Source organism: Verrucomicrobiia bacterium, assembly GCA_019634625.1.
Lineage (GTDB): Bacteria > Verrucomicrobiota > Verrucomicrobiia > Limisphaerales > CAIMTB01 > CAIMTB01.
Genome location: JAHCBA010000029.1, coordinates 1 through 57,671 on the forward strand (window position 1 = coordinate 1; position 57,671 = coordinate 57,671).

Here is a 57,671-nt window from a genome sequence, read left to right on the forward strand (position 1 = left end):
GTGGAGGATGTTGAGGAGCTTGTGCCTGGCGGAATCGTCGAGGAGAGGGAGGCGGCCGGCGACACGGGACATGCAGTGATACGTCGCCGGGAGGGATGGGTCGGCCTTGATGCGAGGGGTTCTCATGGATGGACGTCAGAGGGGGGGCGCGAGACCAGGTTGCGCTGATGTGTGATGGACTTGGTGAGGTGCGCAAATGCTGGGGCAGTTTCGGTCATTGAGTTGAGTCGTCAATTACAAAATGTCAGGCTTATTGCAATAAGAGTCTACTAAAACAAGGCTGGCTTAATTGAGAGGCGATGCTTGTGAGCCTATTCGGTCGTCGCGGGTCGATGGGATTCTGCTGGGATGGTTAGGAAAATGCCGCTGGCTCCGGTGGGGGGGGAGGGTGTTGGATGGGGGGACGATGGCAGATGTGCGCCGATCCCGAGGTTCAAGCCGGTCCGATCCCCGTTCCCGAGTGGTTTCCGGCCGGCGGGCCGAGGTTCGCGAGGGGCCGGGCCCGGCAGGGCGGCCGGGCTTTCGTCCGCCGCGTGACCGCCTGGGCCGGGGCCAGGGGAGACCGCCGGAACGGAGAAGCGGGCGTGGCATTGAGGGGGAAGGGACGGCGGCGGCGGCGGGGGGTGGGGAGGATGTGCTGCCGACGGTGTATTTGAAGCCGGGCGAGGCGGATCGGGTGGTGGGCGGGCATCCGTGGATTTACGAGGGATCGCTGCTGCGGGTGGTCCGGGACCCCGGGGACGGCGGGGTGGTCCAGGTCAAGGATCATCGGCGCCGGCTGATTGGGGTGGGCTTCTACAATTCCAAGTCGCGCATCCGGGTCCGGGTGCTGGCGTGGGAGCGGGCGGAGCTGGACGAGGCGTTTTTCGAGCGGCGGCTGCGTCAGGCACTGGAGCATCGGCAGCGGCATCTGCCGGAGGCGACGTCATACCGGTGGGTGAACGCGGAAGGGGATCTGTTGAGCGGACTGATCGTGGACCGCTACGAGGATGTGCTGGTGGTCCAGATGTCGTCGGTGGGGATGGAGACCCGCAAGTCGATGCTGGTGCGGCTGCTGGAGAAGCTGGGGCGTCCGAGGGCGATCGTGGAACGGAACGACATGGGGGCGCGGCGGTTCGAAGGGTTGGAGGAGGCGTCGGGGGTCCTGGCGGGAGACCTTTCGGAGGCGGAGCGGCGGGCGTTGCCGGTGCGGCTGAACGGTCTGCAATTCGAGGCCGACCTGGTGGGCGGGCACAAGACGGGATTGTACCTGGATCAGCAGGTGAACCAGGCCCTGGTGGCGGGCTGGGCGAAGGGGGCTGAGGTGCTGGATGCGTTCAGTTTCCAGGGGGGCTTCGCACTGGCGGCGGCGCGGGCCGGGGCGAAGTCGGTGCTGGGACTGGATCAAAGCGCCGAGGCGGTGGCAGTGGCGGAACGGATGGCGGTGGCGAACGGGCTGGAGGCGGTGTGTTCGTTCCGGGCGGGGAACGTCTTCGACTGGATGCGGGAGGCGGTGGCGACGGGGGCCGAGGGGGGGCGCCCGGAACCGCGGTTCGACCTGATCGTTCTGGATCCGCCGTCGTTCACACGGAATCGCGCGTCGGTGCCGGACGCCCTGCGCGGGTACAAGGAGATCCATCTGCGGGCCATGCGGCTGCTGCGTCCCGGCGGGCTGCTGGCGACGTTCTGCTGTTCGCATCATGTCGATGCCCGGACCTTCGAGGCGACGATCCTGGAGGCGGCATACGATGCGCGGCGGCAGTTGCGCCGGGTGACGGCGTTCGGCCAGGCGGCGGATCATCCGGTTTTGCCGGCGGTGCCGGAGACGGAGTATTTGAAGGGGTTTGGCTACGAGATGCTGTGCCCATGAGCCGGGCCGTCGGCCAGGCGGGGGAGGCGGGGCCGGCGGAAGGGGAATGGGGGCGGCGGCGTGAGGCGGGGATGGCATTCGGGCTGCACGCGATCGCGTGGGGGGCGTTCTATCTCACGGTGGTGGTGGCGTGGGGGCAGCACAATGCGTGGCCCTCGGAGTTGATCGTGTCGGTGCTGTCGGTGCCGCTGAGCGGGCTGGTGGCGGCCTCGGTGTTTGCGGGGGAGCGATTTGGACTGGCGATCGAGCCGGCCAAGGGGCAGCAGGAGCAGCTGATTGCGGCCCTGGTGCTGGCGTTGGGCCTGGCCAGCGGCCACCTGGTGCTGATGAGCCTGGGGTGGGTCTGTCTGGGGATGGCCTGGCTGCGACCGGCCCGGCCCGGGTTGAACTGGACCGAGTGGTTGAAGGTCCCGGCGATCTTCATGACGGCGCTGCCGTTCTGGCTGGATTTCGAGGGGCACGGCTGGCTGGCGGCGGCGGGCTTCGAGGATCCGCTTCGCAATCCGGGTCTGACGTTACCGCTGGCCCTGACCACGACGCAGGCCCGGGTGCTGGGGTACTGCGCGCTGCTGGGGATGGCATTGTTTGTGCGGGGAAGGGCGTTCTGGCTGGGGGTGGGGTTGCTGCCGGGGTTTCTGGTGGCGACGGTGGCGGTTCCCGGATGGATTCCCGGCTGGGCGGACTGGCCCGGGACGGTACGGGCGATGATTCCGTGGGGTCTGGCGATGGGAGGCATTGGGCTGCTTGCGAACCGGGCGGAGTGGATCGGGGCGAAGAGCCGCCGTTGGATTTCCGGGGCGACGGTCCGCGGGTGGTTCGAAGGGCGGCGGTATTCCCCGTGGCTGGCGGTGGCGGTGGTCTCGGCGATGCAGGGGGTGCCATTGGAGAGCACGCGGTTCGATTTGGGCGAGGTCCTGGGCCTGATGGGAATGGGGATCATGGCGATGCTGCTGTTGGGACTGAGGCGGCGGACTCCGAAGGGGCCGGTGCACTCGCGATCGGTGGCGATGGTGGCCGGGGGGGTGGCGATGATGCTGGGGGCGGAGTTCACGACGTACGAGCCGTTGCGGCGGGTGGCGCTGGCATGGGTGATCCTGGGGCTGGTGTCGTGGCGCTGTTTCTGGCCCTGGCGGGTGCTGGGGGTGGCGGTCGCGGCGAGTTTCGTGCTGCTGGCATTTCCCGCGGGATCGGGATGGGGTCGGATTGGGCCGGAACCTTTGCTGGCGGTTCGGTTGTCGGTGGCGGTGCTGTTGCTGGCGGGGCTGGCCCGGTTCGCACGGCAGCCGCCGCCGCTGTCGGGCCAGCGGGGATACAGCGATCTGGGGTGGGTCCCGTCGAAGCGGTTCGCGCTGATCCTGCTGGGCTTGATGATGCTGTTCCAGACCGCCTCGGCGTTCTGGCCGGAGCACGAGATGGCGGTGCTGGTGGTGGCGCCACGGGACGAGGACGCCGTGGGCGGGCTCAAGGGGCCTCTGACACCCCAGGATGCGGGAGTGCACCGGTTGTCGAGCTGGCAAGGCCCGGTCCAGGTCTCGCTGGCCTACCCGCGGAAGAGTTCCTACCTGCTGACCTCGCCCGAGGTGGCCCTGCGACGGGCGGGATGGCGGGTGACCGGGCGGGGGTGGGTGGAGCACCCGCACGGGGAGGCGATGGTGGTGAGGCTGGAGCGGTCGGGGGGGGAGCAGGCGACGGCGATGTGGTGGTTCGAGCAGGGTGAGCGGGCGTTCAGCCACGCTCGGCATGCGCGGCGGATCCTCTGGAGCGGCTGGCACCTTGCGGATCGGCGGCTGCGCCTGGTGCGTCTGGAATCCACCGCGGTGCGCGATCCGGAGGATCTGGTGGCCGTGGCCCGGCGTGAGGGATGGTTTCAGGGCGGGAGGTGGGAGGGCGGGAAGGCGGGAGACCGGGGTTGAGGGGCGGGGGAGGATCAACCTTTTTCGAGGAGTCGCGCCTGCCAGGGGAGGAGGGAGGTTTGCTGCCAGTCGCCGGTTTCGGCGAGTTCGAGGAGCTGGCTGCGGCTGGCGAGGAAGGAGGGGTCGAGGTCGAGGGCTTCGGCGTGGCGGTCGCGTCGTTCGCGGAGCGCGACGGCGCGGCGACCGACGGCGAGGGAATGGCGTTTATGTTCGTGGCGGGGCTTGTCGGGCAGCTGGTCGGGGGGAAGGGCGAGGGCCTCCTTGACGGCATTGGACAGGCCCTGACGGCGGCGCGGGGTCAGGTGGCGTGGGAGCTGGTGGGGGACGTTGCCCCAGCGGGAGGCGGCGGCGGCGAGATCGACGAGGGCATCGGGATTGAGGATATGAAAGGTCGGGCGATTGGCGCGGAGGGCCTCCTGTTCGCGCCAGAGCCAGAGGGCGCGGAGGACGGCGAGGCCGAGTCGGTCGAGGGTGTGGGAACCGCGGACACGCCAGACGAGGTTGGGATCGGGCGGGTTGAGCCGGAGGGCTTCGGAGACGATGCGGGCGCAGGTTTCCTGGTGCCATTCCAGGCGGCCGAGGCGGATGAGTTCGGCTTCGAGTTTTTCCTGGAGGGGCTTGAGGTAGCGGGCATCGGCCTCGGCGTAGGCGGTCATGCGGGGCGTGAGCGGGCGTTGTCCCCAGTTGGCCTTCTGGGGGCCCTTTTCGAGTTTGAGGCCGAGGAACTGGTGGACGAGGTCGGTGAGGCCGAAGCGGCGGACGCCGAGAAAGCGGGCGGCCGTCATGGTGTCGAAGATGGCGTGCGGTTCGAAGCGCCAGGTTCGGAACATCAGGCGCAGGTCGTAATCGGCGCCGTGGAGGATGAGGCGATGACGATGGAGGATGGCGAGCAGGGGCTGGAGGTCGAGTTCGGCGAGGGTATCGACGAGGACTTCACCGCCGGGATGACTGAGCTGGAGGAGGCAGAGCTTTTCGGGGTAGGCGTGGAGGCTGTCGGCCTCGGTGTCGATGGCGATCCACGAGGCATGGTCCAGTTCCTCCAGGGCCTCCGCCAGTCTCTCCGGGGTGTCGATCACGCGACGATTTAAGCGCGGGGCCGGGCCGGGCGACAACCTTGCGCGCGGGTGGAAGCGGGCGCGGGCCGGCGATACCGGCAACGGGGCATCCCGGAGTCGTGGGGAGAGGTGCGAACCTCGCGAAGCGTCGCTTCGGAGGGCCGAATTCCACGAGGCCGCAACGGTGTGGAGTGTTGGGTTGAGGACTCGCGGAGCTCGTCCCTCCGATTCGCTGCCTTCTCACCCACAACTCCGGGATGCACGGTACCCGCAACGAGCGGTCACGGGGTACTTGACGATTGGAGTGGGGAACCGCATGAAGCGCGGGTCACCGCCCATGAACCTGTCGCAACGCTTCCTCGAAACGGCCGCCCGCCAGGCGGACAAGACCGCCATTTATTACGGGACGGAATCGCGCACGTACGGGCAGTTGGGGGAGCAGACGGTGGCGCTGGCGTCCCTGTTGAGGGGCCGGTTTGGGGTGGCGTCGGGGGACCGGGTGGGGTTGTGGCTGCGGAACCGGCCGGAGTTCGTGCCCGCCTTGATGGGAGCCTTGCACGCCGGGGCGGTGGTGGTGCCGATCAACAACTTTCTGAAGCCGGAGGAAGTGGCGTACCACGTGGAGGACGCGGGGATCGGAGTCCTGATCACGGACGGGACGATGGACGAGGCGCTGGGGGCGTTGCGGGCCCGATGTCCTGAGTTGAAGGTCTGGTCGGTGGATGAGATTGGGGGTCTGGATGGGGTGGGGAACGGGGACGGGGGAATGGGGGAGGCGAAGCCGGAGGACCTGGCGGTGCTGGTGTACACGTCGGGGACGACGGGCCGGCCGAAGGGGGCGATGCTGACGCACGGGAACCTTCTGCACAACGTGGAGAGCTGCCGGCGGATTCTGGAGATCGTGGATCACGACCGGTTTGTGCTGATGCTGCCGATGTTTCACAGCTTCATGCTGACGGTGTGCATCCTGCTGCCGCTGGTGACCGGGGGATCGATCGTGCTGATCCAGTCCCTGCATCCGGCCAAGGCGATGATTGGCGAGATCCTGATGCACCGGGGATCGATTCTGCCGGCGATGGCGCAGGTGTTTCGAGCCCTGGCGGGGATGCCGGCGGGGGTGGAACTGCCCTTGCGGTTGTGCATCAGCGGGGCGGGACCGCTGCCCAACAGCATTCTCGAGGCGTTCCAGGCGCGGTTCCCGAGGATCCCGCTGATCGAGGGGTATGGATTGAGCGAGGCCAGTCCGGTGGTGTCGGTGAACCCGGTGCGGGGGCCGGCGATTCCCGGGACCATCGGTCTACCGATTCCCGATGTGGAAGTGACCATTCAGGACGACGAAGGGCAGATGCTGGGCGATTTGGAGGACGGGGAAATCTGCGTGCGCGGGGGCAACGTGATGCGGGGCTACTGGAATGCCCCCGACAAGACCGCTGAGACCCTGCGGAATGGGTGGCTGCTGACGGGGGACATCGGGCATCGACGTCCGGACGGGTATCTGGTCATCACCGACCGGAAGAAGGACATGCTGAAGCCGAACGGGATGAACGTGTATCCGCGGGAGATCGAGGAGGTGATCTATCGATTCCCGGGGATCAAGGAGGCGGCGGTGGTGGGGGAACCGGACGAGCGCCGTGGGGAGCGGGCGGTGGCGTTTGTGGCGGCGGAGGAGGGGGTGGTGCTGGACGAGGCGGCGTTGCTGGGATTCCTGAAGGAGCGGCTGGCCGATTACAAGCTGCCGAGGCGGGCCATTGTCCTGCCGGCCCTGCCGCGCAACGCGACCGGCAAGGTGCTCAAGACGCGGCTGCGGGAGATGCTGAGGGAGGAATGAGAAGGGGGAGGATGGCGCTGCTCAGGAGGCGAAGAGGTCGAGTTGGGGGGAGTCGGGGAGCTGGCGGAGCTTGTCGCGTTCGGCGCGTTGGCGGGGGGTGCGGCGGGCGGGTTGGGGAGGGGCGGTCGTTTCGTCGGGGTGGGCGGCGGCGACGCGCTGGAGGTCGAGTTCGGCTTCTTCGAGGACGCGGAGGATGGTTTTGGCGCGTTCGATGACGGGGCGGGGCACGCCGGCGAGGCGGGCGACCTGGATGCCGTAGCTTTTGTCGGAGCCACCGGGGAGGATCTTGTGGAGGAAGACGATGCGGTCCTGCCATTCACGGACGGCGACATTGAAGTTGCGGAGGCGGGGGAGCCGGGCGGCGAGTTCGGTGAGTTCGTGGTAGTGGGTGGCGAAGAGGGTGCGGGCGCCGACGGTGTGGTGGAGGTGTTCGACGATCGACCAGGCGAGGCTGAGTCCGTCGAAGGTGCTGGTGCCGCGCCCGACTTCATCGAGGATGACCAGGCTGCGGCGGGTGGCGTTGTTGAGGATGCTGGCGGTCTCGCTCATTTCGACCATGAAGGTGGACTGACCGCGGGCGAGGTTGTCGCTGGCGCCGATGCGGGTGAAGAGGCGGTCCACGAGGCCGATGCGGGCACGTCGGGCGGGAAGGAAGGCGCCGGTGTGGGCGAGGAGGGTGAGGAGGGCGACCTGACGGATGTAGGTGCTTTTGCCGGCCATGTTGGGGCCGGTGATCAGGGCGATCTGGGCGGCGTCCACATCGAGGTCGGTGTCGTTGGGGACGAAGGGTTCGGCGGCGCCGGGGCGGTCGAGGACCGGGTGGCGGCCTTCCTCGATGAGGAGGACGCCGTCGGGGGTGATTTCGGGGCGGACGTGACCGCCGAGGCGGGCATTTTCGGCGAAGGCGGCGAGGGCATCGAGCTGGGCGAGGACGCGGGCGGAGGCCTGGAGGGGGGCGACGCGGGTGAGGACCTGTTCCCGGAGTTGCTGGAAGAGGGTGTACTCGAGTTTGAGGGCGCGTTCCTCGGCACCGAGGATTCGGCCCTCCATTTCCTTGAGGGCGGGGGTGACATAGCGTTCGCCGCCGGCGACGGTTTGTTTGCGGACGTAGTCGGCGGGGACTTTGTCGAGGTGGGTGCGGGTGACTTCGAGGTAATAGCCGAAGACGGAATTGAAGCGGATTTTCAGGGAGGGGATGCCGGTGCGCTCGATTTCCTGCTGCTGGAGGCGGGCGATCCAGTCGTGGCCTTCGCGTCGCGCCTGGCGGAGGGCATCGAGTTCCGGGTGGTAACCGTCACGGATGAGGCCGCCCTCCTTGAGGGCGAGGGGCGGGTCGTCCACCAGGGCATGGCGGATGAGTTCGGCGAGGTCGGGTTCGGCGGTGAGTTCGGTGAGGAGCGTGGTGAGGAGGGAAGGGGGGTGGGTGGGGGAACTGTCGGCGGCCGGGGATGGGACGAGGGACGGGATGGGCTCCTGGGGAATCGGGGTCTTGGCGAGGTGCTGGACGAGGTGTTGGAGGGTGGGGACCTGTTCGAGGGCGAGGCGGAGGGCGACGAGGTCGCGGGCATTGCCGGAGCCGGCGCTGAGGCGGCCGAGGGTTCGTTCGAGATCGCGGACCTCGCGCAGGGCGGCGCGGAGGGCGGCGAGGGATTCGGGGTCGTCCAGGAGGCGGGCTATGGTGTCCTGGCGGCGTTGGATGGGTTCGAGGTTGGCGAGGGGCTGGCTGAGCCAGTCGCGGAGGAGCCGCGAGCCCATGGGGGTGGCGGTGGATTGGAGGGCGGCGAGGAGGGAGGAAGCGCCCGGGGTATCGCGGTGGAGGGGTTCGAGGACTTCGAGGTGACGGAGGGAGGCGGCATCGAGGTGGAGGAAGCCGGAGGTTTCGTAGGAGACCAGGGTGGTGAGCTGGGAGACATTCCGTCGGAGGTGCTGGGTGAGGTAGTGGAGGGCGGCGCCGGCGGCGGCGATGGCGGCGGGCCGGCCGCGGAGGCCGAAGCCATCGAGGGACGCGACACCGAAATGTTCGCGGAGGGCGAATTCGGCGGTTTCGGGGGCGAAGGTCCAGTCTTCTGAGCCCTGGGGGACGGTGGGGTGGAGTTGGAGCCGGGCTTCGAGATCGGCGAGGGAGGCGGGGAAGACGGTTTCGGCGGGGCGGACGCGTTCGAGTTCGCCGTCGAGGGCGGCGGCATCGGGGAGTTCGGTGACGCGGAAGGTGGCGGTGGTGAGATCGACGAGGGCGAGGCCGAAGCGGGAGCCGACGCGGGAGACGGCGGCGAGGTAGTGATGACGTTCCGAGGCGAGGAGGCGTTCGTCGGCGTGGGTGCCGGGGCTGAGGATCTGGGTGACGGCGCGTTGGACGAGTTTGCCCGGGCGGGGTTCCTCGATCTGGTCGCAGACGGCGACCTTGCGTCCGGCCTTGAGGAGGCGGGCGATGTAGGATTGGGCGGCATGATAGGGCAGGCCGCACATGGGGATGCCCTGGCGTTGGGTGAGGGCGAGGTTGAGGAGGGCGGCGCCGGATTTGGCATCTTCGAAGAAGAGTTCGTAGAAGTCGCCGAGGCGGAAGAGGAGGAGGGCGTCGCGGGGCACTTCGCTGCGGATGCGAAGGTACTGGGCCATCATGGGCGAGGATTGGGAGCTGGCCTCAGCGGGCATGGGACGGCGACGGTAACAGGGGAGCGGGGTGGGGTCACGCGGGAGTCAGGCGGGGACGGGCGGGCGCAAAAAAAGCGGTGCAAGCAAAGATTTATCGTGAGTTCCGGCGGGTGCTTCCGTTATACACGCGGTCGAAGCCTGTCATGTTCGCCCCGCGATTCATGGAGCGCGCCATTCTGGCAACGCCGGGAGGGAAAAGATGCCCGGGGTTGTGGGGAGGTGCCGACACGGGGAGCCAGGCCGAAGTGGGGCCGGATGGATGCCAGCGCCGGGGCCAATTGCAGGGGCCAATTGCAGGGGCCAAATGCCGGGACCAGTCACCGGGACCAGTCACCGGGGCCGGTTACCGGGGTCAGGCGTCGGGGAGAGACATCGGGGAGAGACGCCGGGTCAGGGTCGGGCGCTGGATCGAAGGCAAACCGCGGAGTGGACCGCAGTCCAGATGGGAGGTGAACGAGATGGCAGCGAAGAAGAAGGCAGCCAAGAAGGCCGCTAAGAAGACCGCCAAGAAGAAGTAACCTCCTGGATCAACCATCACGCGACGAGGCTAGCCGAGCCTATCGGCTGGCCTCGTCTTCTTATTTATCATGCTCGCGGCGTTTCTGACGACCCTGTTGTTTTCGATTTCCGGCGTGTCGGCGAGCCGGTCCACGCGAATTCTGCCGAGTCTCGAGGCGAACTTCTGGCGGTTGCTGCTGGCGACGTTGTTTCTGGCGACGTACGGGCACGGGTGGGGGGCGGGGTTGGGGGGAGTGGCCCTGGGTTGGTTTTTGATCAGCGGTTTTATTGGATTCGGGGTGGGGGACATCGCGTTGTATCTGGCCTATCCGCGGCTGGGTTCACGCCTGGTGATTTTGATTGTGCATTGCGTGGCGGCTCCGTTGGCGGCGGGGGTCGAGTGGATCTGCCTTGGCCTGCCGATGACCGGAACGGAGGTGGTGGCGAGTGGCCTGATCCTTTCGGGGGTGGTGACGGCGTTATTTCCCGAGCGGGGCCTTGAGCGGGAAGCGAAGGCGAGGAGCGGTTTCGGGGCGGGGGTGGGGTATGCGTTGGTGGCGGCGGCGGGGCAGGGGTTGGGTGCGGTATTGAGCCGGCATGCGTTTGAGGTGGCGCGGATGGCGGGTGAGCCTGTGGATGGGATCAGCGCGGCGTACCAGCGGATCCTGCCCGGGGTGGCATTGAGTGCGTTGACCTACATCTGGCTCCGGCGGTGGGGTCGGGGCGGGGTGCCGGGGGATGCGGGGGCATCGGGCAGGCTTCGGAAGGCGGCGCCGTGGGTGCTGGTCAATGCGCTGGCGGGTCCGACGCTGGGGGTGAGTTGTTTTCAGTGGGCCCTGGCGCAGCGGGGAACCGGGGTGGTGCTGCCGATCGTGGCCCTGACACCGCTGATCATCATCCCGTTTGCGATGCGATGGGAGGGGGAACGGCCTTCGCGGCGCTCGCTGTTTGGGGGGGTGCTGGCGGTGGCGGGGGCGGTGATCCACGCGGCCACGCACTCGTGAAATGGACGCAAACTTCGTGCATATGCACGAAGTTTGCGACGATTGCGGACCTGGAGTGGATCGCGGGGGCAGAATGGGCTTCGTCCGGGGTGGAGTCATCGGGTAGAAGCATCTTCAGACTGTGAAAGCATTCGTTTCCATTCTGGCGGGTCTGGGTTTGACCTGGGCGTTGTGGGGGCAGGAGGCCGCACCGTCGGTGCGGTTGAACACCCTGGGATATCTTCCGGAGGCGCGGAAGGAGGCGACGGTGGAGGGAGGGGCGGAGCGGTTTTCCGTGGTGCGGGAGCGGGATGGCGTGGTGATGCTGGAGGGGCCGCTGGGGGAGGCGAGGCCGCACGGGGGGAGTGGGACGCGGCTGAGGACGGCGGATTTTTCGGGATTGGCCGAGCCTGGGGAGTACCGCCTGCGCCTCGATGCGGGCGGCACGTCACCGGTTTTCCGGGTTGGGAACGATGTGTATCGCGAGGCGTACCGGACGGTGATGCGGGGGTTTCATCTCTGGCGGTGCGGAACGGCGGTGCGTGGGGAGCATGGGGGCGACGTGTTTGCGCACGGGGCGTGTCATCTGGATGATGCGCGACTCGATCTGGTGGGGCGGCCGGGGGAGCGGCGGGCGGCGACGGGCGGCTGGCATGACGCGGGGGATTACAACAAATACGTTGTGAATGCCGGGGTGACGGTGGGGGTGCTGTTGCGGGCGTGGGAGGATTTTGGGCCGGCGCTTGGGGGGATCCGGCTGGGCTGGCCGGATTCGGGCGGGGAGTGGCCCGAGTACCTGTCCGAGGTGCGATGGGAGATCGACTGGCTGCACAGGATGCAGGCGGACGACGGGCGGGTGTATCACAAGGTCAGCACGCGGGAGTTTGGGGCGATGATTCTGCCGGACCGGGAGACGGCCGAACGGTATTTCGCGCCTCCGAGCACGGCGGCGACGGCCTCGTTCGTGGCGATGATGGCGCAGGCGGCGCGGGTGTTCCGGCCCTACGACGCGGCGGAGGCGGAGCGGTGTCTGGCGGCGGCTCGGAGGAGCTATGCGTATTTGAAGGCGCATCCGGACAATGAGCATGCGGACCAGAGCGCGTTCCGGACCGGGACCTACCAGACTTCGGACGACGACGATCGGTTGTGGGCGGCGGCGGAGTTGTGGGAGACCACGGGGGACCCGGAGGTGCTGAAGGACCTGGAGGGCCGGCTGCGGGAGGCGGGGGTGCGGGTTCAGGACGAGTTCGACTGGGGTTCGGTGGGCAACCTGGGGATCTTCACGTACCTGAGATCGGGCCGCGGGGGTCGGGATGAGGAGCTGGTGCAGGAGTTCCGGGACGACGTGTTGAGGGCGGCGGACCGGATTGTGGCGACACGGGACGGGCAGGCGTACGGGCGGACGATGGGGGACCGGTATCACTGGGGCTGCAACGGCACGGTGGCGCGGCAGAGCCTGGTATTGCACGCGGCGTACCGGGTCTCGGCCCGGCGGGTGTACCGCGAGGCGGCATTGGACACGGTGCATCACGTGTTCGGTCGGAATGCGTACGGGCGGTCGTTCGTGACGGGGGTTGGGTATCGTCCGCCGATGCGGCCCCACGACCGGCGGTCGGCGGGGGACGACGTGGTGGCGCCGTGGCCGGGGTATCTGGTGGGCGGGGCGCATCCGACGGAGGGGGATTGGCGGGATGTGGAGGAGGATTACCGGACCAATGAGATCGCCATCAATTGGAATTCGGCCCTGGTGTATGCGCTGGCGGGATTTGTGGACGGGGCGGCCGGGTGGCGCATCGAGGGACCGCCGCCGGCGCGGCGTCCGGACGTGGTCTTTGTGCCCACGCCGAACAAGGTGGTGAAGCGGATGCTGGAGCTGGCGGAGATCCAGCCTGGCGACGTCGTGTACGACCTTGGCTGCGGGGACGGCCGGATTGTGGTGGAAGCGGCCAAGCGGTACGGGGTGCGGGCGGAGGGATTCGACATTGATCCCGACCGGGTGCGGGAGGCGCGGGAGAATGTCCGGACCAACGGGGTGGCGCATCTGGTGACCATCCACCAGGCGGACATCTTCACGCTGGATTTGCGTCCGGCCAACGTGGTGATGCTTTACCTGTTGCCGCAGCTCAACGTCCGGCTGATGCCGCAGCTTCGGGAACTGCGGCCCGGGTCACGCATTCTCTCGCACGATTTCGACATGCGTGGAGCCAGGCCGGTGGTGCGTGAGACGGTGGAGGTGGAGGACACCGGGGCGGGGGATCTGTTTTTCGGGCCGCGGGAGCACACGATCTACCTGTGGCGGGTTCCCTGGGAACCCGGGGAGTGATCGTTCATCGGAGGGCCGGGATTCACGAGGCTGCGATGGTGTGGTGCATTGGGATGGGGACTCGCGGAGCTCGTCCCTCCGGAGTGAAGCGGCGGGGTGAAATCGAAGGGCCGGGTTCTGCGGGGCTGGAAGGGTGGGGAGCGCTGGGTTGAGGACTCTCGGAGCTCGTCCCTCCGATTCGCGGCCTCCACAGCCATGGCTCCGGGGTGCACTGCGGATGCACAGGAATCCGGACGGCACGCTTGGCAGGAATTGCAGGAATCGGGTACGCTCCGTCCCCTGAAAGTGGATTGGGAGCGTCGCGGTCCCGTCATTGGGGTCCTTCGGTCGGAGCGGTACTCGACAGGCAATGCAAAAGTATCTTTGTCTTCACGGACATTTCTATCAGCCGCCGCGGGAGAACCCGTGGCTGGAGGGGGTTGAACTTCAGGATTCGGCGCATCCGTACCACGACTGGAACGAGCGGATCACGGCGGAATGCTATGCGCCGAATGCGATGGCGCGGTTGCTGGACGGGGACGGGCGGATCGTGGACATCGTCAACAACTATTCGCGGATCAGTTTCAATTTCGGGCCCACGCTGCTGGCGTGGATGGAGCAGAAGGCGCCGGACGTTCTGGCGGCGATCGTCGAGGCGGATCGGAGGAGCCGGGATCGGTTTTCGGGTCATGGATCGGCGCTGGCGCAGGGGTACAACCACATGATCCTGCCGCTGGCGAACGCACGGGACCGGCACACGCAGGTGGTATGGGGGAAGCGGGATTTCGAGCATCGGTTCGGACGGGCGCCGGAGGGGATGTGGCTGGCGGAGACGGCGGCGGACACGCCGTCGCTGGAGGCGCTGGCCCAGCAGGGGATCAAGTTCACGATTCTGTCGCCGTTCCAGGCCAGCCGGGTCCGGTCGTTGCGGGGCGGGCCGTGGAGCGACGTGAACGGGGCGCGGGTGGATCCGTCGCGGCCGTACCTGGTGCGGCTGCCGGCGGGGCGGAGCATCGTGGTGTTCTTCTATGATGCGCCGGTCTCGAAGGCGGTGGCCTTCGAGCGGTTGCTGGCGACCGGGGAGGGATTCGCGCACCGGCTGATGGATGCGTACGACGACATCCGGAACCGGGATCAACTGGTGCACATTGCGACGGATGGGGAATCGTACGGGCACCATCATCGATACGGGGAGATGGGTCTGGCGTATGCCTTGCGGTACATCGAGTCGAACGGGCTGGCGAAGCTGACGAACTACGGGGAGTACCTGGCGGGGCATCCGCCGACGATGGAGGCGCAGATTCACGAGAAGAGCGCGTGGAGTTGTTCGCACGGGGTTTCGCGGTGGTTTGCCGATTGCGGCTGCAACAGCGGGGGCCGGCCGGGATGGAACCAGCGCTGGCGCGCCCCGTTGCGCGAGGCCTTCGACTGGCTGCGGGACCAATTGGCGCCGCGGTACGAGGAGGCGTCGAGGAAGCTGCTGGTCAACCCGTGGGCGGCGCGGGACGATTACATTTCCGTCATACTGGACCGGTCGGACGGGTCGGTGGCGGCGTATTTCGAGAGGCACGGACTGCGGCCGCTGGACGAGGCGGAGCAGGTCACGGCGTTGCGGCTCCTGGAACTGCAGCGGCACGCGATGCTGATGTACACGAGCTGCGGGTGGTTTTTCGACGAACTGTCGGGGATCGAGACGGTGCAGGTGATCCAGTATGCGGGGCGGGCGCTGCAACTGCTGCAGAACGTGACCGGCGAGGATCTGGAGCCGGCGTTTGTGGAACGGCTGGCGCGGGCGCCGAGCAACATCCACGAGCACCGGAACGGGCGGCACATCTACGAGAAGTTCGTCAAGCCGGCGATCGTGGACCGGGAGCGGCTGGGGGCGCACTACGCGATCAGCTCGCTGTTCGAGGAGCAGGCGCCGGTGCAGCGGATCTACTCGTACGTGTTCGAGCAGGAGCATCGCCATGTGTACACGGCGGGCAAGGCGCGGCTGGTGGTGGGGAGTTCGAAGGTCACCTTCGAAGTGACGCGGGCCTGCGACCGGGTGAGTTTTGCGGCGCTGCACCTGGGCGACCACAACGTTCACGGCGGGGTGCGGATCTTCCGGGGCCAGGAGGCGTTCGAGGAACTGGTGATGGAGTTTCGCGAAGCGTTTGACCGGGCGGATTTCCCGCTGGTGATCCGGCTGATGGACCGGCATTTCGGGGAATCGTACTATTCGTTGAAGTCGCTGTTCCGGGACCAGCAGCGAAAGATCCTGAACGAGATCCTGGTTTCGACCGGGCAGGATCTGGAATCGCATTTCCGGCAGATCACGGACCAGTACACGCCGCTGATGCGGTTTCTGAAGGACATCGGGGCGCCATTGCCACCGGCGTTGAACACGGCGGCGGATTTCGTGCTGAACTGCGATTTGCAGCGGCTGTTCGAGAGCGCCGATCCGGACCCGACGAAGGCGCGGGAATGGATGGAACTGGCGCGGGACGGCAATGTGGCGATTGCGGTGGATGAGCTGGCGTACGCGATCAAGGGCCAGTTGGACCGGCGGCTGGCGCGACTGGCGGAGGTGCCGGACGATCCGGGGTATCTGAGCCGGACGGCGGACATTGCCGAGGTGGTGCGCTCGATGGACATCGAGGTGAATCTCTGGAAGACGCAGAACCTGTACTTCCAGATGCGCCGCAGCCTGCTGGCGTCACGACGCGAGGCTGCGGCGGGGGGGGATGCGGGGGCGGCGGAGTGGGTGGGACACTTTGCGCGGCTGGGGGAGCAATTCGGGTTCCGAACGGAGGATTGACGCCCATGGCCACCCCGCCCCGGTGCACCTACCGGCTTCAGTTCCATGCCGGATTCACCCTGCGGGACGGCCTGGCCGTGGTCCCCTACCTGGATGCGCTGGGGGTGTCGCATGTGTACGCCTCGCCGCTGCTGCGCGCACGGTCCGGCAGCCTGCACGGCTACGATGGGTGCGATCCGACGCGGTTGAATCCGGAACTGGGGAGCGAAGGGGATCTCGAGGCGCTGGTCGAGGCGTTGCGTCGTCGGGGCATGGGGCTGGTTCTGGACCTGGTGCCCAACCACATGGCCGTGGGGACGCCGGAGAACCGCTGGTGGTGGGAGGTGCTGCGGGACGGCCGGGCGAGCCGGTACGCGGGATACTTCGACATCGACTGGGAGGCGGCGCCCGGGGATGGAGCGGGCGGCCGGGTCATGGTGCCGGTGCTGGGCGGGCCGGTGGAGGCGGTGTTGGAGCGGGGCGAGTTGGCGGTGGACCGATCGGGGCCGGAGCCGGTGTTGCGCTACTTCGAGCATGTCTTTCCGTTGAACGCCGGATCGATGGAGGGGTTGGAGGGGTTGGGGGAAGGTCCGGAGGGGATTGGAAGGCTGCTGGCGCGGCAGCATTACCGGCTGGCGGACTGGCGGCGGGGGGATGCCGAACTGAACTACCGTCGGTTCTTCAACATCAGCCATCTGGCCGGGCTGCGGGTCGAGGTGCCGGAAGTGTTCGAGGCGACGCACGGGTTGGTGCTCGAGTGGTGGCGGCGCGGGTGGCTGGACGGGTTTCGCATCGATCATCCGGACGGACTGCGGGATCCGAGGGGCTACCTGGAACGACTGGCGGCGGCGGCGCCGGGGGCATGGATCGTGGTGGAAAAGATCCTGGAACCCGGCGAATCGCTGCGGGCCGACTGGCCGGTGGCGGGGACCACCGGGTACGACTTTTTGAACCGGGCGTCCGGCTGGTTTCTGGACGCGGCCGGGGAGAGGCCCCTCACGGAGGCGTATGCGTCGTTCACCGGCGAGGGCACGGACTTCCCGGCGCTGGTGCGGGAGAAGAAGCGGCATGTCCTGGGCACGGTGCTGGAGGCCGAGGTCACGCGGCTGCTGAGGGATCTGGACCGATGGGTGGCGGGTGCCGGGGCGGGCTCGGCGCCGGAATGGAAGGGTTGGGATCGCGGGCGGGTGCGGTCGGCCCTGATCGAATGGATCGCCCACCTGCCTGTGTACCGGACCTATGTGCGGGCGGACGCGGGGGAGGTGAGTCGCGAGGATGAAGAGGCGGTCGCGGCAGCCGGGTGCGGGGCGGAGGGGCAGCGGCCGGACGACGGGCCCTTCTTCCGATGGCTGGGCGAGGCCGTGGGATTGCGGTGGGGGGCGGAGGTGGCGGCGGGACGGGACTGGGTGATGCGGTTGCAGCAACTGACCGGACCGGCGATGGCCAAGGGGGTGGAGGACACGGCGTTCTACATCTTCAACCGGCTGGTGGCCCTGAACGAAGTCGGGGGTGACCCCGGCCATTTCGGGGTGGGAACGGAGGCGTTTCATGCGGCGTCCGGGTGCGTGTCACGGGAGTGGCCGTGGACGCAAAACGCGAGTGCGACGCACGACACCAAGCGCGGGGAGGATGTGCGGGCGCGGCTGCAATTGCTGTCGGAGGATGCCGCGGCATGGGCGGAGGCGGTGCGGGGCTGGTCGGCCATGAACGACCGCCATTGGCGCGGAGCCCGGCCCGACCGCAATGCCGAGTATCTGTACTATCAGACCGTGGTCGGGGCGTGGCCGATCGGGCTGGAACGGGTCTGGGCGTACATGGAGAAGGCGGCGCGGGAGGCGAAGGTGCACACCACATGGACCGATCCGGACGCGGCCTACGAGGCGGGGCTGCGGGGCTTCGTGGCGGGCACGCTGGAGGACGGGGCATTTGCGGCGTCGGTGGGTCGGTGGGTGGCGGAACGGGACGAGGCCGCGCAGGTGCGGTCCGTGGCCCAGACGTTGCTCAAGGTGATGGCGCCTGGGGTGCCCGATGTGTATCAGGGCACCGAGCTGTGGGACTTCAGCCTGGTGGACCCGGACAACCGGAGGCCGGTGGATTTCGAGCGGCGTCGGGAGGTTTTGGGAGCCCTGGAGGGCGCGGACGTCGAGACCGTTTGGGCGCATCGGGCGCATCGGGCGGAAGGCTGGCCGAAGCTGTGGACCCTCCGGCGCGGTCTGGAGGTGCGGCGACGATGGGCGGAGGTTTTCGCGGCGCGGGGCACGTATCGGGCGTTGAGGCCGGTGGGACGCGAGGCGGACCGGGTCCTGGCGTTTGCGCGGGGCGAGGGGGTGATTGCCGTGGTGCCCCGGCGTGGGGCAAGGAGGGATGAGGACTGGGGCGACACGCGGCTGGGGGTACCCTTGGGGCGTTGGGAGAATCGGATGACCGGAGAGACCGTGGAAGGCGGGGAGGTGGAAGTCGCGGCGTTGTTGCGCCGGTTTCCGGTGGCCCTGCTGCAACGCATGGAGGAATGAGCCGTCATGGAACGATTTCGCGTGTGGGCACCCTTGCCGAAGCGGGTTGAGGTTCAGGTGGATGGCCGCCGGCACCCGATGATCCGGGGGGCGGACGACTACTGGTCGGCGACGGTGGACGGGGCGGGAACCGGATCGGCCTACGGGTTTGTGCTGGATGGCGAAGGGCCCTTTCCCGATCCGCGTTCCCCCTGGCAACCGTGGGGCGTGCATGGGTTGTCGCGGCTGTGGGAGACGGGGGCGTATGGGTGGAGCGACGGGGAGTTTCGGGCGCCACCACTGGGATCCGGGGTGGTGTATGAGCTGCATGTGGGGACGTTCACGCCGGGCGGGACCCTGACGAGCGCGATCGAGCGGCTCGACGAGTTGGTTGGGCTTGGGGTGACGCATGTGGAGTTGATGCCGGTGAATGCGTTCCCCGGGGAGCGGGGCTGGGGATACGACGGCGTGGCGTTGTACGCGGTGCAGGAATCGTACGGGGGTCCGGCGGCCTTGCAGGCATTTGTGGAGGCCTGCCATCGGCGGGGCATGGCCGTGTTGCTGGACGTCGTGTACAACCACCTGGGGCCGTCGGGGAACTACCTTGGGAAGTACGGTCCCTACTTCAACCGGCGCTACCACACTCCGTGGGGGGAGGCATTGAACTTCGACGGGCCGGACAGCGAGCCGGTGCGGCGGTTCTTCCTGGACAACGCGCTGCGATGGTTCCGGGAGTTCCGGGTGGACGGGCTGCGACTGGACGCGGTGCATGCGATATTCGACACCTCGGCGGAGCCGTTCCTCGAGGAACTGGGCCGGGAAGTGCGGGCGTTGAGCCATCGACTCGGGCGGCCGCTGGTGTTGATCCCGGAGAGCGACCTGAATGACCCGCGGCTGTTGTGGTCGCGGGAGCGGGGCGGGTACGGCCTGGACGCGCAGTGGAGCGACGATTTTCACCATGCCCTCCACGGGTGTCTGACCGGGGAGCGGTCGGGGTATTACGCCGACTTCGGGACCGTCGGGGATCTCGCGAAGGCGCTGCGGGACGGCTACGTGTACGACGGGCGGTATTCGCGGCACCGGCGCCGGCGCCATGGGCGACCGGCCGAAGGGCTCGGCGGGGAGCGGTTTCTCGGCTACCTGCAGAACCACGACCAGGTTGGGAACCGGGCGCAGGGGGATCGATTGAGCCGGACGCTGGGTCCCGGGGCCTTGAAGGTGGGTGCGGCGCTGGTGTTGATGGCGCCTTTCGTGCCGATGCTATTCATGGGGGAGGAGTGGGGTGCCACGAGCCCGTTCCAGTATTTCACCGATCATGCCGAGCCGGAGCTGGGGAAGGCGGTGCGGGAAGGGCGGCGCCGCGAGTTTGCGTCGTTCGGGTGGAAGCCCGAGGACATACCGGATCCGCAGGCCCTGGCGACCTTCGAGCGCAGCCGTCTGGACTGGGCGGAGCGGGAACGGTCTCCGCACCGGGAACTGCTGGAGTGGCACCGGATGCTGGTGGCCTTGAGGCGGCGGGAACCCGACCTGACCGACGGCCGGCTGGACCGGGTGCGAACGCGCCACGACGAGTCCGGAAGGTGGCTGGTGATGGAGCGGGGGCGGATGGCGTTGGCGGTGAACTTCGGCGATCGCATGGCGGATCTGCCTCTCAGCGGCGGCGGGTGGCGGACCGAACTGGCGTCGTTCGAGGCGCCGGCGGGGGCGAGGGATGTGCTGTCGCTGCCTCCTGTCTCGGTGGCGATCCTGCGGCGGGACTGAATCCATGAAGGATCGCGACAGCGCCACCGACGCCTGGGGCATCCAGCATGGGTACCGCGACGTTCACGGCGCGTGGCACCCGGTGGGTCGGGGAACGCGGACGCGCCTGCGGGCGGCGATGGGGGGCGACGGCCCGCGGAGTCCGGAACCTGGCGGCGTGCGGAGGATGCGCCCCGGGATGCGTCGGGTGACGGGTGGATCGGGCTGGCTGCGGTGGGAAGACGGGGGGGAAGTGGAGTTGCGCCGTGGAGAGCGGGTGGACGTTCCGGAAGGGATGCACGAATGCCTCGACGTGGACGGGGCGCATGCCGGCTGGTGGCTGGCCGTGGGTGGGGGGTGTGACGAGGCGCCGCCGGGGACGGCGTGGGGTTGGGCGGCGCAGTTGTATGCGGCACGGTCACGGCGCAGTTGGGGGCACGGGGACTTCGGGGATCTGCGGCGGTTGGGGGACATGGCGCGGGGAATGGGGGCCGGGTTCACGCTGCTCAACCCTCTGGGTGCGCCGCTGCCGGGGCGGCCGCAGGAGGACAGCCCGTATTCGCCGAGCAGCCGGATGTTTCTGAACCCGCTTTATCTGCGGATCGAGGACGTGCCGGGGGCGGAGGAGGAGGGGCGGTTTCTTGAAGGGCTGGTGACGGCGGGCCGGGCGTTGAACGAGCGGCGGCGGATCGACCGGGATGCGGTGTACGGGTTGAAGATGCGGGCGCTCGAACGGCTGTGGAGACGGTTTCGCGGTGACCCGCGGTACGACCGGTATTGCCGGGAGCAGGGGTTGGTGCTGCGCCGGTTTGCCGTCTTCAACGCGCTGTCCGAGCGGTGGGGAGGCGGCTGGTCGCGATGGCCCGAGGCCTGCCGGCGACCGGATTCCGCGGCGGTTTCGAGGTTTGCGGACGAGGAGGCCCCGCGGGTGGCGTTTCATCAGTGGTTGCAGTGGCTGCTCGATGAGCAACTGGGTCGGGCGGCGACGGCCCTGCCGTTGATGCTGGATGTGCCCATCGGGGTGGGGCGGGACGGCTTCGATGCCTGGCTGTGGCAGGACGTCCTGGCGCTGGACGTCGCGGTGGGGGTGCCGCCGGACGAATACAACACCCAGGGACAGAACTGGGGGCTGCCGCCGTACATCCCGCACCGGCTGCGGCGGGCGGGATACGGGCCGTGGCGTCAGACCTTGCGGGCGATGCTGCGGCAGGCGGGGGGATTGCGGGTGGACCATGTGATGGGGTTGTTCCGGCTGTACTGGATTCCCGGGGGGGCGTCGCCGGCGGACGGCGGTTATGTGCGGTACGCGGCGGACGAGATGCTGGCGGTGCTGGCGATCGAGAGCCGGAGGGCGGGCGCGGTGGTGGTGGGGGAGGATCTGGGGATGGTGGAGCGCGGGGTGCGACCGCGGTTGCGGCGGGCGAACGTGCTTTCGTACCGGCTGCTGTGGTTCGAGCGGGGGCGGCCGGAGACGTATCCGGAGGAAGCGATGGCGGCGATCACCACGCACGACCTGTTCACGGTGGCAGGGCTCTGGACGGGCTCCGACCTGAAGGAGCAGGAAGCCTTGGGACTGCGACCGAACGGCGCGGGGATGCGGTCGATCCGGCGCAGGGTGGCCCGATGGGCGGGGCTGGGGGATGGGGCCGGGGCGGGGGAGGCGGTTGTGGCGGCTCACCGATTGCTGCGGGGGGCGCCGTGCCGGCTGCTGACCGCCACGCTGGACGATGCGTTGGGTGTGGAGGAACGGCCGAACCTGCCGGGGACGGTGCATGAGAGGCCGAACTGGCGACTGGCCCTGCCGCGGCCCCTGGAGGCGTTGGAGCGCCATCCGCTGGTTCGGGCGGTGGCGGAGACGATGCGGGGCGGGGTCAGGAATCCGTCCGGCGGGGATTCCAGACGTTCCACTCGGACCAGCGCCAGCGGAGGGCGAGGATCGCCTGACCGGCGAGGCGCTCGGGAGGCATGACGGCGTAGAAGAGGATGAACTCCGAGCCGGACCGGTTGTCGCCGAGGATGGCGTAACGGTTGGCGGCGAGATGACCGGGCAGGACATCGAGGGGACCGTGGAGCACCGGCCAGGGTTCGGGCAGGGCGGTGCCGTTGACGCAGACCGTGCCGTGGGCGACTTCGATCTGTTCTCCCGGCAGGCCGACGATGCGCTTGATGACGAGTTCCCTGCGGAACCGGGCCACCACCACATCGCCGCGGCTCGGGGCGTGATCCTGGTAGGCATGCTTGCGGACGAGGAGGAGATCCCCGTTGCGGAGCGAGGGCAGCATGCTGTCGCCCACGACGAGCACGCATCCGAAGCGGGTCTGGGCGGTGAGCAGGAGCGCGATGGCGGCGCAGCCGGCCAGGATCCAGCGGCGCAACGGGCGGGAGGTCGAGGGAACCCGGGGGTGCCCCGGCCGGGCGTTCATCCGGCGGGGGGGTGGGAGAGCGTGCAGGGATGGGGCGCCAGGGACGGTAGCGTTCATGGCGGGCCCGGATCGACGGGTTGAGGGAGATCCCCGGCGTCCTGGAAGGTATGGCGGTGGCGGAAGCGTGGGGGGATGCGGTTGCGGTGTTGGATGGCGTCGTGAAGTTCGGATTCGCGGCCCAGCGTGCGGGCGTATTCCGAGGCGCGATGGGCCAGTTCGTCGAGGACGTCGTGGGTGGGGGCGAGGAAGGCGATGTCGAGGTAGGTATCGAGCCAGTCGGAGCCGGCGTGGGTGAGGTGCAGGAGTCGGAGGAGTTCGGCGCGGAGGATGATCGCCTGGTCGGTGCCCTCGAATTGGGGGATCAGGCGGTGCAGGCGTTGGATGGCGTCGGCGCGGGCGCGGTCGATGGCGGACTGGCGGGAGACGAAGAGGGGGTCGGCACCGTGCTGGACACGAAAGATGGCGGCCCGGGATTCGGCGATGGACTGGAGGCAGAGGGCGTGGAGGAGCGCCTTGGTCTGTTGCACCTCGGAGAACGAATTCCACCAGAGGAAATTCTCGAGGGGCGCCACCTGGGTGAGAAAGCGAGGGCGCCAGTTCTGCTGCACATCGCGGGCCACGTATCCGGCGGCGAGGAGGGCGGCCACTGCGGCGACGCGTAGAAGGGCGGTCCAGGGGCGACGGGGCGGAGGGGGTTCGGCTATGACGGGCGCGGAAACGGTCCGACCGAGGGGATGGGCGGCACCGAGGCGGAGGGGAATGCGGTGCGGAATGCACGGATGTCGATGGCCGCGCGCCAACGCATGGCCGTGGAGTCCGTTGGTCCGAGCCGGGCGCCCACTCATCTCAACCAAGGAGTACGGCAGGTTGGCCGCCGACCTTAGGGGATTTGTGGTGAACGGCGGGAGGGGAGGGGCGGAATCCGCGGCCGCCGGATGCGGCTACTTCCGGAGTTCGAAGGCGTCGCGGAGGCGGCCGTCGGTATCGAACATCTGGAACGACAGGTGATCCTGGTGAAGGCGGATCAGGCAGTAGTGATGACCGCGGAAGAGTTTGTTGGAGAAGGCATTCCGGTTGGGGGTGAAGTCCTCGAGATTGCCGCCGGCGCCGCCGGTCTGGATGTAGCGGACGCCGCGCTGGGTCTGCACCTGCCCTTCGAGCATGGGCCAGGTGCGTTCGTAGGCGTGGATGTGGCCGTAGAAGACGATGTCCACGCCGTAGCGTTCGTAGAGGGCGACCGCGCCGCGGGGGTTGGCATCGCCGAGCGCGGAAGGGCCGCGCCAGGTATTGCCGTAATCGTCCTCGTCGGAGGTGTACACGGGGTGGTGATGGCAGGCGAACTTCCAGCGGGCGGTGGAGGCGCGGAGGCGGGTTTCGAGCCAGGCGTACTGTTCGCTGCCCGGACCCATGGGCCGGTTGCTGTCGAGCATGAAGAACTCGGCGTTGCCGTACCGGAAGGTGTAGCGGTCGGCGGGTTGCGGCATGCCATGATAGCGGCGGTACCAGTGGAGGTCCGATTCGCCGTTGCCGGGGACGGGGAAGAGGGGGATGCGACCGAGCACCTGGTTCATGCCGAGGAAGTACTCGAGGTTCCACTCGAACTTGTGGTGTTCCTGTCCGCCGTCGGTGAGGTCGCCGACGTTCAGGATGAAGTCCGGGCGTTCGCCCCAGATGGCCTTGGCGATCCGGTCGTTGACGTGGGGTCGGGCCTCGGTGTCGCCGATGATGGCGAAACCGAACGGGGATCCTTCCTCGACCGCGGTCTTGAAGGTGAGCGGTCCGGAATCGATCTCCTCGCCGCCTTCGTCGATGGCGGTCACCTGGTAGAAGTAGGGTGTTTCGGGATCGAGGCCGGTGAGGACCGCGTGCTGGATGGAGCGTGCTTCCGGAAGGGTCAGGGTCTGGTCCCCGGGCAGGCGGGTGCCATAGCGGACCACGGCGCGGGCGGGCCGGTCGGTTTCCCAGGTCAGGTGGGCGTTGGTGCGGGACATGAAGGTGAGGGCGGGACCGGCGTTGAAGTGGAACAGGTCGGCGAAGATGCGTCCCTCCTCGACCAGGCGGGAGAGCGCTTCGAAGCGTTCGCGGGCCTGGGTCGGACCGATGTCGTCGTCGTAGAGGCGGACTTCGCGGACCAGGTTGGGGAGGGTCATGTAGGGTTCGCGGGCGAGGTAGGCGGCGATCTCGAACTCCGGTTCGCGGGGCATGGAGAGGGTGCCGCCGGCGACCTCTTCCAGGGCGAGTTCACCATTGAGGTAGAGGCGCACGCGGTCGCCGTCGTAGGAGGCGATGATATGGCGCCAGTACTTCTTGAACGTCGGGGCCCGGGGGGCGTCGAGGACCACCGGTTCGTCCATGGCGCCGCTGCGGAGGAGGAAGCGGACGGCGCCGCGGCGGTAGGTCACGGCCCAGGCGGGGGGATCCTCGGGGCGCCGTCCGCGGGCGGTGACCAGCGCGCTGACGGGTTGGTTGACGTGATCCACCAGCCAGAGTTCGAGGGAGAAGGTGTGGGTGGGGATCCGGTCGGCGTCGATCAGGCGGGCGCGCCGGTCGGTTGGCAATTCACCGAACAGCCGGAGCGGCGGGGTGTCGGTGTCGAGCCAGTCGAAGGGTGTCTGCGGTTCGGGTTCCCGCGGGCCCGGGTAGTTCGCAGCGCGGGCGTCCAGCGTGTAGTCGGGCCAGAAGAACCAGGAACCGATGGGGAAATGCTCGTGCCCCTCGTGGGCGGCGAGCGGGAGGGTCAGGAGGGTGGCGAGGACAACCAGGCAGGGGAGGGAACGGGAGCGGGCGCGCCGTGGGAATGGTGGACGGCCTGCGGGAACCTGGGGACGAACATGCGCCGTTGGCATGCGCCTTGGTAAACGCTTGCCGTCGGGGCTGGCGAGCGGAACCGGGTAACAAACGGGAGACGCGGGTCGGGTCCGATCCCATGGACCGAACGGGGTTTGTTCAGGGCGTGGAATGGATTGGAAGGAGACGCCGAATACGACGGCCCTACCGAGATGGAGTGCGGATCGTGCCGGTTGTCGGGTGCACCGCGCGGCAAGAGGGGGATGGGATGGAAGGATGGGACCGGGTTTGGGCGGCCTTGGGTGGGCGTAGAGCGGTTTAGCGTGGTGGGGTGGATTGGGAGGCTCACGCTAAAGCGTGTACACCCAACCGTCATGGCGGGGCGGGGACGTGGGGGCACGCTGAAGCGTGTACACCCAACGGCGCTGGCGGGGCGGGTCACTGCGGTGGGTTCTCGATGGGGAGCGGTTGCAGGGGGCCGATGTAGTCCGTGGCCACGACCACGTCATCGAACCAGACCCGGATGCGGTGACCGGCGGGTTGCTGGGTGTACACGTAGAGCCAGAGGAAGTTGATGCGCAATTCGGGATCGGTGCGCCACTGGTAGCCTTCGAAGGGGGCGCCGCCGTCGGGAACCTCGAAGGTCTCGCGACGGGCGGAGGCGTCGTTCCATCGGGTTCCCTGTCCGCCGCGGCCGGGTTGGAACTTGTCGAAGGTCCATCGTCCCGTGGGGAAGCCGGGTCCGAGGTGGGCGACGAGGCGGCCATCGATCCAAAGGGCCTGTTCGCCGTTGCGCTGACCGACGTCGTTGAGCTGGATCATCTGTTCGATGCAGATCCAGGGCCCGCGGGCCACACGAAGTTCCGGGTCGTGAATGAAGCTGTTGCCCCAGGTCTGACCTCGCGGCGGGCTGCCGCGCATTTCGGACCAGTAGGTGTAGAAGTCCCACGTCCACCGGCTGCCGAACGGCTCGATGCCGGACCAGAAGGAGCGGGCGCCATCAGGGCGATGGCCGGCACGGACCTGGGGCCAGGGGGTGGAGGGATGATTACCGCCCAGGCAGGTTCCGAAGTGGTGGATCTCGCCGCAGTCGGGATCGAAGCGCACGTAGTAGCGGGCAAAGACACGATCGTGTCCCCAGCCGCCCGAGGCGTTGGCCAGGCGCCGGAAGAGTTGGGGGCCGGGACCGTCCCGCCGGTCCATTTCCAGCGACTGCCGGCCGGTGCTGCCGGGAGGACGCAGTCCGCTGAAGGATATGGCTTCGGGCGACCCCACGGTTTCCCAGCGGGCGGCGAGGGCGTCGATCGTCGGGGACTCGAAGTCCTCGACAAACAGCACCCGCGGATCGCGGTGAATGCCCACGTCGCCGGGGTAGTTCGCGGCGATTCCGGATGCGGGCCAGGCCGGGGTTGGAGCGGGGGCGGAGCGTGCGGCAGGGAGAGCGCCTGGGGCGAAACAGAAGGCGACCAGGGCGACGGCGATGGGGACGCGGGTGCGAGGGGGAACCGACGTTGGCTTCACGCCTGACTACCCCGGGGGTCGGGCATCAAAAATGCAACCCCCGAAAGCGACGAAAACTTCGTGCATATGCACGAAGTTTGCGTCGGTGTCGGGAAAGGGGGAAAGGAGAAAGGGCGTCGCGCCGGCGAGGGGGGGCAGACGCGACGCCCGTGGGGTTAGAAGTCGCGGAAATCGCCGTCGAGCGGGAGTTCGGCGCGTTTGCGTTGGGTGTCCAGGGTGGAGGCGGAGGTGATGGTGCGGGTGACCGGCGCCGGCTTCGGGGCAGGTTGGGTGCGGTGTCCGTTGCCGGCGTTGGCCGGGGCCGGTCCGTCGTTTGCGACGGGGGCTGGAGCGGTGCGGGCGGCGGGGATGGACCGGTGAGATGCGGCTGCCGTGTGGGACCCGGTTCTGGAGGTGGGTTGGGGACGGGTACGGGAGGTTCCCGGGGTTTGCAGGCTGGCCCCGACGAGGTGGAGCAGGTCCTGGACGGCCTCCTTGAGGGCATCGGCCTGGGCGTTGAGTTCCTCGCCGGCACTGGCGCTTTCCTCGGCGCTGGCGGCATTGCTTTGGGTGACCTTGTCCATCTGGCTGACGGCGAGGTTGACCTGGGCGATGCCCTGGGATTGTTCCTTGGAGGCGGCGGCGACCTCGGAGGCGAGTTCATCGACCTGACGGACCTTCTGAAGGATCTGCTGCAGCCCGACGGAGACCTTGGAACTGATCTGGACGCCCTGGGCGGCGCGGGAGATGGCGCCTTCGATCTTGGCGCTGGTTTCCTTGGCGGCCTGGGCGCTGCGCTGGGCGAGGCTGCGGACTTCATCGGCGACGACGGCGAAGCCCATGCCGGCTTCCCCGGCGCGGGCGGCCTCGACGGCGGCGTTGAGGGCCAGGATGTTCGTCTGGAAGGCGATTTCGTCGATGGTCTTGATGATCTTGGCGATGTCGTCGCTGGACTGCTTGATGGCGTCCATGGCGGCGGTCATGGCTTCCATGTCGGCGGCGCCATGGTCGGCGGCGTCGCGGGCTTCGCGGCTGAGGGTGGAGACCTGGGCGGAATTGTCGGCGTTCCGCTTGGTCATGCTGGACATTTCCTCGAGGGACGAGCCGGTTTCCTCGAGGGAGGCGGCCTGTTCGCTGGCGCCTTCGGCGAGGGACTGGCTGGCGGCGGCGACCTGGCCGGCGGCGGCGGCGACCTGGTTGGAACCGTCGCCGAGGGTCCGGGCCAGTGCCATGAGGGCGCGGGTCACACCGCGGACGATGAAGAAGCCGAGGAAGGAGCCGACCGCGACGGCAAGGGTCATGACGATCAGGTTGACGCGGACGGTCGTGGCGAGGCTGGCGACAGCGGAGTTGGCGGCGGCGTCGCCGGCCCGGGTGTTGTACTCGCGGCAGTCCAGGACGGCTCGTTCATAGCTGGCGTAGGCGCGGGCGGCATCGCCCTGGAAGAGCGCGGTGGCCTCGGCGGTGCGGCCTTCGGTGCTGGCGGCCCGGACCTGGCGGACCAGGGTCTGGTAGGCGAGAAAGAGCGGTTCGATGCGATCGAAGAGGGCGCGTTCCTCGGGATCGTTCCCGATGACGTCGCTGTACTCCTTGATTCCGGCCAGGATGGTGGCGGCCTGGGCGATGGCCTCCTGATCGATGGCGGCCATTTCCGCGGGGTCGGTACTGGCGACGTGACGGAGGTTGATGACGCGGTAGCGGAGGGTTTCGGCGACGAGATGACCGGTGAGGCGAAGGCCCGGGATGCTGTCGTCGGCGAGGTGTCGGACTCCATCGGTGACCCTTCGGGCCAGGAGGGTCGAGACGATGCCCAAGGTACAGAGCAGGAGGAGTAACGTGACGAATCCGGCGATGATGCGGCGACCGATGGTCCAATGGTTCATAGATGTGGGAGGGCGACCGATCAGGATCCCGGGATAAGGCGCACCCTGGTGCGGAGGGACGATGGTCGATCGAGCATCCAAGGAGTCTATCGGATCAGCTTGGCAAAGATTGAACGGGGCGCAGCGTGCGAGTCATTGGGAGGACTGGAGGGGGCTCTGCGCCCGACTCTGGAGGAGGGTCGTTGACGCGGAGCCTCCAGGGTTTCGACGTGTTCAGGGTTCAGACAGAATCCCTGCCCGGGCCCGGCCTTTGCAGGAGGGCGGCGAGGGAGAGACAGAGGCGCTGACGGAGGAGGAGCGGGAGGTGGGTGACGAGACGTTCGACGGTCTGGATGGCGGAGTTGGGGAGGAACCGGAGGCAGGGTTCGGTGCCCAGTGCGCCGTGGGTCAGGGGGCAGCCGAAGAGGCGAAGTTCGAGGAGGTCGAGTCCGGCGGCGGCGGCGAGGGGCGGGATTTCGTCCGGGTGGAGGAGGAAGATGTGGCCGTCGGCGTCGGGTTGGAACTGCCGGTCTTCGAAGGTGGCGGGATTGGGATGATTGGAGAAGCGGGGGAGGCGGTTGCGGAAGTAGCGACCGTTGGGGGTGGTCATGACGAGATGGCCGCCGGGCCGGACGAGGGCGGCGGCGTGGCGGAGGAAGGCATCGGGATGGGCCACGTGTTCGATGACCTCGGTGATGAGGACGATGTCGAAGGCGTCGCGAAGGCCCAGTTCGAAGGCGTTGCCCGGGGCGAAGCGGACCGTGCCGGCGGTTTGTTTGAGGCGGACGAAGCCGGCGAGTTCCCCGCGGAGATCGTTCCAGGTCACCTGGTAGCCGAGTTCGGCGAGGGCGAGGGTGAAGTTGCCCTGGGCGGCGGCGACATCGAGGAGGGTGGCTGGGGGCGGGGCGGCGCGGGCGACCAGTTCGAGCGTGTGGCGGCGGCGTTCGGCATAGGCGCGGGCATAGCCGCACCGGGGGCGTTCGCCGTGGATTTCGAGGCGGTCGTAGTCGTGGCTGCGTCGCCAGCTTTCCGGCCAGGCGTCCTGGGGGACGAGGCGACGCATGGAACCGGCCTTGGGAATGGGGCGCCGCGGGTCGGCGGGCAGTGGGTGGCGGGCCGGGGCGGGGTCAGGCGGTCACGGTTGCCACCGCGCGTTTGGACGAGCCGGACCGGGAGCCGGACGAGGATTTGGAAGGGGCTGGGGAGGGTTCACTGCGTTCGGGGAGGCTGTCGGGGCCCGGCTTGGGTTCGCGCAGGATGGCGAGGAACTGTTTCATGGCGGGGGAGAGGACCTTGCTCTTCTTGACGATGGCGGCGACGGGGCGGGCGCAGTCCCCGCCGGATAACTCGACCTCGGCGAGCGTTCCGTTGCGGACCTCCTGGGCCACGGTGGACTGGGGGATGATGGAGACGCCGAGTTCGATTTCCACGGCGCGTTTCACGGTTTCGATGTTGTCCACCTCCATCACATGCTGGACCTCGACGCCTTCGGCGCGGAAGGCCTTGTCGATGGCGCGGCGGGTGGGGATGTCGGGTTCGAAGCTGATGAAGCGTTCGCCGCGGAGGGCGGAGAGGGGCATGGAACCGCGGGCGGCGAGGGGATGACGGGGGGAGCAGACGAGGACCAGCTTGTCCTTCCAGAGGGGCACGATATCGAGGCGGCTTTCCTTCACCGGGTAGGCGACGAGGCCGATGTCGCAGACGTTGCTGAGGACGTCCTCGTACACGCGATTGGAGCGGTGGTACTCGACGTGGACATTGACGGTGCGGTGGGTTCTGAGGAAGCGCTTGAGGAAGGGGGGCAGATCGTAGAGGCCGATGCTGTAGATGGTGGCGACGCGGAGGGTGCCGGAGACGACATCGCGCAGTTCCTGGAGCTGGGCGCGGAGGGTGTCGTAGGTCTGGATGATCTGCTTGCTGTGCTCGTAAAGGATCTGGCCTTCGCGGGTGAGGCGGAACTTCTTCTTGGAACGTTCGATCAGGGTGGAACGGAACTGGTTTTCGAGGGAGCGGATCTGCTGGCTCACCGCGGACTGGGTGATGTCGTTGATCTGCGCGGCCTTGGTGAAGCTCTCGGTTTCCGAAAGGTCGCAGAAGACCTTGAGCGTCTCGATTTGCATAAGCTCATGATTGTGATGGCTTGGCCATCGTCAAGTTTTTCTTATGGGATCACGCGAATCGCGGTGCGAGGGTCCCGATCCGGGGATGGGTGCAAAGGTCCTGGCGACGTGCCATAGTCGGCCGTGCCTCAACGGGTGGAAAACCGATCGATGGGCTGGACGACTGCCTGGTGGCGGGCGGTGTTGGTCCTGGGGATGGGGCTCCTGGTGTGGCGCGGGGCGGATGGCGACAGTCTGGGCGCGGTGCGGAGCACGGTGTATGTGGCGGTGCCGGCGGCCGGGGTGGAAGGAGGAGAGGAGGCCTGGGGATGGGCGGTGCCGGACGAGGTGGTGGTGCGGTTGCGCCCGGAGGCGGGCCGGGCAGGTCGGGCCATTCCGGCGGGATTGGGGGGGCAAGTGCGTTGGGTGGTGCCGCGCCGGGGGGGCCAGGTGGCGGTCCTGGGGGGGAGGGAGGGGAGGTTGGCGGAGGAGCTGGCGGTGGTGCGACTGCCGGCGGGGACGGAGCTGGGGGAAGCGGTGCGGGCGTTGTCGGAGCATCCCTCGGTGGCGTGGGCGGAGCCGAACTGGCGACTGCGGACCGCGGTGGAGCCCGGGGGGGTGACGCCGAGCGATTTCGAGTTTGCGCGGCAGTGGGCCCTGGAGAACACGGGGCAAACGGGCGGGGTTCCCGGGGCGGACATTGGGGCGCGGGCCGCGTGGGAAGTGACGACGGGGTCTTCGAACGTGGTGGTGGCCATCATTGATACGGGGATCGACCGGTTCCATCCGGATCTGGCGCCGAACCTGTGGAGGAATGCCCGGGAGGTGGCGGGGAACGGTCTGGACGACGACGGGAACGGATATGTCGATGATGTGCACGGGTACGATTTTGTGAGCCGGGATGGCGACCCGATGGATGACAACCTGCACGGGACGCATGTGGCGGGGATTCTGGGGGCGGTGGGGGACGACGAGAACGGCGTGGCGGGCGTGGCGTGGTCGGTCCGGTTGATGGGACTGAAGGCCTTCGACGAGACCGGGTCGGGGACATTGGATCACACCATCGAGGCCATCGCGTATGCGGTGTCGATGGGGGCGAACATCATCAATGCGAGCTGGGGGACGACGGTCCGGTCGCGGGCGCTGGACGAGATGGTGGAGGGGGCTGTGGCGCGGGGGGTGGTGTTTGTGGCGGCGGCGGGGAACAACGGGAACGAGACGCGGTTTTTTCCGGCGGCGGTGCCGGAGGCGGTGGCGGTGGGGGCGACCACCGACCGGGACGAATCGGCGAATTTCTCGAACCATGGGGATTTCGTGGATCTGGTGGCGCCGGGTGAGGCGATCCATGCGACGGTGCCGAACGCGGCGTGGAGCACGCTGAGCGGGACTTCGATGGCGGCGCCGCATGTGAGCGGGGCGGTGGCGCTGTTGTTGTCGGTGGCACCCGATCTGACCCCCGGGCAGGTGCGGACGATTCTGCGAAGCACGGCGGACGAGTTGCCGTTGGACCGGTACACGGGGGCGGGGCGGCTCAATGCGGCGCGGGTGGTGGGGGTACGGGAGGCATTGCCCGAGGCGGGGATCGACATGCCGGCCGAGTGGTCCGGGCGGCTGGCGGTGCGGGGGGTGGCGGGGGGGCATCGATTCGCGGAGTACCGGCTGGAGATCGGGGCGGGTCGGCGGCCTTTGGAGTGGACGTTGCTGCGCCGGGGAACGCAGCCGGCGGCGGTCGGGGTGTTGATGGAGGATTTCGACACCAGCGATTTCGACGACGGCGAGTACACGGTGCGCCTGGAGGTGGAGAATCATGCAGGACAGGTGGCGCGGGAGCGGAAAGGGGTGACGATCCGGAATGTGCGGATGGCGTCGCCGCGGAACAACGATGTGTTGCGATGGGGCGAGTGGGTGGAGATCCGGGGGAGTGTCGCCGGGGACGGACGGGTCTTCGAGGTGGCGTGGGGGTTGGGGCATCAGCCGGCGGAGTGGAGGACGGACGGGGTGGCATTGCAGGGGGCGGGCCTGGGTCCGCGGGTGGACGGGGTGCTGGCCCGGTGGGACAGCCGGGTGGTCCCGGCGGATGCGTTTGTGACCTTTCGACTGACGGCGATGCGGGAGGGGCGATGGGTGGGCGAGTCGCAGGCCCGGGCGGTGCATTGGTCGGGGGCGATGCGGGAGGGCTGGCCGCGGCTGTTGCCATTCGAGGATGAGTTTCCGGTGGGACACTGGCGGGAGTTTGCGGTGGCGGATCTGAATGGGGACGGGCGGCAGGAGGTGGTGCTGGTGGACCATGGCGAGCCGGGTGGGCGGCCGCCCCGGCTGATGGCGATCGGGGCGGACGGGACGGTGCGCTGGGCGCGGGATCTGCCGGGTGGCGCTCCGGAGTACGACGTGCCGGTGATTGGGGACCTCGAGGGGGACGGGTTGATGGAGATCTTCGTGGACACGGGAGACGGTGGGTGGATCCAAGGGTTCCGGTCGGACGGGGAACCGCTGGGTGGAGATTGGCCGGTGGCGCCCGGGGGGACGCATTTCGGGAAGTTGCTGGCCGACGTGACGGGCGACGGCCGGCTGGAACTGGTGGCGCTGGCGAGTCCGCCGCCGGATCTGGTGAGCGATCCGCGGCGGACGCTGGTGGTGCTGGATGCCGGGGGACGGGTGCTGGAGCGCTGGAGCGTGGCCGGGTGCGCCGAGCACGAGATCAACGTCCCGGAGCTGCGACCGGCGGTGGCGAACCTCGACGACGATACGGCCCTTGAGATCGTGGTGGTGGACGGGTGCCAGTCGGTCAGTGCCTTCAAGCTGGGGCGGGCTGGGGAGCCGCTCTGGACGGCGCACACCGACGCCTGGCTGGTGGCGTCTCCGGTGGTTGGGGATCTGGACGGCGATGGCCGGGAGGAGGTGATCCTTGGAGGCGTGGCGCGGGCGCGGGGCCAGCCGGGCGGGCTCTACGTCTTCGACCGCGAAGGTCGGAGACGGCCGGGCTGGCCGGTGCTTACCGGGCAATCGTTCCATGTCAGCGCCGCCCTGGCGGATCTGAGCGACGACGGGCGGCTGGAGATCGTGGTGCCGAGCTGGGATTCGGGAAGTCTTCACGTGCTGCGGGACGACGGGTTCGAATTGCTGGGATGGCCGGTGCGGAACGAATCGCAGGGGGCGGTGAGGTCGGGGGCGGTGGTGGGGGACATTGATGGGGACGGGGTGCCGGATGTGGTGCTGGCGACGCCGGGATTCTGGCTGCAGGTGGTGATCAACGGGGACACCACACGGTCTGGCGGGGTGCGGGCATGGCGGGCGGACGGGTCGCCCATCGATCTGCAACCCGGCCGGCCGGCGGCGGGACTGGTGATGGAGACGGCGGCGGGGGCGACCTGGCACCGGTATCCCGCGGCGGTGCTGGCCGATCTGGATGGGAACGGGCGGCTGGATGTGGTGGCGGCGAGCGTGCAGGACCGCGAGTACTCGGCCACGCCGCCGGTGGCACGGGCCAAGATGCGATCGAGCCTGTATGCGTGGGAACTGCCGGCGGCGGTGACGTCGGACACGCTGCCCTGGCCGGCGGCGCATGGCGGCCCCGCCCGCACGGGCCGGTTCCATCGTCCGCCGCCCCCGAACCAGGCTCCGGTGGCGCAACCGCTGCCGCATCAGACCATCGATTTGGGCGGTACGTTCCGGGCCATTCCGCTGGACCGGTATGTGCGCGATCCGGATCACCCGGTCAGTGCCCTGGAATGGCGGGTGGTCGATGACGGGGGCCTGAGGGTGACGGTGGAGACGGGACGGGTGTTGCGGGTCGATCCGCCGCGTGACGGGTGGGAGGGCCGTGGGACCGTGGTGCTGGCGGTGCGGGACCCGGCGGGGGCGGAAGTGCAGGTTGCCGCGGGATATGCGGTGGTGGCCGGGTTCCGGCCTCCGGTGGCCTTCCCGGACAGCGCGGCGACCTGGGAGGAGGAGCCCCTGACTCTGGATCCGGCGGCGAACGATGTCTCGCCCTCCGGGCTGCCGCTGAGGGTGACCGGCGTGAGCCGGCCCGGGAACGGGGTGGCCGAGGTGCTGGCGGACGGGCGGGTACGGTACACGCCGGCGGTGGATTTCTTCGGGGTGGACACCTTCGAGTACACGGTGACGGACGGGGAGGGAGGCTGGGCGACGGGGGAGGTGGAAGTGCTGGTGATCAATGTGAACGATCCACCGCGGCCCGAGCCGGTGCGTCTGGTGCTCGATGAGGACACCCGGGTGGAGTTCGATCCGCTGGAGAACGACAGCGACCCCGATGGGGACCCGTTGATTCTGGTCTCGATCGGCACGCCTGAGGCGGGAACCCTGACCGCTCTTGGGGACACGCGATTCCTCTATGTGCCACCCACGAACTACCACGGACAGCAGAGGTTCTTTTATGTCGTCGGGGACCCGCACGGGGCGACGGCAACCGGGGAGGTGGCGATCCTGGTGCAGCCGGTCAACGACGCACCGGTGGCGCGGGACCAGGTGGTGACGGTGAACCGCAACCGGTCGGTGGATGTGTTCTACGACGCGGAGGATGTGGACGGGGACCCGCTGACGTTCACCATCCTCGAGGGTCCCGAGCATGGCATCCTGCTGGCATATCCGACCCTGGCCCACTACGAACCCGGGCGCGGTTTTGTGGGGACCGACCGCTTTACCTACCGGGTTTCGGATGGGATCGAGAGTGTCGGGCCGGTCACGGTGACGCTGGTGGTCGTGGACGCCAACAATCCGCCGGATGTGGAGCCGGTGGACACCGTCACGGCGGTGGACCAGCCGATCCGGGTGGGGCTGGCGGTGTGGGATGTGGACGGGGATCCGTTCACGGTGCGGATGACGCTGGCGCCGGCGCATGGCGAGACGCGGTGGGAAGGGACCAACGTGACCTACACGCCGTTGCCGGGGTATGTCGGGACGGACCGGTTCGGGTACCGGGCCAGCGACGGCATGGATGAGAGCGCGGAGGCGGTGGTGACGATCCGGGTGACGGACGAGAACACCCCACCGCGTGCGGTGTCGGAGGTGTTGACGGTGGGTCGCAACCGGACGACGTCCATCCAGTTGAAGGCGACGGACGCGGAGAACAATCCGTTGCGGTTCGAGGTGGTGGAATTCCCGACGTATGGCCGGATCGAGGGCACGCCGCCGGCGATCGAGTACGCGCCGCTGACGGGATTCCGGGGAGTGGACCGCCTGCAATTCACGGCGAGCGACTGGGAACAGACGAGCGAGGTGGCGACCGTTCATCTGCTGGTGCGGGATCCGAACACCCTTCCGGTGGTGACGAATCAGACCGTCCGGGTACGGAGGGACGAGGCGGTGAGCTTCCGGTTGGCGGCGACGGACGCGGACGGGCATCCGCTGGAGGCGGCCATTCTGAAGGGGCCGAGGTTCGGGCGGCTGTATGGATCGGGCATCGACTTCACTTACGGACCGCAGGCGGGTTATGAAGGGAGCGACAGCTTCACGTACCGGGTGTGGGACGGGTACGCGCTGAGTGCGGAGGCACGAGTCACGATGGTGGTCGAGGCGCCCCGGCCGGCCTGGGTGAGACTGGGGGGGGCAGCCCTGGAGGACGGGGAGTTGGAACTGCGGATCGAGGCGTCCCCGGGGGCACTGGTCCGGATTGAGACTTCGGAGGATCTGGAACGGTGGACGGTGCGGGTTGTCCTTCCGGTATCGGAAGGAAGTCTGCGTTGGCGGGATGGAGAAGGTGCCGGGGAGGCGATGCGATTCTACCGGGTGGGGGTGGAAGGGGCGGGTTTTGGGCCGTAAAACCGGGTCGGGGAGGCGGGAAAGGCGAAGAAATCAGGCATTTTCGAGAGTTTTCCCTTGCGGGGCGGCTTCTCACATCCGTAGAACGCATCCGGTATCCGCGAAGGAGCAACGTTTCAACCACAACATCTATGGCGAAACCTTTGACCAAATCACAACTGGCTGCGTCCCTGGCTGACAAGGTGGGGCTGACGAAGAAGCAGGCCTCCGAGGTGCTGGCGGTGCTGACCGAGATGGCGTACAAGCACGCCAAGGACACCTTCACCCTGCCCGGGATCGGCAAGCTGGTGCTGGTGAATCGGAAGGCCCGGCAGGGGCGCAATCCGAAGACCGGCGAGACCATCAAGATTCCCGCCAAGAAGGTGGTGAAGTTCCGGGTGGCCAAGGCGGCGAAGGACGCGATCCTCGGTCACAAGTGAGTTTCGGGATCTGGTGCATGGCACCCTGTTAAACGGGGTGCCTTTTTTTTCCTGGATGGAGGGATTTCCCGGGACCGGACGTCCGCGGATCGCGGTGGTGGGCTGCGGTGCGTTGGGGAGTTACTACGGCGCATGCCTGGCGCGGAGCGGGCTGGATGTCCGGTTTTTGTTGCGGTCCGACTACGAGGCGGTGCGACGGGACGGAGTACGGATCGAATCAGCGCACGGGGGGAGTTTCACGGTACGGCCCGGGGTGGCGCGGGAGGCCGGAGAGATCGGGCCGTGCGACCTGGTGGTGATCGGGCTGAAAACCACGGCCAACGGGGAGCTGGGTCGCCTGGTGTCGCCGCTGGTGGGGCCGGGGACGGCGCTGCTGACGTTGCAGAATGGATTGGGCAACGAGGAGGCGCTGGCCCGGTTGTTCGGGGCGGAGCGGGTGCTGGGGGGGCTGTGTTTCGTCTGCCTGAACCGGACGGCGCCGGGGGTGGTGCGGCATCTGGCGCACGGGCGGATTGTGATGGGAGAGATGGGACGCGCGGCGACGGAGCGGGCGGCGACGGTGGCGGGATGGTTTCGGGCGGGGGGTGTTCCCTGCGAGGTCACGGATCACCTGGAGGCGGCGCACTGGGAGAAGCTGGTGTGGAACATTCCATTCAACGGGCTGGGGGTGGCTGGCGCGGCGGGGTACGAGAGTGTCCTGGCGGGGCGGCGGATGGGAACGGGACCGCTGGGGGCGTGCCTGGCGACCGACGTGTTGCTGGCGGAGGCGCGGTGGCTGGCATTGGTGCGGGAATTGATGGAGGAGACCCTCCGGGCGGCGCGTGCGCAGGGGTTGGGCGTGCCGGAGTCGGCGGCCGGGGAACAGATCGAGAGGACGCGCCAGATGGGGGCTTATCGGGCTTCGACGCTGATCGACTTCGAGCGGGGACTGCCGCTGGAACGGGAGAGCCTGTTTGGCGAACCCCTGCGACGGGCGCGGGCGCACGGGGTGGAGGCGCCGCGACTGGCGGCGTTGCACGCGCTGCTGGGGGAGTTGGAGCAGGAACGGACGCGGGCCGGGAAGGCTGTGGATCAGTAGGTCGAATGGGGGCCGGGCGCGCGTTGGATCAGTTCGATCTCGTAGCCTTCGGGGGCGTCGATGAAGGCGAAGCCACTGCCGTCGGGTTTCATGTGGGGTCCGTCGGAGTACCGGATGCCGTGGGATTCGAGGTGACGGGCGAAGGCGTCGAGGCTGTCCACCTGGAACGCCAGGTGGGTGAGATCGGGTTGAACCTGGACGGGGCCGCTGTCGGGGAACGAGCAGAGTTCGACGGTTTCGTCGCTTTCGGGAGCCTTCAGGAAGACGAGTTCGGAGCCGCGGGGGGATTTGTGGCGGCGCACCTCCTCGAGGCCGAGGACGTCGCGGTAGAAGGCCACGGAACGGGCGAGGTCATTCACGCGGTAGCGGGTGTGGAGGAGTTTGAAGGCCAGACGCATGGGGGGGAGGGTATCGGGATCGGGCCGGGAGGTCACGTGTTCGTCCTGGGGCGGGCCATGGCACAGCTTGCCAAAGGGTTGGGGGCTCCGTTTAATCCGTCCCGTGCCGCCACAGCAGACGTTGCGCCGCCCGATTGGGCTTTCCGGAGTGGGCCTGCACGGTGGGAACCGGGTCGAGATGACGTTCCTGCCGGCTGCGCCCAACACGGGGATACGGTTTCGGAGGGTGGATTTGGAAGGGCGCCCGGAGATCGAGGCGCGGGTGGATCATGTGGGGGACACGACGCGATCGACGACGTTGACCCGGGGCAGCGCGAAGGTGCACACGGTGGAGCATGTGCTGGCGGCGTTGAGCGGGGCGGGGGTGGACAATGCGGTGGTGGAACTCGACGCCGGGGAGCCGCCGATCGGGGACGGGAGTTCGCTGCCGTACCACCGGATGATCGAGGAGGCGGGGATTCTGCCGCAGAGCGAGCCGCGGGAACCGTACCGGCTGACGGAACCGATCGAGTTGGTGGCGGGGGACACGACGCTGGTGGCGTTGCCGCACGACCGGCTGAAGGTCACCTGCACGAATGCGGACCGGAACGGGCGGTACACGCAGGTGTATTCGGTGGAGATCACGCCGGAGACATGGGCCCAGCAACTGGCTCCGGCGCGGACGTTCTGTTTTTTCGAGGAGATCGAGGCGTTGGTGAAGTCGGGTTTGATCAAGGGGGGCAGCCTCGAGAACGCGGTGGTGATCCGGGAGGACGCGGTGCTGACCACCGAACCGTTGCGGTATCCGGACGAGTTTGTGCGGCACAAGATTCTGGACATCGTCGGGGATCTGGCGCTGACGGGGAGAGCGGTTCAGGCGCACATCGTGGCGGTGCGGCCGGGGCACGGGGCGAACTGCGAACTGGCCCGGCGGATCGTGGAGCAGATGCGGCGTCCGGACACGCTGCGTGGGGCGTTCACGCCGCCGCCGGCGCGGGTACGGACGCCGGCTGCGGCACCGGCTCCGGTGACGGCGGGGGCCGGGACCGATGGCGGGGTGGCGGTGGCGGTGGATCCGGTGGATTCGAGTGTGGATTACGTGATGCGGCTGCTGCCGCACCGGTATCCGTTTCTGATGGTGGACCGCGTGACGAAGGTGGAAGGGAACCGGATATGGGCGTTGAAGAACGTCACGATCAACGAGCCGTTTTTTGCGGGGCACTTTCCGGGGCATCCGATCATGCCCGGGGTGCTGCAACTGGAGGCCATCGCGCAGGTGGCCGGGATCCTCATGCTTCGGCAGGCGGAGAACGTGGGCAAACTGGCGTACTTCATGTCGGCGGAGAGCGTGAAGTGGCGCCGGCCCGTGCGACCCGGGGATCAACTCGTCATCGATGTGGAGTTGACCAAGAGCCGTGGGAAGATCGGGCGTGCCCGCGGGGTGTGCACGGTCGAAGGCGAAGTGGTGAGCGAAGCCGAGGTGTTGTTCATGCTGACGGACGGTTGATGCAAGTGGCGCCTCCAATGTCGCCGGTGATCCACCCCACCGCCGTGGTCCACCCGCAAGCGCGCCTCGGGGAACGTTGCGAGATCGGGCCCTACTGTGTGATCGGGCCGGAGGTGACCCTGGGCGCGGGGAACCGGCTGCACAGCCATGTGGTGATCGACGGGCATACCACGCTGGGGGAAGGGAACGAGGTGTATCCCTTTGCCACCCTCGGGCTGCGGACCCAGGACCTGAAGTGGCGGGGAGGGACGACGCGGACGGAGATCGGGGACGCCAACACGATTCGGGAGGCGGTGACGATCCACAGTGCGACGGGGGACGGGGAGGCGACCCGGATTGGATCGCGGAATCACATTCTCGCGTACAGCCACATTGCCCACAACGTGCGGATGGGGGATCACATCACCCTGTCGAGCGCCGGGTTGGCGGGGCATGTGCAGGTCGAGGACCGGGCGGTCATCGGGGGGCATTCGCTGGTGCACCAATTTTGCCGGATTGGAACCATGGCCATCATTGGCGGCTGCGCCAAGGTCGTGCAGGACATTCCCCCCTACATGCTCGCCGACGGCAATCCCGCCAGCATTCGCACCGTGAACAAGGTGGGGCTCGAGCGGAACGGGGTCTCCGAGGAGGCCACCCTCTGTCTGAAGCAGGCGTTCCGATGGCTGTTTCGTGAAAACCTTTCGCTCTCGACGGCTCTGTCGCGCATCGAGAACGACCTTCCACCCCTGCCGGAACTGCGACATCTCGTGCAATTCATCCGCGCCAGCGATCGGGGCATCAGCAAATGACCTTCCCGATCCCGCGCCTCAACGGCGCATCGACGGCGCCCAACCCGAAACCGTAAGTCCGCATCATTGACCATGAGTTCCCCATCCGAGCATTCGTCCGACCCCGGCGCCGGGGCCCTGTCCGGGCTTCGCCGCCGCACCGGCCGCGGGCGCACCTTCCGGCCGCGCCACCGGCTTTCGAAACCCAAGACGAGCGAGGGCGAAGCCGCCGAAGGCGCGCCGCCACCGATTCCGCCGGCCGCCGCGTCCGGTGTGTCCGCCCCCGAACCGGCCGTTCCAGTGCCACCCAGCGAGGGCTACGACTTTGGCGCTCCCGAGGACATGGGAGCGCCCGGCGAGCCGAACGCGCTGCCGGACGCGCTGCCGGACGATGCGGCGGTCCCCGTGGGGCCGGCGGAATCCGAGTGGTCCGAACCGGGGCCGGAGCCCGACGCTGGAATGCAGGAGGAGGACGGCTCGGGGCTGCCGCAGCCGCCGGAGCCGGTTCCGTTCCGTCAGGGCTCGCGAGCCGCGGTCCCGCCACCGCCACCCGAACCCGTCGGCCCGTTGCCGGGTACGGTCGAGGCCCTGGCCTATCGCCCGGCGACGCCGCGGTCGATCGAGCAGGCGGTGCTCGAGGTGAAGCGTGTGGTGGATGCCCTGCAGAAGGCGCTGACCGACATGGAGGAGGTCCTGGAACTGGTCGAGGACGCCGAACAGCAGAAGGTCGCCGACGAACGCGAATTGCAGCGGTTGCAGGAACTCCTGCGGCAGATGACCCAGATCCGGGAACGGGTGGTTCCGCCGCCGGCGCCCCGGCCGCTGCCGCCCGCCCCGCTGGAACGTCGGCGCCGCGAATATCCGGAGGGGCCTTCCGGCTCCGGCCCGATGCGGTCGCCAGCGGGATCTGGCTACGAGGGTGGACCGGACGATTACGCGGGTGACCCACGACGTCGCGCCCGGATGCGCGGACGCGGGCGGGGACGCGGGCGTGTGCCGGCAGGGGGGGCAGGGTATGCCGACAGCGGTCCGGGCCTGGTGCGGCGCAGCGACAGCGGCGGGGAAAGAGCTACATCGTCCGGCGACGCAGGGTCGTCCGGAATGGTCCGGGGCGAGGATCGTGGGGAGCGAATGGAGCGTGGGGAGCGAATGGAGCGTGGGGACCGGATGGAGCGCGGGGACCGGATGGAGCGCGGGGACCGGATGGAGCGCGGGGAGCGCAGACCGCTGGAGCGGGGATCGGCAGGCCGGGAGCCATTGGACCACGGCCAGGCCGAGCGCGCGCCCGGGGAGCGTGTGGAACGCAGACCGGTGGAGCGTGCCCAACCGGATCGAGCGCCTGTGGAGCGGGGGCCGGTTTCGGAGCCGCCCCCGTTGCCACCGACGCTGGACTGAAGACCGGCATTGCCACGGGCTGCCGGAAGGCGGCCCGGATCGAGGCGGTGACCCGCCCGGAACCCTGTTGAGCCGTGGGTTCGAAGGCGTGACAGGATCTCATGGCGGGGTTAAGCAGGCGCCATGCGCAGCGGGCCTGGCCCATGCATCCCGTTTCATCGGGCGATCTTGTGTGTCTTCGTGGCGGCCCTGCCCGGCGTGTGCGTTGCCTTCCCGGAAGGCCCCGCGACTCCCGGTTCGGCGTTGTACCGGGTCGAACGACATCGGGTGCCCCAGGCGCTGCCGGCACCCGTCCGAACGGCTTCGCCAGGAACCCGGGCCGCGCCCGCCCCAACGCCCGTCCCTTCGGACTCCCGGCCAACCGTCCAGGTGCTGGACGGTCCCGAACTCCGGGGGAGGTTCGGACATTCGGTGGATGGGGCCGGGGACGTGAATGGCGACGGGTACGACGATGTGATCGTGTCGGCGTTCACCGCGCTGGATTGGGCGGGGCTGGTTCATGTGTACTACGGAGGACCCGACGGCGTGTCGGAAAGCCGGATCTGGCGGTACGCCTGCGAGGAGCCCCAGGCCAAGTTCGGACACCAGGTGGCGGGGTTGGGCGATGTCAACGGCGACGGCTATGACGACATCCTGATTGGCGCCCCCGATTTTCACCGGGAACCTGACATCAGCGGACGGGTGTTTGCATTCTATGGATCGGCGGAGGGCCTGCCCCCAAAGCCCTCCTGGGAGTATCGGACGCCCGTCGTGCAGGGGAACCTCGGCTTCAGCGTGGGCGCCGCGGGAGACGTCAATGGCGACGGATACGCCGATGCGCTGGTGGGGGGCTACTACGACGTGGTTCCTCGACCGTCCGGGGCGCCCATGGTCCGTGGGTATGTGGGTCTGTTCTACGGTGGCCCGCAGGGTCTCGCTTCGGAGCCGGGCTGGGAGATTCGCGGCGACCGGAACATGACGCTGTTCGGGTATTCGGTCGCCGGGGCCGGAGACCTCAACGGGGATGGCTACGCCGACCTGGTGATCAGCGAGCCGCATGCCTCGGGGGCGCGGCAGAAGACCGGGCGCGTGTTTGTGTTCTACGGCTCCCCGGACGGACCCCGTCCGGACCCGGACTGGACCATCGTGGGCGTTCAGGAAACGCAGGAGCTGGGGGTGTCGGTGAATGCGGCCGGCGATGTGAACGGGGACGGGTACGACGACCTGATCGTCGCCGCCAACCGCACCAGCAACGGTCAACGCGAGGAGGGCATGGTGCTGGTGTTCTTCGGTTCGCCGACCGGGCTCGGACTGGAACCCGACTGGCGATTCGAATCCAACCAGGTCGAATTCCTGCTGGGCCACAGCGTGGCTCCGGCCGGGAGCGTCAATGGCGATCGTTACGGGGACATCGTGATCGGGGCCTTCTACGGGGAACAGGTCGAACCGAACGAAGGTGTCGCCATGGTGTTTCACGGATCGCGCTGGGGCCTGGGACGCCGCCCCGACTGGACCGGCCGCGGCATCCAACGCGAGTCGGGTTACGGTGCGACTGTCCGGTCGGCGGGCGACGTGAACGGCGACGGGTTTGCGGACATCGTCGTGGGACAACCCCGATACACCGGCAGTCTCGAGTATCAGGGGCGTGCCTTCCTATACTTCGGTTCCCGGGAGGGTCTGTCCGCTTCGAGCGGATGGCGGCCCCCGGGCGAACGGTTTGGATTCGAATTCCGCAGCGTGGTGGTGCCGTTTCCCGGCGTTGGCTGGACCTCGTTCCTGCTGCTGGCAACCGGCGCCGCGATTTTCGTGGTCACCCGCGGGTATTACCGGAGGCGCGAGAGGACCGCCCGGATGTTGCATGAGGTGCGGGAGTCCACCCTTCGCGCCGAACGCGACCGCGTGGCGCAGGATCTGCACGACCAGCTTGGCGCGCACATCACGGAGATCGCCCGCACCAGCGGCAATGCGCGACGCAGCCTGGACCAGACCCCGCTGGTCGAACGCAGCCTTCGCTCCATCGAGAAGACCGCCGGAGAACTGGTGGACAGCCTCGACCGGATCGTCTGGATCACCCAATCGCGCAACGACACCCTGGAACGGACGGTCGCCTACCTGCTCGACCGCATCGCCGAAACCCTGGAGGCCGCCGACCTCGCCTGCGAACTCGATGTCCCTGTCAGGCTTCCCGACATCCCCATCGAGAGCGTGGTTCGGCGCGACATCCTGCTCGCCGTGCGGGAGGCCCTGCACAATGTGATCCGTCATGCCGGTGCCACCCGGGTGCGCGTCGCCGTCGCCATCGAAGCCCGCCGGCTCCGCATCCAGGTCGAGGATGATGGCTGTGCGGAACCGCGGTACCCGGGCGAGGGCAGACGCCATTCGGGCAATGGCCTGGCCAACATGGAGGAGCGCATGCGCCGCCACGGCGGGAGCTGTACCGTCCGGTTCGAGGACCGCGGCACCTGCGTCGCCCTGGATCTGCCCCTGCCGGAGCCACTCCCATGAAAACTGAATTCCAGCCGGATATCCGTGTCGCGATCGTCGAGGACATCGCCGAGCTGCGCCGCAGCCTGAGCGAGCTGATCGGGACCGCCGCCGGCTATTGCCTGTGCGGCGCGTGGCCGGATGCCGAGAGCGCCCTGCGGGGAATTCCGTCCACCCAACCCGACGTCGTCCTCATGGACATCGAGTTGCCGGGGATGGACGGGGTGGAATGCGTGCGCCGGCTCAAGCCCATGCTCCCGCAGGCGCGGATCATGATGCTCACCGTGTTCGGGGACCAGGAACCGCTCTTTCGCGCCCTCGAGGCCGGGGCCAGCGGCTACCTCATCAAGAAGGCGCCGCCCGAAAGACTGCTCGCCGCAATTCGGGAGCTGCATCAGGGCGATTCGCCCATGTCTCCGGCGGTCGCACGGTTTCTTGTGAACTGGTTCCAGGATCGGAACGCGACCGAGGCCGGCGCGACGCTTCCCCGCGTGTTGCCGCGGGAACCCGCGGCGGCCGTGCCCGACACGTACCTCACCGTTCGCGAGGAGGAGATCCTCAAGCTCATCGCCCGCGGGCAGCGGTACAAGGAGATCGCCGACGGGTTGGGGGTCTCGTTCGACACCGTCCGCACCCACGTGCGAAACATCTTCAAGAAACTCCACGTCAACTCGAAGGCCTCCGCCGTGCGACGCTACCGGGCCCTGGGCAACGGCGATGCCTGACGTGCGTTGCGGGGCGGTGCATCCCCGAGTTGTGGGTGAGGAGGCAGGGAATCAGAGGGACGAGCTCCGCGAGTCCTCAATCCATTGCACCACTCCCCTGCGGCCTCGTGGAATCCGCCCTACGCGATTTCTACGTCATTTTTGCGCCTGACGACGAGGCCACCCCCTCCCGTATCGTCAGCCGTTGCACACGACCGATCCCAGTCCGGACCTCTGCCCGGATCCCAGCCCAAACGCACCGGCGTTGCGCCTGCCTGGCAGGGCCCGGGTTCCTGCCGGATGGCTCTGGCTGGTGCCGGCCCTGCTGCTCCGACTCGCCACCGGGCCGTGCTTCGGGGAGACGGAGGCGCCGCGCATCGACGCGGTGCTGCTGGTGGAATCGGACCTGTTCCTCCTGGCCTACGAATCCCATCCCACCCGCTACTACACCTTGCTGGCGGGCGATTCGATCGATGATCTGAGGCCGATCCGGATGGTGTTGGGACGGGATGGCAGCGCCGCCTTTGGGGATCTTCCTGCGGGTGCCACCACTCGTTACTACGCGATCGAGGAACGCCGCCTCGACGATCCGGGGGATGCGGACGGCGATGGCGTGGACGATGTAACGGAACTGTTGGGCGGCACCGACCCGCTGTTGGCCGGCGGGCCGGCCAACCTCCCACCAACGGTCGAGATCGTATCGCCCCGGGATGGAGGTGCGGTCCGTCTCGGAAGCGGTGTCACGCTCACGGCAGACGCCCATGATCCCGAGGGGGACCTGACCGGAGTCAGCGTGTTGGTCGGAGGCCGACGGTTCCCTGAGGTGCGCGACGCCCCGTTTGCGGTGGAATGGATTCCGGAGCGGACCGGCTCGTTTGTCGTGTCCGCCCTCGCCACGGACGGCATGGGGGCGTTCTCAGTGGCGCCGTTCGTGACGATCCGGGTCACCACCACCAATCTGCCGCCAGTCGTGACCCTCGTCGCGGTTCCCATCGGCGAGCTTGTCGAACCCGCAACCGTCCAGGTGACGGTGACCGCCATCGATCCGGACGGCACGGTTCTCGAGGCGGAACTGTTCCGGCAGGGGCTGTCGCTCGGCGTGTCCACCAACACCACCTTCACTCTCGCATTGCACGCTCTTCCGGCCGGCGAGCATCTGCTTGTGGCCAGGGCCACGGACGATGAAGGCGCCGTGGGAGTCTCCGCGACCGTCAGCCTCCGGGTGCGGCTCCTCACCCTCGATCTTCCGGCCGGCTCCCGGTACATCAGCCGTGAGCTGAGCGTGTTCAACTTCGGCGCACCGACCGCCGCCCGTGAGGCCATATCGAGCGAGGTGTCGGTTTACAACGCGATGCCCGGTTCACGGTCGCCATGGTCACTCCAGCAAATGGCCATCTCCCGTGAACTGAGCTTGTGGAACTTCGGTTCTCCCAGCGCGGCGATCGAGGCCATCTCGAAAGAAGTCTCGGTCTATGCCGCCCTGCCGGGCTCCGGTTCCACAGGAACGCGCATCCCCCAGGCCATCTCCCGCGAGGCCAGCCTCTGGAACTTCGGAGCGCCCAGCGCCCGGATCGAGGCCGTCAGCCGTGAGACAAGCCTCTTCAACTTCGGTTCGCCAACCGCGCGCATCGAGGCCATCGGCCGCGAAGTGTCCGTCCTCAACTTCTCCGAACTGCCGCCCTCCACCCAACCCTGAGCCCCACAGCCATGCTCCTCAACCCTATGAACCTCGTCACACGCCTTGGCCTCCTCGCCGTATTCCTCGCAGCCCCCGCCTTCGCCCAGTTGGCCGTACCCAGCGACGGCTCGGATGGGCACCTCGTGGCCAGCGGGAAGGAATACATCATCGATCTTTCCCAGGCCCGGGATGGTTCCTGGGACCAGAACAACGCCGCATTCGCGGGGAAGGGGATCTACGACGCCAGCCAGTGGGCCGTGGTCTTCAAGTACGAATCCGTCACCATCCCCAACGGCACCGTCGTCCGGTTCCTGAACCATCGATCCCGGGCGCCCGTGGTGTGGCTGGTGAGGGGAGAGGTGACGATCGCGGGAGAACTCGACCTGAGTGGAGAAACTCGGTTCCTTCCGGTTCTGCACAACGACTACCTCATCCCATCCGAACCGGGCCCAGGCGGGTGGCGAGGAGGCCCGGCTGGTCCTTTGGGAAAGGGGGCCGGTCTGGGGCCTGGGGGAGGCGGTGGGCCTGGGGGAGGCGGTGGGCCTGGGGGAGGGCCCGGAGGAGTGTCAAACGGAGCGCATGCGAGCCAATATGGAAACCCCGAACTGGTTCCACTGGTCGGCGGATCTGGAGGTTCATCCTTGAACCAGCCGGCCGGAGGCGGCGGCGGGGCGATCGTCATCGTGGCGGGTGGAATCATCGACATCAGGGGCATGGTTAAAGCGAATGGCGGAAGGTATGGCTATGCAGGTGGGGGAACTGCCGCCGGCGGAGGCGTGCGACTCGTTGCCAACGCCGTGACCGGGAACGGAGAGATATCCTGCCTGCCTGATGGACGTATCCGGATCGAAGCGAACACTCTCGACACCACCTTGCGACTTGCCCCGGAAACCATCGCCGTCCCACCGGAACCGTCGCCCGTTCTATGGCCCACAACGAACAGCCCCCAGGTCCGCATTGCGGGTGTGGCGGGAAAACCCGTTCCGGCGGATCCTTCGGCACCGCTTCAAGCGGCGGCGGACGTGGATATTCAGAGCGATCTTCCCGTGGTGGTCCTCATCGAGACGCAGTACTTCCCGCTGGAGGGTTTGGTCGAATTGCGGGTTGCCCAGAAATTCGGCGCCGCCGCGTGGAGACCTGCAACTTACCTATCCGGAAACGCGCTCGCAGCGACCTGGCATGTGACCAACACCTTCGTCAAGGGCTACTCGGTCCTCCAGGTGCGTGCCACGGTCCCATGAGTTCGATGGGGTCAAAGAACCGATGAAGACCCATTCACTTTGGTTGGTATCAAACCATTGCCCTTGTCTCTATCATGCATACGAATCCAGTTATCTCCCTCTCTGGAAGATCGAGGATGGCGAGTGGAAGCTGCATCGAGATATATGGAACTCGAGTGTGCCGAGGAAGAATCCCTGACCCGATTGCATCGGGATGCAGGGATCACGAAGGTTCCATCTGTGTTTTCGGTCTGCCCGCAATGCTGATCCATGAAGGGTGAAGCAGAGACACTGGGGCCGGTGGATCCGGGCGGACGGATCCACTCCGTGGATACCCTTCGCGGCGTCGCCGTTCTCGGGATTCTGCTGATGAACATCGTCGGCATGGGGCTCCCGGACCCGGCGTACTGGGATCCCTCCGGATACGGCGGTGCCGAAGGCTGGAACCTCTGGATCTGGGCCGGGAACGAGGTCTTCGTCGAGGGGACGATGCGGGGCCTGTTCTCGATGCTGTTTGGCGCCAGTGTCATTCTGTTTACGGGGAAGGGCGACGCCAACCGGAACGACGTGTCCATTGCCGACGCGTGGTATCGACGGACGATCTGGCTGTTCCTGTTCGGGATCATCCACGGGTATGTCCTTCTGTGGCCCGGAGATATTCTCTACGCATACGGCCTGATGGGAATGTTCCTGTTTCCGTTGCGACGGGTGAGATCCGGGAGGCTCCTCGCCCTGGGGGCCGCACTGCTGATGACCGGGGCGGGGACTGCCATGCTTGCATATCGGGGTGCCGTTCAGTCGCACCGCGGTGCGATGGCCGCGGAGGAGAAGCTGGAGCGGGGGGAGGATCCAAGCCCGGAGGAAAGGAAGGCTCTTGATCGCTGGAGCGAAAAGCGGGCCGCGTACCAGCCTGATGCGGTGACCAAGGAAGAGGAGATTGCTGCGATGCGAGGCGGCTATCTGTCCGCGGCGGGTCAACGCTTCGGCTACACCTACTTCATGCAGTCGCAGTACCACTACCGGCACAGCTACTGGGATATTCTGGGCCTCATGATCGTCGGGATGGCGCTGTTCAAGTGGGGTGTCTTCTCCGGCCGGATGCCGATCCGAACGTATGCGCTCATGGGGGCCATCGGTTACGGCGTCGGGCTGCCCATCAACGCCTACGAAACGATCGCCTATTTCCGGAGCCAGTTCGATCTGCTCACGTACTTCCAGATGTTGAACACCTATCAGTTTGGGCGAACCGGCGTTCTGATCGGGCACGTGGGCCTCATCATGCTGGTGTGCCGTCTCGGGCTGCTCGCGGGAGTGCGGCGGCGTCTGGCGGCGGTGGGACGCATGGCCCTGACCAACTACCTGACCCATACCGTGGTGACGACGTTTGTCTTCGTGGGGCTCGCCCAGTACGGGGCTTGGGAGCGCTATCAGCTCTACCTGCTGGTTCTGGCCATCTGGGCCGCCCAATTGTGGCTTTCGCCATTCTGGCTGCGTTACTACCGCTTCGGGCCCGTGGAGTGGCTGTGGCGCCGCCTCACCTATCTTCAACCCCAGCCGTTCCGTCGGGCCGCGGAAACGGGACGTCCGGAAGGTCCGGCGTTGGCCCTGGAGAGCCGATGAAGGGAAATCCGCCATTCACCGGTGCCGGAGCATGCCATCAAAGCTTAAACAGTCGGGAAGAACCATGACTCAACATGAAAAATTCCTTCTTTGCCGTCCAAATCCGCAAGGTCGGGTCAGGGCACTCCCGGTACCAGCGAGGCCAGCTTTACCCGGACCAATTCCAAAGAGCCCGGAAATCGCTGAAGAACCAGGATAATCAATCCGCCCGTGCGGCTGGAATCCGCAACACCTTTCCCTTCTGCTGAAGTCCAAGTTCGGCGAACGCCTTTCTCTGCGGCGCATTGAGGGTGAACGACGTTGCGCCGCTCGACACCCAGATGAAGTCGCGCTCGAATTCATTCAACCACTTGCCGTCGTCTTTCAACCAGGCTTTCAACCAGCGCAACTTGTTCAAGACCACATTGACTTCCGCATCGCTCGCGGTGTGGATTTCAACCCAATAGACCACCTCAGCGCTTCGGTTCGTGTGTTGGTAGGCGATTCCAAAATCCCAGCGGTTTGCGTTCGGTTCTTGTGGTTGCAGGGCGTCATCCACGTCCGCGCTGCCGGTCAATCGCCTCGTGTCTTCTGCTGCGATGTGCGGACGGTCCTGCGCTCGCAACGCCTGCAGGCCGGGCTTCCAGGCGTCTTTCAGATGTGGCGTTTCTTCGACGGCATGCTTGAACGTCACGACGCGGCCTCCCTTCCGGCATTCGCAACGGCGCGTGCGACGACCTCGTTGGCTCGTCCGCTGAATTCGGAAAGGCCGCCCCAACCGGCTTCCGCCGCTTCGTCCGACGATGGGTTTAGGTTGGAGATGTCCCGCGTTTGTGCGCTCTCCCGTTCAAAGTAGTAAACCCTCGCCTCGATCTTCTTCATGATGCGTTCGGCGATCTGCATCATGGATTGCGTCGCGGGTGCGTCAAAAACCTTCAATAGCGATTCCGGCCTTGCGCGTGCCTTGACCAAGTGTTTCAGCGCCCAAATTGCATCGAGAACCTGCGGCGAGTGCGTCGATACGCAGACGCGATAGCCGCGCGCGGCGAGTTCGAAAAGCATCAACACCACGACCCCGATTGCGCGCGGATGAAGACCCATTTCAAGCTCTTCGATAATCGCCCAGTCCACGCCCCTCCGCCGGGATGCGCCTGCCGGCGTCAGCAGGTAATAAAGACCAAGGAGAAGCGGAACGAACTCCCGCTGGCCGGCAGACCACACCATGAACGGAAGCGAATTCTTACCCGCCGCCAGCACCAGGCGTTTCTGCGCCCGCTGGGTGTCTACCTTCAAGTTGAAACCAGGAAAGATGTGCTGCTGAATCAAGTCCCGGAATTCTTCCTTCAATCTCCGGGGAACGGGAAAGAGGTCGCCACTGGTTCCGAACTTGCTCATGAGCAGCCGCAATTCCTCGCTGAATTCGCGCACCGTGAACGGCACGCCCGCGTCGTAATGCGTGAATGCCTGCGGCCAGCCATCGCGAAGCGTCAGGACTCGCTGGGCAGGGACAAAAAACATGGACTCGCCCCGCGATGCCTTCGTGCGTTGAATCAGGTCAGGGAGGTTGATTGAGTTCTCATTGAACTCGATGGATGTGCGCCCGTTCTTCCAGAGGCCATGCATCCCCTCGCCGAAATAGACGTCCAGAAAAAGCGCCAGTTTGTCTTCCCAATCAATGCCCGCCCGCCGGAGTTCCGACTTCACGTGCCTGGCGTCCACCAACAGCTTCAGCAATTGCAGGAGAATGCTCTTGCCGGTCGCCTGCGGGCCAACAAATGCGGTCAGGTTGCCAAAGTGAACGTCGGCGCAGCGAATCGGCCCGAAGTTTTCAACTTTCAGGTGCGGGTGACCTCTTTTGGATCGGATCTTCATACCGATTCATCCGGTTTCTTGTGTCGCGCGGCGCAGGCTGGCATGGGTGAAATGATGCCGAAGGGTCTTATGCCAGACAATTCGATTTGTGAAGCGGTGACAAACTCGGGCGTGAACCGGCCGTGCCAGCTGAAGTTGCTCCGCATCGGACGAACTCCGATGCCTCCGCGACGGGATCGATCCTGGTGCGAAATCATGTCAGCACTCACCCAAGCGGGACCACCTGCTGTCGAAATTGGGCCGGATCAGAATTCCCACACAGCCATGCAATTGTGGGCAGAACGATGACCTGAACCCGCGATTGGCGTAGGATCTTGCCTGCCGAGGGCAATGTGGCATTGGGACCTTGCTTGTCGGAAGAACCGATGGGAACGAGTTGAAATCGGGTGTGTGCGATGGGGCGACGCTGGAAAAGGTGCGCCTGCCGGCTCGATGACCGCCCTTCGGGCTGAGTACGAGCACCCGGGAGAGATGGCTTGGGGGAGTTCCAGAAGTCTGAGAAGCGGCCGGATGGATCTCGGAGGGGTTTTTCGGGGAGGTCAGCAGCGCGGGTGCGGTGCGGTGGGGGGATCCGAGGCAGAGGGTCGAGGGGTAGCCGGTGGAGGCGAGGGTCTGATACACCTCGGAGCAGCGGGAGCAGAGGCCTTCGTCGGGGTGCCAGTCCGGGAATTCGGACTGGATGCGGTCGCGGACGGGGTGGGGAAGGGATGCCGCCTGGGCCCAGTCGAAGGCGGCGAGGCCACAGAGGGGGCAGGGTCCGCCGGGCACGGGGGCGGGGCGGGCCTGAAGGACGCGGGGATCGGAGGCGATATCGAGCAGGTTGCGATGGGTGGCGGCGGTGCCGGGCGAAGGCGGCGGCGCGGTCGTCGGGATCGGAGACGGAATGGCAGTGTTCCCGATCGGCATGGATGCGGCGGACTTGCAGTGCGGGAGGGGAGTTGGCGGAAGCGGACGGGGCGACGCGGAGGGCTGTTTCGACCAGGTCATCGTCGTAGAGGGTGCGCATGGGGAACGGGGTGGTGGTTTGGGTTTGTGGACTCGCGGAGCTCGTTCCTCCGGAGTGAAGCAACGGGGTGAAATCGGAGGGCCGAGTTCCACGAGGCCGCAACGGGGTGGTGCTTGGGTTTGTGGACTGGCGGAGTTCGTCCCTCCGGAGTGAAGCAATGGGGGTGAAATCGGAGGGCCGAGTTCCACGAGGCCGCAATGGCGTGAAGCGTTGGTTTGTGGACTGGCGGAGCTCGTCCCTCCGGAGTGAAGCAATGGGGTTGAAATCGGAGGGCCGAGTTCCACGAGGCCGCAATGGCGTGAGGCGTTGGGTTTGTGGACTCGCGGAGTTCGTCCCTCCGATTCGTTGCCTCCTCACCCGCGACTGGGGGAGGCGCCGAATTCCGGGGGGCCAGAACTCAGCGGTGGACGATCTTGTCGAACTCGGCGGCGTCGAAGGCCCGTGCCGATTCGGTGCGGACGTTGCCCTGGGCGGCGAGCAGGGCGAGGGCACGGAGGATGGACTGCTCGTCGTTGGCGGTCAGGATGAGGAGGCCGTCGAAGGCGCCGCTGGTCCAGAGCTGGGATTCGACCTGGACGCCTTCGCGCTGGGCGGCTTCGCGGAAGGCGTTGGCGCGTTGCGGGGATTGCTGGAGGGCTCGGGTTCCCTGGTCGGTGAAACGGAGGAGGGTGACGTAACGGATCATGAATGAGTAGGGTTGGTTGGTTTTTGTGTTTTCGGGAGTTGGATGGGGCCGCGGCGGGTCTGGCGGAGAGGGCGATGGCCAGGAACCCCAGCCCAATGCCCAAGGGAGGAAGAAGGCGATAAGGACAGGGCATGCGTGGAGGTTATGGCACCGGGGCAGGGTTCCTGGAATTGATGCGGGTCAAGGTTCGGGCGGGCCCGTCCGAGAAATGGCGGATTCACCACGAAGGCACGAAGGACACGACGAGATCTGCGAGTCCTCGACCCAACGCTCCACACCGTTGCGGCCTCGTGGAACTCGGCCCTCCGAGGCGACGCTTCGCGGATTTTGCGGATTTTGCGTGCATGTGTACGAAGTTTTGGGCGGTGAGGTAGGGCGGAAGGCGGGCGGGGAGGGTCGGGGGAGGGGCGGCGCAGGGGAGCGTTGGAGGAGGGCATGGGGATTCGGGGTCAGGGGGTCAAGGGGTCATCAGGACCCGGTAGAAGCGGGGGGGGGCGGTGGGGTCGAGGGGAACGATCCAGTCGAAGGGGACTTCCTGGGGGCGGGTGATGGTGAGGGTCTGCCAGGTGAGGAGGTCGGTGGAGGTCTGGAGATGGTATTCGGGGCCGAAGTCGCCGCGGTTGCGGAAGTAGAGGAGGCTCCCGACGACGCGGGGAAGATCGAGAAACGGAGGGGAGGGCGCGGTGATGGAGAGGGCAAAGGTCTGTACTGCGGCCAGGGGCGGGTGGCCGTCGTCGGTGACGGTGATGCGGAGGTCGAAGGTGGTTCCGGCCTGCTGGAGGGTGGGGCGCCAGGTGAGGGTGCCGGTGTGGGGATCGAATTCGGCGCCCGGGGGAAGGGGGTCGAGCTGGAATGTCAGCCGTTGGTGGGGTTGGTCGGGATCGGTGGCCGGGAATGGGAGGACCAGCATGGCTCCGGCGACGATGGATTGGTCGGGGATGGGGTGGAGTTCCGGGGGGCGGTTGACGTAGTGGGGGGCGTTGGAGGTTTCCGGGGACGGTTCGGCAAAGGAGACGAACGGGCCGTCGGCGCCGTCGGGCATGCGGCCCATGGAGACGCCGCGGGTCTGGCGTCCGAAGTACACGGCGTCGATGGGTTGGCCGTTGGAGGCGGTGAGGACGATGGCTTCGCCGGCGGCGGCGAGGGCGAAGCGGGCATGCTGTGGGCCGTCCTGGGGACGATTGTCGGCGTCGATTCGGACGAAGCCGCGTCCGGCGATGAAGCTGAGGGGGGCGAAGGCATACCGGTCCTGGCGGGCGAGGCCGGGGTGATCGGAGAGGTGCAGGCCGTGGAGGGCGACGGGGAGGTCGGAGCGGTTGAAGAGTTCGATCCAGTCGTTGTCGTGGTCGGACTGGGCGAGCCATTCGTTGATGCGGAGGTGACCGGGGGAGGCGGTGGGGGCGGGTTCGGCGTTGGGGGCGCCGGGAGTGGGGGTGGCGAGCAGGGTCCAGCCGTCGGGGGTGTGGCCGAGGGTCCGGTCGGGCACCTGGAATCCGAAGGCGAGGGTGTCGGAGAGGCGCCCGTCGGGGGCGAGGAGGAAGAGGGAACCGCCGCGACGGGGGAGCTGGAGACGGCTGTTGAGCGGGGAAGCGGATGAGGTGGTGGCGGGTTGGGCGGGGTCGCCATGGACGAGGAGGAAGGCGCCGGGTTGGAGGGTGGTGCCGGGCGGAAAGGTCCAGGAGGGGTCTCCGGTTCGGGACGTGGCGAGGCGGAAGCCGGACAAATCGAAGGGGGAATCGCCCGGGTGATGCAGTTCGATCCAGCCGGGTTCGAAGGCGGCGGCGATTTCGTGGAAGCGCGGGGCGGCGGGATCGGGGAGGGCGTTGGGCAGTCCGGGGCTGGCGGTGTGGGGGAAGGCGGTCAGGGACGGGGCACCGTCGGGGAGGCGACCGGCGGAGGCGCCGGGATCGAGGTGGGCGAAAGGCGTGAGGGCGATGCGATCGAGGGACTGGCCCGAGGCGTCGAGCAGGGCGAGTTCGACGGTGTCGGGGCGGAGTTCCAGGGCGACGCGGTCCGGACCGGATCGGGTGTCGGGGTGGAGGAGGAGGTGCTGGCTGGGGGCGAGGAAGGTGTGGGCAGGGAGGTGCGCGACGGCGGTATCGGTGGCGAGGAAGAGTCCGTGGAGGGAGGCCGGGAGGGAATCGTGACGGTTGTAGAGTTCGATCCAGGGGTCATGGCCGGGAGCGGGCCGGGCGAGCCATTCGTTGAGGGCGAGCTGGCCGGGGTTGGCGAGGGGTTGGGGGGCATTGGGCTGGCCGGGGGTGGGCTGGCAGAGGGTCCAGGTGGCGTCGGGGCCGGTGCGGCCGAGGGTGAGGTCGGGCAACTGGCTGCCGAACGAGACGGCGTCCACTCGCTGGGACTCGGAATTGAAGAGCGTGAGCGTTTCGCCGGCGCGGTTTAGGGCGAAACCCGTGTGAAGTCCGGGGGTGTCGCGGCGGTCGTCGCACCAGACGACGAGATAGCCGCCGGGTGGGATCGAAGTGCCGGTGGGGAAGACGAACTTCCTGGGTTCGCTGGAGTCCGAGAGGCTCCAGCCGGAGAGGTTGGCGGGGGCGGGGCCGGCGTTGTGGAGTTCGATCCAGTCGGGGGCATGGGGGCCATTCAGGACGGAGCCGGTGTTGACGGCCATGAGTTCGTTGAGGCGGACGGGGGGCGGGGTGGGGGTGGGGGCATGGGGGACGACGCCCGGGGTGCCGTGGGGGACGACGCTGGAGCGCCAGGCGGCGGGGGATTGGGGATGGGCGTTGAAGTCGATTCGTTCGAGGGAGGGACCGGAACCGGCGGGGGATCGGGGCCAGCCGCCAGAGGAGGCGTAGGTCACGGCGGTCACGGCGCGGCGTTGGCGATCGAGGAGGGCGATGCGTTCGCCGGCATTGGCGAGGGAGCCGGAGAAGTGTCCGAAGACGGCGACGGCGGGGTACCGCTGGGCGAAGGCGTCGGGGCTGAGAGTGGAGGCGAGCACCACGACCTGGGCGGGCTGGAGGATGGAGTTGGGGGGGAAGATGAAGCGGATTCCTTCGAAGGAGAACCCGGTGACGTCGATGGGGATGACGCCACGGTTCTGGAGTTCGAGGAACTCGTAGGGATCGCCTTCGAGGGGTTGGTAATGGATCTCGGTGATTGCGAGGGGGGATACCGGGCTGTCGAGTTCGAGGGTCGCCTCGGCCAGGGCGCTCCAGGTGTCGCCGAGGCGGGCGCGGGCCTTGACGAGGGTCGAGCGGGTCAGGGGGATGGGAGCGGTGTAGGGGACGGCGGCGGGGGCCATGGCGCCGGAAGGGGCGAGGCGCGGATCGGAGCCGTCGAGGGTGTAGTACAGCGTGCCCGACGGGGCGGTCATGGAGAGGGCGGTTCCGGAGGGGATGCGTCCGCTGCGTGGGGCGAGGGTGGGAGCGGCGACGGCGGGGTAGAGGCCGGCGGCACGGAGTTGGTTGAGGACGGTGCCGGTGCGATGGGGGAAGTAATCACGGAAGAGGCGGTCGCGTTCCTGGGCGAAGTGTTCGTCGACGGTGTAGAGGAGGTAGGGGCCGCTGGAGTAGGAATGGACATCGCGACGGTAATCGCCCCAGCGGGCGGATTCGGCGACCATGGCGCGTTCGACCTGGTCGATGCGGCGGCGGTAGCGGTCGGCGACGGCGTCGGGGGTGAGGGCGCCGTCGTGGAAGAGGTGGCGGTGAGCGCGGTCGGCGAAGTCGAGGCGGTACTGGGGGTTGGCCAGCATTTTGGCGTGGAGTCCGGACGCCTGGTCGGTGCGGGTGACGATGTTCTGGGTGGGGGAATTGAGGATCAGTTCGCCATCCCAGCTCCAGAAGCGGAACCCTTCGCCGGGGGCGCGCCGGCGGATGGCGTACCAGTTCTTGTCGGTGAACCAGTCCTGGTGGCCGACGTAGAAGTGGAGGAGGACGTAATCGATGTAGGCGGGGACATCGAGGTATTCCTTCATGCGCTGGTACTGGGTGTCGGAGGCGAGGTCGGAGAGGGCGCGCATGGCATTGTAGGCGACCATGGTTCCGTCCACGCGCTGACCTTCATTGACCACATCGTAGTCTTCGCGGGTGCCCCCGAAGTAGGATTCGGCGTACGCGGCATCGGGGCGTTCGGTGGGATCGTAGATGCCCCAATAGAGGCCGTTGAGGTAGAGGTGGACGAAGCGGTTATGGGAGGCGAAGCCGCCCATGGCGCGCTGGGAGTCCTTGATCCAGGCGTCCCGGACGCGCTGGCCGCGGAGGCGCTGGGCGCCGTCCCAGTGCATCCACGAATTATTGAAGTCGGCGCGGAGGGTGAGGGTGTTGAACTCGGCGAGGGGGGCGTCGGGGAAGACGCGATGTTCGAGCTTGGGCGGGCCGTAGTCGCGTTTGAAG

Annotated in this window: 34 protein-coding genes (1 of these 34 running past the window's edge); 20 read left to right on the forward strand and 14 right to left on the reverse strand. The window is 67.6% G+C overall.

Features of this window, described 5'->3' with window-relative positions:
• The first annotated feature begins 406 nt into the window (after window positions 1–406).
• Together KF833_16295 and KF833_16300 are read left to right on the forward strand one after the other, a co-directional pair.
• Window positions 407–1,849, forward strand: coding sequence for a class I SAM-dependent rRNA methyltransferase (locus KF833_16295; protein ID MBX3746871.1), 1,443 nt, complete (start codon window positions 407–409; stop codon window positions 1,847–1,849).
• Window positions 1,846–3,762 carry a hypothetical protein gene (locus KF833_16300; GenBank protein ID MBX3746872.1) on the forward strand — a complete coding sequence of 639 codons (1,917 nt, stop codon included), beginning with the start codon at window positions 1,846–1,848 and terminating at the stop codon, window positions 3,760–3,762. Before KF833_16295 ends, KF833_16300 begins: the two co-directional genes overlap by 4 nt.
• A gap of 14 nt (window positions 3,763–3,776) precedes the next feature.
• Here the strand turns inward: KF833_16300 and KF833_16305 are convergent, their stop codons facing one another.
• On the reverse strand, window positions 3,777–4,838 hold the full coding sequence (locus KF833_16305; GenBank protein ID MBX3746873.1) for an HRDC domain-containing protein: 1,062 nt from the start codon (window positions 4,836–4,838) through the stop codon (window positions 3,777–3,779).
• A gap of 316 nt (window positions 4,839–5,154) precedes the next feature.
• On the opposite strand from KF833_16305, the gene KF833_16310 reads away from it, so the two are divergent.
• The gene (locus tag KF833_16310; GenBank protein MBX3746874.1) at window positions 5,155–6,645 is read left to right on the forward strand and encodes an AMP-binding protein; all 1,491 of its coding nucleotides are present in this window, start codon (window positions 5,155–5,157) and stop codon (window positions 6,643–6,645) included.
• A gap of 21 nt (window positions 6,646–6,666) precedes the next feature.
• On the opposite strand, the gene mutS is transcribed toward KF833_16310, so the two are convergent.
• Complete coding sequence (gene mutS / locus KF833_16315) at window positions 6,667–9,264, reverse strand: DNA mismatch repair protein MutS (protein MBX3746875.1); 2,598 nt, start codon at window positions 9,262–9,264, stop codon at window positions 6,667–6,669.
• Window positions 9,265–9,884: 620 nt separating this feature from the next.
• Between mutS and KF833_16320 the strand changes: the two genes are divergently transcribed.
• The 6 genes from KF833_16320 to malQ all read left to right on the forward strand — a co-directional run bounded on the left by KF833_16320 (window position 9,885) and on the right by malQ (window position 22,060).
• Window positions 9,885–10,799 carry an EamA family transporter gene (locus KF833_16320; GenBank protein ID MBX3746876.1) on the forward strand — a complete coding sequence of 305 codons (915 nt, stop codon included), beginning with the start codon at window positions 9,885–9,887 and terminating at the stop codon, window positions 10,797–10,799.
• Between the two features lie 121 nt (window positions 10,800–10,920).
• Window positions 10,921–13,101, forward strand: a complete 2,181-nt coding sequence (locus tag KF833_16325) for a glycoside hydrolase family 9 protein (protein ID MBX3746877.1) — start codon at window positions 10,921–10,923, stop codon at window positions 13,099–13,101.
• A gap of 349 nt (window positions 13,102–13,450) precedes the next feature.
• Window positions 13,451–15,880 carry a DUF3536 domain-containing protein gene (locus KF833_16330; GenBank protein ID MBX3746878.1) on the forward strand — a complete coding sequence of 810 codons (2,430 nt, stop codon included), beginning with the start codon at window positions 13,451–13,453 and terminating at the stop codon, window positions 15,878–15,880.
• Window positions 15,881–15,885: 5 nt separating this feature from the next.
• On the forward strand, window positions 15,886–18,372 hold the full coding sequence (gene treY / locus KF833_16335; GenBank protein MBX3746879.1) for a malto-oligosyltrehalose synthase: 2,487 nt from the start codon (window positions 15,886–15,888) through the stop codon (window positions 18,370–18,372).
• Window positions 18,373–18,378: 6 nt separating this feature from the next.
• Window positions 18,379–20,112, forward strand: a complete 1,734-nt coding sequence (treZ, locus tag KF833_16340; GenBank protein MBX3746880.1) for a malto-oligosyltrehalose trehalohydrolase — start codon at window positions 18,379–18,381, stop codon at window positions 20,110–20,112.
• 4 nt (window positions 20,113–20,116) lie between these two features.
• Window positions 20,117–22,060, forward strand: coding sequence for a 4-alpha-glucanotransferase (gene malQ / locus KF833_16345; protein ID MBX3746881.1), 1,944 nt, complete (start codon window positions 20,117–20,119; stop codon window positions 22,058–22,060).
• Here the strand turns inward: malQ and lepB are convergent.
• The 7 genes from lepB to KF833_16380 form a co-directional block, all read right to left on the reverse strand.
• The gene (lepB, locus tag KF833_16350) at window positions 21,963–22,514 is read right to left on the reverse strand and encodes a signal peptidase I (GenBank protein MBX3746882.1); all 552 of its coding nucleotides are present in this window, start codon (window positions 22,512–22,514) and stop codon (window positions 21,963–21,965) included. The genes malQ and lepB overlap by 98 nt on opposite strands.
• 53 nt (window positions 22,515–22,567) lie before the next feature.
• On the reverse strand, window positions 22,568–23,359 hold the full coding sequence (locus KF833_16355; GenBank protein MBX3746883.1) for a hypothetical protein: 792 nt from the start codon (window positions 23,357–23,359) through the stop codon (window positions 22,568–22,570).
• Between the two features lie 96 nt (window positions 23,360–23,455).
• Complete coding sequence (locus KF833_16360) at window positions 23,456–25,360, reverse strand: metallophosphoesterase (protein ID MBX3746884.1); 1,905 nt, start codon at window positions 25,358–25,360, stop codon at window positions 23,456–23,458.
• A gap of 379 nt (window positions 25,361–25,739) precedes the next feature.
• Complete coding sequence (locus KF833_16365; GenBank protein ID MBX3746885.1) at window positions 25,740–26,822, reverse strand: hypothetical protein; 1,083 nt, start codon at window positions 26,820–26,822, stop codon at window positions 25,740–25,742.
• Between the two features lie 155 nt (window positions 26,823–26,977).
• Window positions 26,978–28,684 (reverse strand): MCP four helix bundle domain-containing protein, encoded by a 1,707-nt coding sequence (locus KF833_16370; GenBank protein ID MBX3746886.1) that lies wholly within the window; start codon window positions 28,682–28,684, stop codon window positions 26,978–26,980.
• A 220-nt stretch (window positions 28,685–28,904) separates the two neighbouring features.
• Complete coding sequence (locus KF833_16375; GenBank protein ID MBX3746887.1) at window positions 28,905–29,726, reverse strand: methyltransferase domain-containing protein; 822 nt, start codon at window positions 29,724–29,726, stop codon at window positions 28,905–28,907.
• A gap of 64 nt (window positions 29,727–29,790) precedes the next feature.
• Window positions 29,791–30,783 (reverse strand): LysR family transcriptional regulator, encoded by a 993-nt coding sequence (locus KF833_16380; GenBank protein MBX3746888.1) that lies wholly within the window; start codon window positions 30,781–30,783, stop codon window positions 29,791–29,793.
• 150 nt (window positions 30,784–30,933) lie between these two features.
• Here KF833_16380 and KF833_16385 point away from each other — a divergent pair, with 150 nt between their 5' ends.
• The 3 genes from KF833_16385 to KF833_16395 all read left to right on the forward strand — a co-directional run bounded on the left by KF833_16385 (window position 30,934) and on the right by KF833_16395 (window position 38,037).
• Window positions 30,934–36,540: a tandem-95 repeat protein gene (locus tag KF833_16385; protein MBX3746889.1), complete on the forward strand. Its 5,607-nt coding sequence runs from the start codon at window positions 30,934–30,936 to the stop codon at window positions 36,538–36,540.
• 131 nt (window positions 36,541–36,671) lie between these two features.
• Complete coding sequence (locus KF833_16390) at window positions 36,672–36,959, forward strand: HU family DNA-binding protein (protein MBX3746890.1); 288 nt, start codon at window positions 36,672–36,674, stop codon at window positions 36,957–36,959.
• Between the two features lie 55 nt (window positions 36,960–37,014).
• Window positions 37,015–38,037 (forward strand): 2-dehydropantoate 2-reductase, encoded by a 1,023-nt coding sequence (locus KF833_16395; protein MBX3746891.1) that lies wholly within the window; start codon window positions 37,015–37,017, stop codon window positions 38,035–38,037.
• Here KF833_16395 and KF833_16400 read toward each other — a convergent pair.
• Window positions 38,031–38,435, reverse strand: coding sequence for a VOC family protein (locus KF833_16400; protein MBX3746892.1), 405 nt, complete (start codon window positions 38,433–38,435; stop codon window positions 38,031–38,033). The genes KF833_16395 and KF833_16400 overlap by 7 nt on opposite strands.
• Here KF833_16400 and lpxC point away from each other — a divergent pair.
• From lpxC to KF833_16440, 8 genes are all read left to right on the forward strand, one after another.
• Window positions 38,434–39,921 carry a UDP-3-O-[3-hydroxymyristoyl] N-acetylglucosamine deacetylase gene (gene lpxC, locus KF833_16405; GenBank protein MBX3746893.1) on the forward strand — a complete coding sequence of 496 codons (1,488 nt, stop codon included), beginning with the start codon at window positions 38,434–38,436 and terminating at the stop codon, window positions 39,919–39,921. The genes KF833_16400 and lpxC overlap by 2 nt on opposite strands.
• 17 nt (window positions 39,922–39,938) lie before the next feature.
• Window positions 39,939–40,712 carry an acyl-ACP--UDP-N-acetylglucosamine O-acyltransferase gene (lpxA, locus tag KF833_16410; protein MBX3746894.1) on the forward strand — a complete coding sequence of 258 codons (774 nt, stop codon included), beginning with the start codon at window positions 39,939–39,941 and terminating at the stop codon, window positions 40,710–40,712.
• A gap of 72 nt (window positions 40,713–40,784) precedes the next feature.
• Window positions 40,785–42,086, forward strand: a complete 1,302-nt coding sequence (locus tag KF833_16415) for a hypothetical protein (protein ID MBX3746895.1) — start codon at window positions 40,785–40,787, stop codon at window positions 42,084–42,086.
• A gap of 123 nt (window positions 42,087–42,209) precedes the next feature.
• Window positions 42,210–44,570 (forward strand): FG-GAP repeat protein, encoded by a 2,361-nt coding sequence (locus KF833_16420; GenBank protein ID MBX3746896.1) that lies wholly within the window; start codon window positions 42,210–42,212, stop codon window positions 44,568–44,570.
• Entirely contained in the window at window positions 44,567–45,274 is a 708-nt protein-coding gene (locus KF833_16425) for a response regulator transcription factor (GenBank protein ID MBX3746897.1), read from the forward strand. Before KF833_16420 ends, KF833_16425 begins: the two co-directional genes overlap by 4 nt.
• 184 nt (window positions 45,275–45,458) lie before the next feature.
• Entirely contained in the window at window positions 45,459–46,949 is a 1,491-nt protein-coding gene (locus KF833_16430; protein ID MBX3746898.1) for a hypothetical protein, read from the forward strand.
• Window positions 46,950–46,960: 11 nt separating this feature from the next.
• Window positions 46,961–48,172, forward strand: coding sequence for a hypothetical protein (locus KF833_16435; GenBank protein ID MBX3746899.1), 1,212 nt, complete (start codon window positions 46,961–46,963; stop codon window positions 48,170–48,172).
• A gap of 249 nt (window positions 48,173–48,421) precedes the next feature.
• On the forward strand, window positions 48,422–49,771 hold the full coding sequence (locus KF833_16440) for a DUF418 domain-containing protein (protein ID MBX3746900.1): 1,350 nt from the start codon (window positions 48,422–48,424) through the stop codon (window positions 49,769–49,771).
• Window positions 49,772–49,970: 199 nt separating this feature from the next.
• Here the strand turns inward: KF833_16440 and KF833_16445 are convergent, their stop codons facing one another.
• The 4 genes from KF833_16445 to KF833_16460 form a co-directional block, all read right to left on the reverse strand.
• Window positions 49,971–50,444: a hypothetical protein gene (locus KF833_16445; protein MBX3746901.1), complete on the reverse strand. Its 474-nt coding sequence runs from the start codon at window positions 50,442–50,444 to the stop codon at window positions 49,971–49,973.
• Window positions 50,441–51,622: an AAA family ATPase gene (locus KF833_16450; protein ID MBX3746902.1), complete on the reverse strand. Its 1,182-nt coding sequence runs from the start codon at window positions 51,620–51,622 to the stop codon at window positions 50,441–50,443. The genes KF833_16445 and KF833_16450 overlap by 4 nt, the downstream gene beginning before the upstream one ends.
• A 1,403-nt stretch (window positions 51,623–53,025) precedes the next feature.
• Window positions 53,026–53,313 carry a GYD domain-containing protein gene (locus KF833_16455; protein ID MBX3746903.1) on the reverse strand — a complete coding sequence of 96 codons (288 nt, stop codon included), beginning with the start codon at window positions 53,311–53,313 and terminating at the stop codon, window positions 53,026–53,028.
• Between the two features lie 457 nt (window positions 53,314–53,770).
• Window positions 53,771–57,671, reverse strand: the 3' portion of a protein-coding gene (locus KF833_16460; GenBank protein ID MBX3746904.1) for a lamin tail domain-containing protein. It continues 2,348 nt past the right edge of the window; 3,901 of the gene's 6,249 nt are visible here — the last part of the coding sequence; the start codon falls outside the window, past its right edge — the gene reads right to left on this strand; the stop codon is at window positions 53,771–53,773.

What these genes read in the sequence shown, in the direction of transcription:
- KF833_16395 (MBX3746891.1), top strand. Translation starts at nt 37,015, where the DNA reads ATGGAGGGATTTCCCGGGACCGGACGTCCGCGGATCGCGGTGGTGGGC.
- KF833_16310 (MBX3746874.1), top strand. Translation starts at nt 5,155, where the DNA reads ATGAACCTGTCGCAACGCTTCCTCGAAACGGCCGCCCGCCAGGCGGAC.
- KF833_16450 (MBX3746902.1), bottom strand. Translation starts at nt 51,622, where the DNA reads ATGAAGATCCGATCCAAAAGAGGTCACCCGCACCTGAAAGTTGAAAAC.
- lpxA (MBX3746894.1), top strand. Translation starts at nt 39,939, where the DNA reads ATGTCGCCGGTGATCCACCCCACCGCCGTGGTCCACCCGCAAGCGCGC.
- KF833_16330 (MBX3746878.1), top strand. Translation starts at nt 13,451, where the DNA reads ATGCAAAAGTATCTTTGTCTTCACGGACATTTCTATCAGCCGCCGCGG.
- treZ (MBX3746880.1), top strand. Translation starts at nt 18,379, where the DNA reads ATGGAACGATTTCGCGTGTGGGCACCCTTGCCGAAGCGGGTTGAGGTT.
- KF833_16380 (MBX3746888.1), bottom strand. Translation starts at nt 30,783, where the DNA reads ATGCAAATCGAGACGCTCAAGGTCTTCTGCGACCTTTCGGAAACCGAG.
- KF833_16400 (MBX3746892.1), bottom strand. Translation starts at nt 38,435, where the DNA reads ATGCGTCTGGCCTTCAAACTCCTCCACACCCGCTACCGCGTGAATGAC.
- KF833_16375 (MBX3746887.1), bottom strand. Translation starts at nt 29,726, where the DNA reads ATGCGTCGCCTCGTCCCCCAGGACGCCTGGCCGGAAAGCTGGCGACGC.
- malQ (MBX3746881.1), top strand. Translation starts at nt 20,117, where the DNA reads ATGAAGGATCGCGACAGCGCCACCGACGCCTGGGGCATCCAGCATGGG.
- KF833_16390 (MBX3746890.1), top strand. Translation starts at nt 36,672, where the DNA reads ATGGCGAAACCTTTGACCAAATCACAACTGGCTGCGTCCCTGGCTGAC.
- KF833_16455 (MBX3746903.1), bottom strand. Translation starts at nt 53,313, where the DNA reads ATGATCCGTTACGTCACCCTCCTCCGTTTCACCGACCAGGGAACCCGA.
- KF833_16415 (MBX3746895.1), top strand. Translation starts at nt 40,785, where the DNA reads ATGAGTTCCCCATCCGAGCATTCGTCCGACCCCGGCGCCGGGGCCCTG.
- KF833_16320 (MBX3746876.1), top strand. Translation starts at nt 9,885, where the DNA reads ATGCTCGCGGCGTTTCTGACGACCCTGTTGTTTTCGATTTCCGGCGTG.
- mutS (MBX3746875.1), bottom strand. Translation starts at nt 9,264, where the DNA reads ATGATGGCCCAGTACCTTCGCATCCGCAGCGAAGTGCCCCGCGACGCC.
- KF833_16300 (MBX3746872.1), top strand. Translation starts at nt 1,846, where the DNA reads ATGAGCCGGGCCGTCGGCCAGGCGGGGGAGGCGGGGCCGGCGGAAGGG.
- KF833_16385 (MBX3746889.1), top strand. Translation starts at nt 30,934, where the DNA reads ATGGGCTGGACGACTGCCTGGTGGCGGGCGGTGTTGGTCCTGGGGATG.
- KF833_16440 (MBX3746900.1), top strand. Translation starts at nt 48,422, where the DNA reads ATGAAGGGTGAAGCAGAGACACTGGGGCCGGTGGATCCGGGCGGACGG.
- treY (MBX3746879.1), top strand. Translation starts at nt 15,886, where the DNA reads ATGGCCACCCCGCCCCGGTGCACCTACCGGCTTCAGTTCCATGCCGGA.
- KF833_16295 (MBX3746871.1), top strand. Translation starts at nt 407, where the DNA reads ATGGCAGATGTGCGCCGATCCCGAGGTTCAAGCCGGTCCGATCCCCGT.
- KF833_16360 (MBX3746884.1), bottom strand. Translation starts at nt 25,360, where the DNA reads ATGCCAACGGCGCATGTTCGTCCCCAGGTTCCCGCAGGCCGTCCACCA.
- KF833_16435 (MBX3746899.1), top strand. Translation starts at nt 46,961, where the DNA reads ATGCTCCTCAACCCTATGAACCTCGTCACACGCCTTGGCCTCCTCGCC.
- lpxC (MBX3746893.1), top strand. Translation starts at nt 38,434, where the DNA reads ATGGGGGGGAGGGTATCGGGATCGGGCCGGGAGGTCACGTGTTCGTCC.
- lepB (MBX3746882.1), bottom strand. Translation starts at nt 22,514, where the DNA reads ATGAACGCCCGGCCGGGGCACCCCCGGGTTCCCTCGACCTCCCGCCCG.
- KF833_16425 (MBX3746897.1), top strand. Translation starts at nt 44,567, where the DNA reads ATGAAAACTGAATTCCAGCCGGATATCCGTGTCGCGATCGTCGAGGAC.
- KF833_16370 (MBX3746886.1), bottom strand. Translation starts at nt 28,684, where the DNA reads ATGAACCATTGGACCATCGGTCGCCGCATCATCGCCGGATTCGTCACG.
- KF833_16420 (MBX3746896.1), top strand. Translation starts at nt 42,210, where the DNA reads ATGCGCAGCGGGCCTGGCCCATGCATCCCGTTTCATCGGGCGATCTTG.
- KF833_16355 (MBX3746883.1), bottom strand. Translation starts at nt 23,359, where the DNA reads ATGAGTGGGCGCCCGGCTCGGACCAACGGACTCCACGGCCATGCGTTG.